This window comes from Halorubrum amylolyticum, from assembly GCF_004114995.1.
GTDB lineage: Archaea > Halobacteriota > Halobacteria > Halobacteriales > Haloferacaceae > Halorubrum > Halorubrum amylolyticum.
On sequence record NZ_SDJP01000019.1, the window covers coordinates 1 to 55,294 of the forward strand.

Below are 55,294 nucleotides of genomic sequence, written 5' to 3' on the forward strand. Positions count from 1 at the left end.
CGGGCGGGCCGTCGCGCGGCTGGCCGCCGCGGGCCACGCCGTCTCCGTCGGGGTCGTCCCCGAGGGCAACGCGGCCGCGGGCGTTGCCGCCGACGCGGACGCGCCGGTCGTGACGGCGCCCCCGTTCGCGGCGGTCCCTCCCGAGCGGCGGGCCGAGGCGGTCGCCCTCGCCCGGGAGGCCGACGTGACGATCGCGGTCGAGGAGGCCGGGCAGGTGGAATCGGGAGCGGAGACGGGCGGCGAACCCGAGGCGAACGCGGCGGTGCTTGCGGCCGGCGACCGGGTCGCGCGCGTCGGCGACGGGGTTGACGACCGCGACCTGCTCGGTGCGATACGCGAGACCGACGGGAACGACGCACCAGATCGGTAAGCTCGGCCGGAGCGAGACCCGTCGCTAGCGGCTGTGAAAACGGGTATGAATGGCGGACAGGCGGGATGGCCCGGCGTTCCGGCGCGGGGTATCCCGGTTGCCTTCTCCACCCCGCGACCCGACGAGCGACGGGCGTTCGGCGGTGGGCTGCTCGCTTCCGCGCCTGACCCGGTGTCGCCGACGAACCGCGACGGACCGCTCCTGCGAGCGGGCGCCACGGACCGCTGTCCCCGGCGGACGAGGCTTCCACGTTGGCTCTCGGGGCCCGCGCCGGTCAGACCGGACGCGCCCGCTGTTCGGTCCCCGCTAAAGACTACCTCACGGGTGACGAGCGGGGCCTAACCGCCCGACCTAGTCCACTTCGAGGTACACGGCACCACCTTAAGGGCCTTTCGTTCGGCGGACACGCGATCGGCTCCTCGGCCCACCGCTACGTTAGCAGCTCTCGGGCGTACACCGCGGCGGCCGCCGGTATCGAGACCGACAGGGCCACCACGGCCCGGGCGTGCCACTCCAGCCAGCGGTGCTCGGCGAACATGGTGGTCGGCTCGATCGCCGTCGCCCACAGCGCCGCGCTCAGCGTCGTCGCGACGCCGAGCATCACCGCGACGCCGGCGAGCGTCCCCGGGTCGAGGTTACCGCGCTCGACGGAGGCGACGACGACCACGCCGAGCAGCGCGAACAGCGCGATTCCGGCGGCGCCGAGGGGGCCGGAGGCGTAGTACCCGGCGAGCTGGTCGGCGTACCCGCCGCCCGACACGACCGCGTACGGCGCGGCGAGCGCGAGCGCGGTGACGACGCCGGCGGCGATCCCCACCCGACGCGAGATGTCGCGGAGCTCCATGTCCGGAGATCGGTGAGGGACGGCGGTAAAAGGACCGGATCGGGGTGGCGCTTTTCCCGCGGCGATCGTCTCCGCGCCGCCGCGCTCCCGTAGCGTTTTGGGTCGCCGGCGCGGAGGGGGACGCATGACCCTCGACGTCGACCCGCCGGAGCCGCCCGAACTCGCCGCAGTCGACCCGAACGAGTACGAGGACGCGGAGGTCGCCGGCGGCGAGTACCGCCGCGACGAACTGGAGGCGTTCCTCCGCGAGGGCGCGTGGGAGGAGGCGTTCGAGGAGTGGGCCGCCGGCAGCGACATGGACGAGGCGGACTGGCGGATCGCGCTCGATCTCGAACTCGTCTCCCGGTTCGACTTCTTCTGGGACGACTTCGCCGACCGGGTGGGCTACCACGCCCCCGGGCTTCCCGAGGACTGGAAGGAGCGCGATCTCCACTCCGACCTCGACTCGTGGGGCACCGTCTCCGCGATCAACGCGGGGCTCACGGAGCTGGGTCAGATCGTCTGTGAAACGCTGAAGGAGGAGTACATCGACTGGGAGGCGGAGTTCGAGGCGCCCGACGACCTGCCCGACTTCGAGGCGTAGCGGGCGAGGATCTTCGGAGATTCAGCCTCGTTCACCACGGTTCCCGGACGCTCAGTGCCCCCAGAGGGTCCCGTCCGGGTCGTACCGCGCGTCCATGATCCGGTCCCACTGGTCGTCGGAGAGCGCGAGGTCGGTCGCGGCGACGTTCTCGGCCAACTGGTCGGTCGTGCGCGCGCCGACGATGGGGACGCAGGTGAACTCGTCCCACTCGGTGAGCCACGCGAGCGCGACCTGCGCGGGCGTCGCGTCGAGCTCGGCAGCGACCTCGCGGACCGCGTCGAGCACCTTCCAGCCGCGCTCGGAGAGGTAGAAGCGCTCGAACCGGTCGTCGAAGCTCGCGCGCGAGCCGTCCGGCGCGATCACCTGCTCCGGGTCGTCGGGGTCGGCGCGCTCGTACTTCCCGGTAAGGAACCCGCCCGCGAGCGGGGAGTACGGGCAGACGGCCAGGTCCTGATCGGCGCACACGTCGAGGTACTCCTTCACGTCCTCGTAGTAGCCGGCGTGGTGGAGCGGCTGGACGATATCGAAGTCCGCGTAGTCGTTGACGTCGGCGGTCCACTGCGCCTTCGTCAGCTGCCACGCCGCCATCGTCGACGCGCCGAGATGGTGGACCGTCCCCTCCGAGACGAGTTCGTCGAGAACGCGCATCGTCTCCTCGATGGGCGTCTCCTCGTCCCACCGGTGGATGTAGTACACGTCGAGGTAGTCGGTGTCGAGCCGGTCGAGGGTGCCCTCGATCTGCGCCCGGATGTGCTTGCGCCCGAGCCCGGAGTCGTTGGGGCCGGGGTCGCCGCGCCCGTCGAACGGGAAGTACACCTTCGAGGCGATCACGTAGTCCTCGCGGTCGCGCTCCGCGAGCCACTCGCCGACGTACTCCTCGCTCGTCCCGTTCGGCGTCCCGTACACGTTGGCGGTGTCGATGAAGTTGAGCCCGTGGTCCGCCGCCGCGTCGAGGAGTTCGTGCGCCTCCTCGCGACCCGTCTCGACGACGCCGTTCGTCTCTCGCCCGAAGCGCCACGTCCCGAAGCAGAGCTCGGAGACGCTCAGTCCCGTGTTGCCGAGCCGTCGGTAGTCCATGTCCGGACCTCACGTCGGGAATTTATAAAGCGTGGCGGCACCGGCGGGCTGCGCCGCCCGCCGCCGGACGGAACGAAACGCAAAAGAACATGTTCGCGTTCCAGATCAACCCGTTTTCTTCAAGGCGAGAATCCCGCCGTTTACGGCGGGCGTGAAGCCGACAAAGCCTACACGAACCACCGCCGGTTGCAGGCCAAATACCCCACGACGGCAAACCGTTATTAGAATTGGGTATGTAGAAATCAGCACGGCCAAATGAATTACAACCTTGAAAAAGGGTCGCACACCGTCTACGCGCTCCAATATCACTTCGTGACCGTCACGAAGTACCGCGCAGACCTACTCACCGACGAGATAGCCGAACGCATCGGTGAGATTACCAGCGACATCTCTGAGGACTTCGGCGTGAACATCCAGAACGTCAACGGCGGTTCCGACCATGTTCACATCCTGTTCACGGCGAAACCCACCACGGACCTCACCAAGTTCATCAACTCGCTCAAAGGCGTCTCGTCCCGCAAGATTCGGGACGAGTACCCCGAGACTCGGCAGGCACTCGACAGCGCGTTCTGGCAACCGGGGTACTTCCTCGCCACCACCGGACAGGTGAGCATCGACGTGCTGATGGAGTACGTGGAGGACCAGTAGCGATGTCCACGACCGTCACGAAGACGTTGCAGGCGACGTTCGCGCCACCCACCGCGCACAAGCAGTCGAAACTCACCGACCTGCTCGAAACCTACCGTGACGGTCTGCAAGAGGCGTTCGACGCCGGGGCGAGTACCATGTCGGCGGTGAGTGACATCGTGACGCCCTACGACCTCCCGTATCAGGCCAAAGCCGCGCTCTGCAACTACGTCCCGAAACTCCGCAAGACGTACAACGCCAAGGAGTTGGACGACGGCCACCCGATACGGCTCACGAACCAAGCCGCGACGTTCGACCACTCGGAGGAACGCGAGTATGAGTTTACGTGGTGGGTTCCGCGTCCCGGTCGAAGAACCAACGACAGACGGTAACGCCACGCACATCGGCTTAGACATCGGAGAAACCGCCCTCATCACGGGCTGTGCCCTCAAGGACGGTTCTCCGACTGACCCGTTCGTGTGTAGCGGAAGCGGAGCGAAGCTTCTTCGCAAAGAGATGCACACGACCCTGAAACGACTTCAAGAGCGTGACGCATCCGAGTGGCGGATTGAAGACCGCTTCTCGCACTACCAGAACGCGCTCACCGACATCGTGGAGAAAGCGTCTCGGCAGGCCGTCGAGTACGCCCAACAGTTTGAGAACCCGGTGTTGGTGATGGAGAATCTGACGTACATCCGCGAACGACTCGACTACGGGAAGTACATGAACCGTCGCCTTCACTCGTGGGCGTTCGCCCGTCTCCAAGGACGCATCGAGGACAAGGCGACGGAAGCAGGCATCCCGGTCGAGTACGTGAATCCGGCATACACCTCGCAGACGTGTCACTCGTGCCACCGTATCGGTCAGCGGGAGTCGCAGATCGAGTTTCGGTGTCCACACGACGACTGCCACGTTTCGACGTTTCAGACCGACATCAACGCTTCCGCGAATATCGCACGACGGATTGACCCGTGGGGAGAGAGCGTCCCGCTTGACAAGGCGAAACACGATGACTCGCCTCGGGATGGGAGCGGTAGTGACACCGTCACGACTCCGTCCGAGACGGCGACGCCGTCTCGGGGTCACGAGAGACGCGCAGCGTCTCTCGAACGACACCGTGAGACGAGCGAGACACCCTCGCAGATGACGCTCACGGCGTTCCAAGAGTCGGAACCCTCTACCAGCGACGACTGACTGGTATTCCTCATGCAGGGGAAGCCTCGCCGTTTACGGCGAGGAGGATGTCACATACCGCTCAATATCGATACCGATGGGTACCCTCCGCTATCGACGGGTACCCGCCGGTACGAACGGGTACGCCCGGCTCCCGACGTGTACCCTCCGATACTGCCGGTGTCTGATCGGAACATATCAGTAAAGCCACCAATTATAAACTGCTTTAGTGGAATTCCGGGTGGAATCACCTGATGTCACGCGACGCAGGGCGTCAGGCGGACGCGGTATCACGTCGAAAGTATCTGCTGACGTCGGCAGCTATCGGGACGGCGGGCCTCGCCGGCTGTAGCGGGGGGAACGACGGGGGTGGAAGCGACGGGAGCGACGGCGAGAGCGACGGGAGCGACGGGAGCGACGACGGGGGCGACAGCACCAACTCCATCGACTCCGGCTCGTCGGGGCCGGCGACGGTGACGGCCGAGGGGTCGTCGACGGTGTACCCCATCTCGAACAAGGGGAGCTCCTACTGGAACTCGAACTCGCCGGCGAGCGACGGCGAGTACTGGGGGGCCAACGACGAGTCGTCGGTCGCCGGGTGGGACCAGATCGACACCGATCAGAACATCGCCGACTACTTCGCAAGCCTGTACGGCTTCGAGCCGACCGGCGAGCGGTCGAACCCGCCGTTCGCCACCCGCGTCGCGCTGAGCCACTCGGGGACCGGCTGCGAGGCGGTGCGAGACGGGCTCGTCGACATCGGGAACTCCTCCGGGCCGATCACGGCGGAGCTCGACATCAGCGAGGAACAGCGCGACGAGAACTACGTCGACCACGTCGTCGGCCGCGACGGCCAGCCGGTGTTCGTCAGTCAGGCCATCTACGACGCCGGGGTCGAGCAGCTCACCGGCGAGCAGATCCGCGGCATCTACCAGGGCGACATCACCAACTGGAGCGAGGTCGGCGGCCCGGACCAGGAGATCTACGTGGTCGGCCGCGCCGAGGGCTCCGGGACCGACACGTCGTTCCGGCTGAACATGCTCGGTGACGCCGACGCGCCGATGGACGTCGACACGCGCCTCGGGCAGAACCAGCAGGTCCAACAGGTCCTCCAAGACAACGACAACGCCATCGGCTACATGGCGCTGGCGTTCTCCGGGTCGGGGATTCAGGCGATCGCCATCGACTTCGAGGGCACCGTCTTCCGCCCGGACCCCGACGCCGAGAACACCATCTTCGACTCCGAGTACCCGCTGAACCGCGACCTGCACATGTACACCCGGATCACCGAGGACACCCCCGAGGGCACGGACATGCGCGAGGCCGCGTTCCTCAACATGTTCCTGACGGACTTCGGCCAGCAGACGTTCGTCGAGGACGTCAACTACATCACGCTGCCGACGTCCGACATCGAGGCCGAACGCGAGAAACTCCCCGATCAGGCGTAGGTCCGCGGCCGGACCGACGCCCGCTTCGTGGCCCGACTCCGTTATATGTCACTCACGACCCCCCAAACCGATTGGCGCGCGAGCATCGAGCGACGGTTGACCAGGACGCGGGCGTTCGTCGACGACACCGATCCGGCGGCGCTGGCGGTGGTCCTCGCCGCCATGGGATCGCTGCTGGCCGCCTTCGTCGGGTTCCTGCTGGCGTCGCCGTGGACGGCCGTTCCGCTCGGGGCGTTCCTGATCGCGGCCGGCTACGGCTGGGTGCGCCATCAGGCGCTCGTCGCCCGCGCGGTCACCTTCGCGATGACGACGGTGACGCTCGTCACGCTCGGGCTCATCGTCGTGTTCATCTTCGCCGAGTCGATCCCGGCGCTGCGGTACGAGACGGCGAGCGCCTTCGGGGTCTCCGTTCCGGGACTCGGGATGGTCGCGCAGACGCGGTGGGACGCGGTCTCGGAGCCCGTTCGCTACTCGCTGCTCCCGATGATCCACGGGACGGTGATGGTGACGGCCATCGCGACGCTCGTGGCGGCCCCGCTCGGCGTCGCCGCGGCGCTGTTCATCGCCGAGATCGCGCCGCCGCGGGTCCGCGAGCTCGTCAAGCCGGGGATCGAGGTGCTGGCCGGCATCCCATCGATCGTCTACGGGTTCATCGGGTTCACCGTGATCAACCCGTGGGCGAGCGGGGCGTTCGCGCTCAACGGCGGCTCGACGTACCTGTTCGTCGGGATGGTCGTCGGCCTGATGGCGCTGCCGACCGTCGTCTCCGTGGCCGAGGACGCGCTGACGAGCGTGCCGGACGTGATGAAGGATGGCTCCCTCGCGCTCGGGGCGACCGACTGGCAGTCGATGACCTCGATCACGCTTCCCGCGGCCTTCTCGGGCGTCTCGGCGGCCGTCCTCCTCGGCGTCGGGCGAGCCATCGGCGAGACGATGGCCGCGACGGTGATGCTGGCCGGCATTCCGCGGATCAGCGAGCCGCTCGTGAACGTCTTCTACGGCTACGAGACGCTCACGTCGCTCATCGCGCGCGGCTACGGCAGCGCGAACGGCGTCCACGAGAGCGCGCTGTTCGCCGCCGGCGTCGTCCTGTTCGTGACCGTGTTGTGTCTGAGCGTCGGCTCACAGTACATCGAGGCGCGGATGCGTCGCCGCCTCGGGGGTGTCGAATGAGCCGCGCCACCCAGACGGCGCTCGTCCGGGACGATCGCACGCTGTACGAGGCCGCCGCCGGGGGCGCGGTCGGGCTCTCCGGAGTCGCGTTCGCCGTCGGCCTCGCGGCGCTTTTGGGCGTCGTCGCGATCGACGACCCCGTCGCCGGGATCGAGCTGTCGGCCGCGTTCGGCGCGGTCCTGATCGCGCTCGGGGCGTCGGTCGTCGGCTTCGGGGTCGCCTCGCGGCTGGGGTACGTCGACGCGTCCCCCCAGCCCAGCGCGGGGATCGTCGCCGCGGGGGCGTTCACGGGGATCTGGTTCGCCGTGGGCGCGGTCGCGTTCGGGGCGGCGGGGATCGGGACGGGCGGCCGGCTCGGGATCGGAGTGGTCCTCGCCGCGATCGCGTTCGCGGCGACAGCCGTCCCCCGCGAAGATGTCGGATCGACGGTCCCCGCGGGAGCCCTCGCCCTCCTCGGTGGGCTGGTGCTGGTCACCGGCCTCGTCGGCCCCGGGTGGGAGCGGGCGCTCGTCGGGTACAACGCGACGCTGTTCGGCGACACCGTCGTTCCCGTGGTCGTGCTGTTCGCCTCGCTGGTGACCGGCTGGAGCGCCGCGAAGGCGTACGGCGGGTTCGGTGCGCGCGGGCGCAACGTCGGCGCGTACGTGCTCATCTATCTCGTCGTCGGGTCGATACTGGCGGTGCTGGTCGGCCTCGTCGCGTTCGTCGCGATGAAAGGGCTCCCCGGACTGCTCAACGGGTTCGGTGTCGGCGGAGCGGGATTCGTCAGCTGGCCGTTCCTGACCAACGGCGCCGGGCTGTTGGCCGACACCGCGGGCGTGTTCCCCGCGCTCGTCGGGACGGTCTGGCTGGTGATCGGCGCCGTCCTCTTCGCCGTGCCGACCGGCGTCGGCGCCGCCGTGTTCCTCAGCGAGTACGCCGAGCAGGGGCGGTTCACGGGTACCGTCGAGGTGGCGACCAACGGGCTCTGGAGCACGCCGAGCATCGTGTTCGGGCTGTTCGGCGCCGCGTTCCTGATCCCCCGGTTCGGCAACCGGAAGTCGCTGATCGCCGGGATGTTGACGCTCGGGTTCATGCTGTTGCCGCTGGTGTTGATCACGAGCCGGGAGGCGATACTCGCGGTGCCCGACGAGTACCGCGACGCCAGCGCGGCACTCGGCGTCTCCGAGTGGCAGACGATCCGCAGCGTCGTCCTCCCCGCGGCGATCCCGGGCGTGACCACCGGCGTCATCCTCGGCGTCGGGCGGATCGCCGGCGAGACCGCCCCGATCCTGTTGACGATGGGCGGCGGCGTCCTCCCGGCGAAGTCGGCCGCGCCCGACGTGTTGGGCGGCTTCCGGCTGAGCGCGTCGCCGCCGTTCGTCAGCAACCCCGCGCTGTTGGAGGCGACGAGCGCGCTGCCGTACCAGCTGTACGCGCTCATCACCGCGGGGCTGAGCGGGAACATTCAGAACCCAGAGGAGTTCGCGTGGGGGCTGGCGCTGACGCTGCTGCTCGTCGTGTTAGTCTTCTACGCGGTCGGTATCGCGACGCGCTACTACTTCAGACGGAAGCTTCACCGATGAGTCAGACAGACACCGCGGAGACTGCGGAGAACGCAGAGACCGCAGCGACGGCGACGAACCGCACCGACGGGCAAGCGGTCTCCACGACCGCCGGCGAGACCGTCGAGGAGACGCGTCCGGAGTGGACCAGCTACGAGGCCGCCGGCGAGACGAAACTCGCGGTCGACGACCTCGACGTCCACTACGGCGACGACCACGCGCTGAAGGGCGTCTCGATGGACATCCCCGAGCGGAGCGTGACGGCGCTCATCGGCCCGTCGGGATGCGGGAAATCGACGTTTCTCCGGTGTCTCAACCGGATGAACGACCGCATCCGCGCCGCCCGCGTCGACGGAACGGTCGAGCTCGACGGCGAGGACGTCTATCAGGACGGCGTCGACCTCGTCGAGCTGCGCAAGCGGGTCGGGATGGTGTTTCAGAGCCCCAACCCCTTCCCCAAGTCGATCCGCGCGAACGTCTCCTACGGACCGCGGAAACACGGCGACATCGAGACGGGGCTGCTCGCCCGGCTGACCGGTCGCGCGGAGCCCGACCGCGAGGAGACGCTCGTCGAGCGGTCGCTCGAACGCGCCGCGCTGTGGGAGGAGGTGAGCGACCGGCTGGACGACAACGCGCTCGGGCTGTCCGGCGGGCAGCAGCAACGGCTCTGTATCGCCCGGTGTCTGGCCGTCGATCCGGAGGTGATCCTCATGGACGAGCCGGCCTCGGCGCTCGACCCGATCGCCACCTCGAAGATCGAGGACCTCATCACGGACCTCGCGCAGGATTACACGGTCGTCGTCGTCACCCACAGCATGCAGCAGGCGGCCCGCGTCTCCGACCAGACCGCCGTCTTCCTGACCGGCGGCGAGCTCGTCGAGTACGACGACACCGACAAGATCTTCGAGAACCCCGAGAGCCAGCGCGTCGAGGATTACGTTAGCGGGAAGTTCGGGTGATCGCCGTGCCCCGCGAGGACTACCGCGAGTCGCTCGACGAACTGCGGGCCGGCGTCGAGTCGCTGGCGGCCGACGTGTCGGACCAGGTGCTGCGGGCGCTGGAAGCGCTCGAAGCCGACGACGGCGCGACGGCCCGCGCGGTGATCGAGGACGACGAGCCGATCAACCGCCGGTACCTCGAGCTCGAGAGCGACTGCATCGACCTGATCGCGCTCCAACAGCCCGTCGCCTCCGACCTCCGCTTCGTCGCCGCGTCGTTCAAGATCCTCACCGACCTGGAGCGGATCGGGGACCTCGCGACGAATCTCGCCCGGTACGCGCTGACCGGCAGCTTGGAGATCGTCGCGGACGGCCGGGTCCAGTCGATCGGCGAGCTGGCCCTCGGTCAGGTTCGCGCGGCCGCCGACGCGTACGCGGGAGCCGATCCCGTTGCGTGTCGGACGATCGCCGAACGCGACGACGAGCTCGACGCGTCGTGTCAACACGCCAGCGAGGCGGTCGTCCGCGAGCTGATCGCCAGCGAGCCCGACCGGTGGGAGATCGAGCGGCTGCTCGACGACGTGTCGCGGCTGCTGCTCACGATCCGTGATCTGGAGCGGATCGGCGATCACGCCGTCAATATCGCCGCGCGAACGCTGTACATGACCGACGGCAATCCCGAGTTGATACAATAAGCATGGAGACGAGAAAGCTACAGGAAGTCGGCGGCAGCACCTTCACCGTCTCGATCCCGAAGGAGTGGGCGACGGACCACGGCTTCGAGGTCGGCATGGAGCTGCAGCTGTACACGCACCGCGACGGATCGATCCTCGTCCGGTCGTCGGAGACGGACGTCGGGCGTTTAGAAGAGGCGACGGTCGACGTCACCGACAGCGGTCCCGCCGCCGTCCGGCACGCGGTCGAAACCGCTCACGGGGTCGGGTTCGAGACGATAACGCTCCGGAAGGCGACGGCGTTCACCGATGCTGAGCGCAGGGCCGTGCGGTCGACGACGCGGGAACTGGTCGGGACGAACGTCCTCTCCGAATCGCCCGCGGCGATCACCGTTCGACACCTCTTGGACACCTCGTCCGTGTCCGTCCGCCAATCGCTCGTCCAGCTCCGGTACGTCGTCGTCTCCCTCCTCCGCGACTCCGTCGAAGCGTTCGCCGACGGCGCCGACGCGCGCAAGCGGATCGATGACCGGGCCGGCGAGGCCCGGCGCTCCGCGGATATGATCACGCGACACTTCTCGCGATCGCTGGTCTCGTACGCGGAGCTCGACTCGCTCGACATCTCTCGCGCCGAGCTGTTCGCCTACTACGCGACCGCCAGTCGCCTCGACGGCATCGTCGATCAGGCCCTCCGGATCGCGGACATTACGGAGAGGGCGCCGGACACGCTCCCCGGAGGCACCCTCGAAACCGTGCGTGCCGTCGCCGACGACGTTGCCGGCGCCGTCGACGACGGGGTCACCGCCGTTCTCAACGGCGATGCGACCGAAGCGCAACGCGCCAAAAGGCGATGCGACGACGCCGCGGAGCGGATCGAAGCGGTCGAGGAGGAGCTGTTCGACGGGTCCGGCACCGAGTCGGTCCCCGCGGCGGTCGCGCTGTCGAGCGCGCTGGACGCCCTTCGGGTGACGGCCACCCGCGGTCGCCGGGTGGCCGACATCGCCCTCCGGACCGCGATCCGCGCCGAGAACGTCGACCGCTGACCGCGCTTCGGTCGGTCCGTCCTCTCACCCGGACCGTCTCCACACCCGGACCGTCTCCTCACCCGGACCGTCCCCCGCTACTCGACGGTCGGGCGGTGGTCCTCGATCACGGCTTCGACATCGGACCACGCGACCGGCGGCTCCATCTCGTCGAGCGCCCCGTCGAGCGCTTCCAGCCGATCGCCGAACCGGTCGGTCCACGCCGGGTCGGCGCGCTCGGTGAGGCGCTCGCCGACGGATTCGTGGCGGGCCGCGAGGTCGTCGAGCCGGGATTCGACGTCCGCCGGGGGGTCGGCGCCGTCGCGGTCGGCCCACCGTCGAAGCGCCGTGAGCTCCGCCCGGAGGTCGGCGAGCATCAGCCCCGTGACGCGGTGGCGAACCATCGCCGTCGCCCACCCGTCTGCCGGCCCGCTCTCGGCGTCACCGCTCCCGCCCGACAGCTCCTCGGCGACGTCGTCGAGCTCGCGTAGCGATTCGGCGACCGCCTCGACGTCGTCACCGATCGCCGCGGCCCGTCGGTCGGCATCGGCGAGCCACGTTTCAAACGAGTCGAGTTCGAACTGGAGATCGTCGGCGGCACGCTGAACCCCCCTCGCGGCGTTCGTGACGCGTCGAATCCGGCGCGCGATCTCGTAGAGGTCGCCATCGTCCTTCTCCGCGAGGATCGCTTGGAGGTCGTCGCCGAGTTCGCTGGCCCGGTCCTCGATGGCGTCGAGCCGCGCTGCGAACTCGCCACTGCGTACCGAAACCAGGTCCAAGTCCGAGACGGGTGCGGCCGTCTCGCGGGCGTCGGTCAGCTGCTCGGCAGCGAGTTCAACCCGCGTCTCCGCGGTCGTGACCACCTTCGACGCGTTTGCGAGCGCGTCGTCGACGGCTGCTCGACGGACGGTCCCGTCTTGAGCGACGATGGCGAGCGTTTCGCGCACCTCGTCGGCATCGCTCTCACCGTCGTCGACGGCGTCGACCGCCGCGTCCACGGACAGTCCGTCAAGATCCTCGGGGCCGTCACCTGCTCCGCCTCCGTTCATACCGACCCCCTCTCACCGACGGCCCGTCAGTCATTCGATGCGTCCAGCCTCGGCGGTGCGTCCAGCCTCGGCGGTGCGTCCAGCCTCGGCCGCGTCCGTTCGAAGGCCCCGGAGGTACGGACGGGGGCGATCGAGGACGCGCGAGGGGGTCGAACGGTGAATGTGAACGATGATCACACGACGGTCGTCACCCGGACGTGGACGATCCACCCGAACACCGCGAAACAGGCCGCGATGAGCGCGCGGAGCGGGAGCCTCCAGCGATCGCCGCTCTTCGCCGGCGCGTACAGCTGCATGACCGACAGCAGGCCGATGAAGGAGACGACAAAGAAGCTCTGCGGCGTGAACGCGCCGAGCGCGACCAACACGCCGAGCGACGCGAGCAGCCACGCGATCAGCGTCACGAGGAACCGGTCGCGGTGTTCGAAAGCCATTGGACCAGGTACCGCCTCGGCACGCGTTGTTATATCAGCGCTAACAGGCAGGGCGGCGGTGGTTCGCACGGCAATGACATGGAGCCGGGGCTTCATTGGCCGGGCCACAGCCCTCCGAGGGAGACAAACGAGAGTTCCCCCGGTGTGTCGCCGGTTCCCTCCGAGTGCGGGTTGGAACCGAAGGACTGCGACTGTCCGAATCCGATGGTCGGATTCCCGCGTCTTCAGGCGCCCGAGGAGGTCAAGCGGCCGCGATCGCCCTCCGGCGTCGAGGAACCGCGCGTTATCGCGGGTATTACTACACGGACCACGCCACTGTGTCGGGACAGGTCACCGTCCGCGGGCGCCGCCGCCCGTGATCCCGCGGACAGCCGGATTCGATACGACATGTACGACGCCACCGGGACGACGTGGACGAAGTGGCTGGCAGCCGTCGGGACCGCGTGTCTGTTGGGGGCGGTGTGGTTCCTCCACAGCGTCCCGCCCGCGGCCGGCTACGAGGTCTCGATATACCGCGCGTACCCGACGATCTTCTGGATGTTCCTGATAACGGCGATGTTCGTCGGGCAACTCGTCGTGCTGCTGGCCGGAGCCGCCGACGGGCGCGGCGCGGCGGACCTGCTCCCCGGGGCGGCGCTCGTCGTCGTGCCCGGGTTCGTCCTCGTGCTGCTCCCGTACGTCCGCGGATACCCGGTGTACGGCCGGGCCGACGTGCTGACGCACGTCGGGCTCTTGCGGGACCTCCCGGAGCTCGGGATCGCCCTGAACATCTACCCGCCGACCCACGTCCTCACGCAGGCGCTGGCCGCCGCGACCGGCCTGCCGGAGATCGGCACCATCAACCTCCTGTCGGCCGCGTTCCTGGCCGTCTACCTCGGATCGATGGCGCTTCTGGTCGAACACCTGTTCGACGACGCCCGACGGCGGGCGTTCTGTCTCCCCCTCGTGCTGGTTCCGATCGCCGGCTCGGCCCACGTGACCGTGGTCCCGTTCATCCTGAGCGTCCTCTTCGTCCCGTTCCTCCTCTACCTCCTCGTCAAGGAGCAGGAATCGCATGCGATCCCCGTCCGCGCGCTGGTGTTGATAGCGGTCGTCGGCGTCGTGGTGTACCACCCGCTGACGGCCGTCTTCGCGCTGGTCGCGCTCGCCACGTACAGCGCCTTCGACAGGCTCCCGGGGGTCCGGTCGCGGTGGAGCGCCCTCCCGAACCTCACCTCGCTGGCGACCGTGCTGTTCGTCGCCTGGTACCTGAAGTACACCGGGATCATCGTCCGGTTCCGGAACATCGTCGACGACCTCTTGGGTCCGGCCGGCGGCCCCTCTCCCCTGCAGTCCACCACCGAAACCGTCGGGCGCACGTCGCCGGACCTCGTCGACCTGCTCACGATCGCGGCCATCCAGCGCGGCGTCGACGTGCTGACCTTCGGACTGGCGTCGGTGTTCCTCGCCGTCGCGGTCGCGCTGTGGTACTACCGGGACGAGCGGCCGGCCGTCTTCACGCTCGTGTACGGGAGCACGACGATTCTGTTCGGGGTGATAGCGACGCTGTTCCTGACGAACGACCTCATCGCCGGGTTCGGTCGGCCGCTGCTGTTCGGGAAGCTGTTCGCCGCGGCGTTCGTCGGGGCGCTGTTCCACCTCGCCTGGCAGCGGTCGGACGCGGTCGAGGTACGCACCGTCGTCGTCGTCGCGTTCGCCGGGGTGTTGCTGGTGACGGTACTGCTGTCCGTGTTCGGCATGTTCTCGTCACCCATCGTGTTCGACAAGAACCACCAGGTCACGGAGATGGAGCTCGACGGGACGGAGTGGCTGTTCGAGAACCGGGACCCGGAGCATCTCATCGACGAACAGGGCATCTACCAGTATCGCTTTTACCACCGCTACTACGGGACGAACCAGCCGAACGAAACGATTCGCTGGGAGGGGACGGCGCCGCCGGACCACTACAACTACACCGTCAACAAGCGGCTGGGACAGAGCTACGACGACGACAGGTACCTGCTGTTGCCGAGGGCGGGGCGGATCACGTATCCGGAGCGGTTCCCGGACTACCGCGAACAGTGGCGGTTCGTTCCCGAAGACTTCGAGCGGCTCGAAGTCGATCGATCGGTCGATCGCGTGTACGACAACGGGGAGGTGAACGTGTATCTGGTCGCGTCCGAATCCCCTCCGGACGGGGAAGACGATGGCGACGGAACGCCCACCGACGAAGCCGACGGCGGGGGAGGCGGTGGCGACGGGACGCCCACCGACGAAGCCGACGGCGGGGGAGGCGGTGGCGACGGGACGCCCACCGACGGCGGGGGAGGCGGTGGCGGCGGGGCGACCGGCACCGGCGGGACCACAGCTCGACTCCGAGCGAGCCGCGGAGAGGTACCCGTTAACAGCATCTTAACGGGGACATAACGGCTTTTTCCGGAACCCCGGGTCAGCCGCGAAACCGCCTCTCCGAGCCGGAAACGTCGTCCGCCGGTCCGGTTAGCTATCTGAACAGTCATCAGATGATGAACATATAAGTAACGATATGCTTATTGGGATTAATCTTGGATTACCAATCGCAATGGCACACAAGCTGGCACACAACGGCGGTAGCGACCGCTCTACAGCGGGGTCTGACGGCGACCGGAAACGGCGGCTCACCCGGCGGCAGTACGTCAAGCTCGGCACCGCGACCGCGGCGAGCCTCCTGATCGGGGGCGCGTCGGTCGGCGGGTCGACGGGCGCGACGACGGACACCGGCGAACTCTTCTGGACCGACTTCGGCGGGGGATCGCTGTGACGGTTCTGAACGTCCGAGACTTCGGCGCGGTCGGGGACGGCTCAACCGACGACACCGCCGCGATCCAGGACGCGATCGACGCCGCGGGCGACGGCGACGAGGTGTACGTCCCCGCGACCGGGAGCTCGTATCTCGTGACGGGGTGGAACAGCGTCGTCGACGTCGATTCGTCGAACGACGGCGTCAGGCTCTACGGCGACGGGAAGGAGAGCCGGATCGAGTACGGCGGCGGCAACGACGGACGGAACGTGTTCATGATCAGCGTCGACCCCGGCGACGACGGCCTCGACGGCTTCGTGCTGGAGCAGTTGACGCTCGACGGCGGGCTCGGGAGCGTCGAGGGAGACCCGAACGTCGCCGCGGCGGTTCAGGTGCGGAGCCCCGGCTCGGGCGCCGAGGGCGATGTCGACATCTCGATCCGCGACGTGCGGGCGACGAACTGCTACGGAAACGGCATCGACGTTCGATCCGCGGGGACGACGGTGACGGACTGCACGGCCGAGAACAACCGACAGCACGGGTTCGGGATGGAGACCAGCGGGGACCCGTTTCAGGACCCGCCCGTCCGGTTCGAACGCTGTCTCGCCTCCGGGAACGGCTTCGGCGGGGGGTACTACGGCATGGACCTGTCGGGCGGGAAGGCCGTGGCCGAGGACTGCGTGCTCCGCGACAACGAGGGCGCCGGCGCGACCAAGTGCTCGGTCGGAAGCGAACACATGGTGTACCGCCGCTGCCGACTGACGAACAACGAGGGCCTCACCTTCCAGAACACGAGCGGAGTGGGCGCGACCGTCGTCTTCGACCGGATCGTCGCCGAGAACAACGCGGGCTGCATGCGGCTGACCGAAGACGGCAGCTACCGGGTCCCGGCGGGCTCAGAGCTGGTGTTCGCCGACAACGGGCCGGACGTCCGCGGGGGGCTATACCTCACCGACGAGTCGGTGCTGGAGGCCGGCGACGCGACGCTCTGGATCAACGGACAGACCGGCGGCGCGGGCCTGCGCGCCAGTTCGGACGGGGCCGGAAGCCGCGTCGGGACCTACCACCACGCGAACAACGAGGACGGGGCGATCTCGAACGATCAGCATATCTCGTTCGGGACGATGGCGTCCGACCTGAAGACCGACCTCGACGGCGTGCCGACCGCCGATCGGGTCGGCGCGTGGACCGACGGCGGAACCGGCGCCGGCGACGACGGGACGACCGACGACACGACCGACGGCTCGCCGTTCGAGGCGTGGACCCCGCGGTGGGACGCCGACGCCGGCGACTGGGGCGTCGTCGCGGGCGACGAGTACGAGGGCGGCCACGCCCTCCGGTACGACCACGACGGCACGGACACGGCCCGGAGAGCGATCTCCTGGGACGCCGTCGGCACCCCCTCGGACGTGGAGGTCCTAGACAGGGTTCGCGTCCCGTCGTTCGAGACGGACGGCGACCTCGGGTACCATGCGCGGGTGCACCTCCGGTCGTCGTACGGCGGCGGGGAGGAGCTCGGGTACTGGATCGAGCTGGAGGACGCCGAGGACGCGTTCAGGCTGGCCAAGTACTCCGCCGACGGGATGGAGACGCTGGCCCGGTTCGGGGCGCCCGCGGAGGGTGCGTTCTTCCACCGGCGGTTCCGCGCCGAGGGCGACCGGCTGCGGGTGAAAGTGTGGGAGGCGACCGAGCCCGAGCCCGACGCCTGGGACGCCGACGTCACCGACGCGGACCACGTCGACGGGTGGATCGGGCTCGGCTCCTTCGACCCGGGCGCGTTCCAGACCGACGTGCTCGGCGTCGCGACCGACGGCGGAACGGTCCAACTCGACACCGACGACGGGTCGGGCGGCGGCGAACCCGCTCCCGGCGGCGACCCCGATGTCGTCTCGCTGGAGGCCCGAGACCTGACCGCGGACGCGGCGACGCTCGCCGGCGATCTCCGGGACCTCGGTGGGGCCGACGAAGTGCGGGTGCGCTTCGAGCTGCGCGCCGCGGACGGGGATGCGAACGCTTGGACCGCCGTGGGCGGCGAGACCCTGACCTCGCCAACTGCGTTCACGCACGCCGTGTCGGGACTCGACGCGGACGGCGCGTACGAGTTCCGCGCCGTCGCCGACGGGGAGGACGCGACCGTTTCGGGGGGGACCGTCTCGTTCGCCACGCTCGCCGACTCGGACGGGAACGGCGCGCCGACGGTCGACCGGTTCGAAGTCACCGATCGGAGCGGGAGCGGGTGGACGCGGTTCGACGTCGACTGGGAGGTGACCGACGGCGACGGCGACCTCGACGCGGTCGTCTCGACGCTCGAACGCAACGGCCGCACGGTCGCCGCGGAGAGCACGACCGTCTCTGGCGGCTCGGCGAATTACACCCACGTGCTCCGCGTTCGCGGGGCGGTCGACGCCGTTCGCCTCTGCGTGAACGACACGTCGAACGCGACGGCGACGCGAGAGTACGAGGTCTGACGTCCGGCGGTGGGGCGCCCGGCGGTCGGGCGCCCGGCGGTCGGGCGTCCGACGCCGCGCGGCGTTGAACTCGCCGTCCCGACGTTTGCCTCCTGCTAACTATCCCTCGCTGGCCCCAAAGGGGGCCAATGGTATCCCGCCGCCGTGCACTCGCCCTTCTTTCACTCTCAGCCGCGGGGCTGGCGGGCTGTAACGCGAGAGACGACGGCTCTGACGGCGAGAGCCCGACCCCGCCCGCCTCCGACACGCCCGACGACGGCCTCCTGAACATCCGCGACTTCGGCGCCGCCGTCGACGGGACGACCGACGACACGCAGGCGGTCCGGGACGCGATCGGCGCGGTCGGTGAAGGCGGTACCGTGTACTTCCCGGCGGGGACGACGCTCGTGTCTGCGGACGACAAGAGCGAGGAGGGGGCGAAGGCGATCGAGGTCCGCGGCGACGACTTTCCGGACGGCGTGACCTTCCGCGGCGACGGCGAGGAGTCCGTGGTCCGGCTCGCCGGGGGCCACGAGGACAACCACGGGGTGTTCTCCTGGAAGCCGGAGGGCGGGATCTCCGGACACGTCGTCCGCGACCTCACGGTCGACGGCAACCGACACGAGCAGCCCGCCGATCCCGAAAACGCCGACAACGGACTGAACCTCGGCGTGAGCGAGGCCGACAGCGACGACTCGACCGTCGACATCGCGTTCCGCGACGTGTGGAGCGTCGACGCCAACACCGAGTGTTTCACCTTCCTCCAGGGCGGCTGCGTCGCGGACCGGTGCACCGCCAGCGGCGCCGGGAAACACGGGTTCGGGATCGACACGCAGAACAAGGTCGGCCCGGACCTGCCGCCGGTCGTCGTCCGGAACTCCCACGCGTACGGCTGCGACATCTACGGGATCGACTGCTCCGGTGGAACGGCGCTCGTCGAGGACTGCGTGCTCGAGGAGAACGGCTGGGGAACGAAGACGACCGGTCAGGTGTTCGAGGCCACGTTCCGCCGGGTGCGGCTGGCGAACAACGATCACCTCGGGTACCAGCGGAACGACACCCCGACGGAGACTGGCGAGGCCGCGCGGGTGCAGCTCGACCACGTGGTAGCCCAGTCGAACGGCGATCAGGGGTTCCGCTTGGGACGCGACACCGAGTACGCGATCGGGACGGTCACCGCGCTCGGGAACAACAGCGGCGCAGACGGGAGCGGGAACATCGCGATCATGGACAACGCGACCGTGACCGCCGACGAGGTCCGCTCGTTCAACGCCGAGGCCGGCGCCGGCATCCACTACTGGAGCACGGAACAGTCCACGATTTCGCGGTACGTGAACTTCGGGAACCAGAACGGTCCGTTCGACGGGGAGCTCGAGAAGCTCGTCGTACGGGCCATCGACGTCGACGTGCCGAACGACATCGTCGACTCGGTCGCGACCGGACTGGTGCCGGACGCTGACGAAATCGGCGCCGGAACGGGCGACTGAGGATGAGCGCGGCCCGGATTGCTCCGAACGCGGGCTCCGCCCACGGAGTAATCACGGCCATATGGAGAGGTACCACTCCCTATGATCTCTATATATATGTGGGTAGCAGCGGCACAGTCGGTATGATCGGGCTCTTGGGAGAAGCGGCACGAGTGCGGCGCTCGCAGGGCACGCTGACGATGGTCCAACGGGGCGTGGACTACCTTGCGTGGCGCGGGTCCCCGGTGCTGTGGCCGCTGTTGAACCGCGGCCGGGCCGTCGGCCACCGACTGCGGTACGACGCCCCCACGAGCCTGTACGAGCCGCGCTTCGTTTCACCGTCGGCGATCACCCGATACACCTGGGGCGTCTCCAAGGTCCTCGGGCTCGGGACGGTCCGTGGCGGCGACTGGGAGAGCGACTCGCTCCCGCTCTCCGAGAAGTGGGAGTGTCGGGGGCTTAAACAGCGATTCGTCGACGGCCTCGACTGGGAGGACACGGAGTACGTCGAGTACCCCCGACGAAAGTACTTCGCGAAGGGTGAAGACCTCTGGGGGTACGACTCGGAAGAGGAGTTCATCGAGCATCGCTGCAGCTACGTGGACGATCTGTACGAGAGCATCCGGGGGGACGGGTACATGCGGTCCGAGAACGGGACGAACGGGTTCCCGGGAATGGACATCCGCCGGATCGGCTACCACCACAACTTCGACCCGCTGGTCTGTATCGGGGCCGACGGCACGATCTACCACCGGGACGGCTACCACCGGTTGATGATCGCCAAGGCCCTCGACCTCGACGCGATCCCGGTGTTGGTGCTCGCTCGACACCCGGAGTGGCAACGGGTCCGCGAACGGGCGTACGCCGGCGAGCTCGACGAGAGCGATCCCGGTCGCACACACCCCGACATCGCGCCGCTGCTGGGTTAGCGGACGTATATACATAGCCGGAGGTCCCGACGGGGACAGACATGGAACCACCACGGCGCGGCGATCGACCTCGAACGACAGCTCGACCTCGAACGACAGCTCGGTCCCGGACAACGGTCCGCGACAGCCGGTTCACCCGGGCGGCGTGAGCGGGATGTTCGACATCCCCGCCGGGACCTCACGCGGTCGATCTATCGCCCACGCCGCGCGGCGACAGCTCCCGGCGCTCGCGGACACCGGGAGTGACGAAGAGCACCTGTCCGCGGCGATCGAGTGGCTGTTTCGCAGTCAGGACGCGACCGGCGGGGGCGGGTCGGCCGCCACGTACAACCTCCTGCTCGGGTGGGAGGCCCCGTACCCGGAGACGACCGGCTACGTCATTCCCACCCTCTACGCGTACGCCGACGACTACCCCGAGAGTGACGCGTCCGATCGCGCGACCGCGATGGCCGAGTGGCTCCTGACGGTCCAGCGCGACGACGGGAGCTTCCCCGAGGGGACCGGCGAGCGCGGCGACCCCAACGTGTTCAACACCGGGCAGGCCGTCTTCGGACTCGTCGAGGCCTACCGCCGGACGGGCGAGGAGGCGTACGCCGACGCGGTCCGCGCCGCCTGCGACTGGGCCGTCGTCGCGCAGGACGACGACGGCGCGTGGCGGCAACACGACTACGAGGGCGAGGTGCACGCGTACGCGACCCGAGTCGCGTGGGCGCTGCTCGAAGCGGCGTCGGTCCTCGACGACCGGGCGGAGACGTACCGCGACGCCGCGAGGCGGAACCTCGAGTGGGCGCTGGAGCGCCGCCGGTCGAACGGCTGGTTCGAGAACGCGGCGTTCGTCGCCGGCGACGACCCGGACCTCCACACGATCGCGTACACGATCCGCGGGCTCTTGGAGGGCGGCGTCCGGCTGGACGACGACGAGCTGGTCGACGCCGCGAGGGGGTCCGCGGACGTGCTCTTGGAGCTCCAGCGCCGAACCGGTCCCCTGAGCGGGACCTACGACGCCGACTGGGGCGGGACGTGGTACCGCTGTCTCACCGGCAACGCCCAGATGGGGCTGGTGTGGCTCCGGCTCTACGAGCTGACGGGCGAGGCGGAGTACGCGATGGCAGCCCGGACCGCCGCCGAGTTCCTGAAGCGACATCAGTCGCTGGACGGTCCCGTCCCCGTGCGCGGGGCGATCCCGGGGTCGTACCCGCACGTCGGCAGCTACCTCTACCTGCGGTACCCGAACTGGGCGACGAAGTTCTTCGCCGACCTCCTCGCGGGGCTCGCGGCCGTCTCGCCGTCCGAAGCGGGAGGTGAGGCGAGCGAGGGCGACGAGGGGACCGCGACCGCCGAGGCGACTGCGGCCACCGGCGAGGGGACCGCGACCGCCGAGACGACCGCGACGAAGTGGGAGACTGCGACCACCGAAGCGGCCGCGGTCGCCGCCGACGCCCCCCTCCGGGTCTGCCTGCTGTTCGACGGCGAACACACCGAGCGGTGGGTCGCGGACGCGATCGAGACGATGCTGGCGGAGACGAACGCCGAGATCTCCCTCGTCGTGATCAACGAGGACGCCGGGCTGCTCGGGAGCGGGAACGTGAAACGCGGGCTGAAGTACCCGGCCTACGCGGCCTACTGGCTCGCGTCGGCGCTCCGGCCTCGGCGGTCCGCGTCGGAGCGGTACGACGACTCGGTCCACGTCTCGGAGATCGCCCAGGTCGACGACGCCGAGGGGCTCCGGACGTACCCGACCAACGTCAGCGGGCTCTGGAACGAGCTCCCCGAGGAGGTCGTCTCGGAGATCGGAGCGCGGTCGGATGTCGTGTTCCGCCGCGGGTTCGGGCTGGTCCGGGGATCGCTGCTCTCGGCGACCGAGCACGGCGTCTTGAGCTACCACCACGGCGATCCCCGAGCCTACCGCGGCGGTCCCGCCGGGTTCTGGGAGTACATGCACGGCGAGGAGACCGCCGGCACGATCGTCCAGTCGCTGACCGACGACCTCGACGCGGGAGTGGTCCGGTCGTACCGCGACGTCGACATCGCCGACTGCGACACCCTCGACGAGGTCCGTCGCGCGCTGTACGAGGGGTCGACCGGCCAGCTGGCCGAGGCGATCGAGGCCGTGCAGGACGCGGGACGAGAACCGATGGTCGTCGACGACCTCGGTCCGGTGTATCACCCGCCGGACCTCGGTGAACTGGCCGCGTACGCGCGGAAACGCTTCCGATGAGTCCGATGAGCGACCGACCGGAGGCGCTGCGGCGGGTCCCGTTCATCCTCTCCGCCGCGCGGTCGGCGGGAAAGCTGGTCAATCACACGATCCCGGACCTGCTGCGTCCCGACGCCGACGCCGACGCGCTCGCCCGGTCCGCGGCCGACCCCGCGGCCGCCGCGCCGGCGACCTCGCTTGGCTCGGGGGCGCGCGGCGAGTCGAAGCTACCGCTGACGCTCACGGAGATCGCGGCCGCGCGAAATCCGGCGTTCACCGCGGAGGACGTGACGGACTTCGGGGCGGTGGACTTCGTCGCCGACCCGTTCATGCTCCCCGGACCGGACCGCTGGCACCTCTTCTTCGAGATGTGCAACTACGCCCGCGACCCGGACGCCGTGATCGGTCACGCGACCAGCCCCGACGGGCTCCGCTGGGAGTACGACTGCGCCGTGTTGGACACCGGCGAGCACCTCTCGTTCCCCTACGTGTTCGAGTGGGAGGGGACGCGCTACATGGTGCCCGAGGAGGGCGGATCGGACGGGCGAGCGGTCCGCCTCTACGAGGCGACGGACTTCCCCGGCGGGTGGGAGCCCCGCGCGACGCTGGTGTCGGCGGACCACCGCACCGACGACGCGGTCCTGTTCAGGTGGCGCGACCGCTGGTGGCTGCTCGTCGGCGACGCCGACGCCGCGGGGCTCCGGGCCTACCACAGCGACTCGCTCGTCGCAGACGGCTGGGAACCGCACGCGGACAACCCGGTCGTCGCCGGGCGTCCCGCCGCGTTCCGTCCCGGCGGGCGCCCGATCGTCGGGTCCGACGGCGTCGTCGTCTTCTTCCAGGACTGCGCGCGGCGGTACGGCGAGGCGGTTCGCGCGTTCGAGATCACGTCGCTCGGGCCGGAGCGCTACGCCGACGAGGAGCGACCGGAATCGCCGGTTCTGGAGGGGACGGGCGCCCCGGTCGGCTGGAACTCCGGCCGGATGCACCACCTCGACCCGTGGTACGTCGACGGGAGATGGCTCTGCGTCGCCGACGGCAACGTCGCCAACAGCGCGGTATTCACCGGTCGCCACTGGGCGCTCGGGATGTACTCGGCCGACTGAACGCGGCGATCGGGGACGACGACGATGCCCGTCACCGACGAACCGCGTCGGCGACCCGCGATCCGAGCGTCGCCGCCATGCCGAGGGCGCCGGCGACGAACGGAAGCGGATCGCCGGCCGAGAGCAGATCGAAGTTCGGGTTCCGGTACAGCGAGGTCGCCAGCGCGACGACCTCGCGGCCGAGCGGAGGCGGGTCCCCGTGGCCGTCGGCCCGAAGCACGTTGTAGAGGTACGCGAACTCCCCGCTGAGCAGGTGCGAGCCGACGCCGACCCGGTAGTCGGGCATGCCACCTCCGGGACGTTGCCCGGCGGCGAGGGCGGCGTAGCGGGCCGGGAAATCGACGCCGGCGTGCACCGGCAGCGCCAGCGACCCCCAAAACCGGGGGTTGATCTCCATGAGCCTGAAGGAGCCGTCGCGCGCGTCGCGTCGGAACTCCACCATCGCCGGACCGTGCCAGTCCAGCGCCGACAGGAGCGCGGTGCCGTGCTCGCGCAGCGCCGCGACGTCGACCGCCTCCCGGTAGACGCTCGCGCCGCCGGAGTACGTGAAACTCCGGACCCGCTTGTGCTGGAACGTCGCGACCGGCTCGCCGCGGTCCATCAGCGCGAAGAACCCGTACTCGCCGTCGCTCGGTACGAACTCCTGCGTGACGGGCACGTGGCCCATCTCGTCGACGACCGACTCGACCGGCGGTCGCTCGCCGGCGTCGAGGAGCCGAACGTCGGGCTCGCGGGACCCCTGCCCGTCCTCGTCCACGACGATGGTGTACCGCGGTTTGACGACCAGCGGCCCGTCGTCGTTCGGCCAGTCGGTGAGCAGCCGCGTTCGCGGGACCGGAATGTCGAGGTCCGCGGCGACGGAAAGGAGGGTCCGGCGGTCCTGAGCGCTCCGGAGCGCGTCGAAGCCGGGCCACACGGGGTCGAGGTGTTCCGAGAGTTCCTCGCGCCGCGACGCGAGGGCGTACGCGTCCGCCTCGCGCAGCGGGAGGACGGTTATCACGTCGTCGCGGGCGGCGAGGTCGACGAGGGCGTCCGCGTATCCCCGCATCGACCCGGTCGGGTCGGGGACGTCGACGACTTCCGCGCAGTGTTTCGAGGAGAGCGCCGGGGACCGCTGGCCGTCGGACGCGAGGACCGGCGCGAGGCCGGCGCGGGCGAGCGACCGCACCGCGACGACGCTGCTCTGGGTCCCGATGGCCGGGACGACTGCCGCCGGCCGGTCGGCGGTCATCGCTCGGGTTCCAGCGCCTCGGCGAGCCCGTCGACCGACCGGCCCACGTCGGCGTACAGCGTTCGGAATCCGTCGAGCCCCTCGCCGTACGGGTCGCTGATCTCGTAGCCGTCGCCGGAGAAGACCCCGAGGAACCGCGTCTTGTCGTCGAGGTCGCCGAACCCCCGTCGGAGGTCGCGGTAGTTGAGCAGGTCCATCACCACCACGAGGTCGCTCCGTTCGAGCTGGTCGGCCGTGACCGGCTTCGACCGGTGATCGGAGAGGTCGACGCCGAGCTCCTCGGCCACCCGGATCGCGTCGTCCGGGCTGGCGCGGCCGGCCGTCGTCCGGAGCCCGGCGGAGTCGACGGAGAGCCCGTCGATCCCCCGGTCCGCCGCGGTCGATTCGAGGTACCGCTCCGCGAGGGGGCTCCGGCAGATGTTCCCGTAACAGAGGAACAGCACGTTCGGGTTCGGCGACGCGGTCCCGATCGGAAGCGACGCGTCGAGGACCGACGGCGACCGCGCGAGCGCGAGGCGGAGGCGCTGGGTTTCGATACCGGCGTGGTTCCGTGCGACCGAGAGGTATGAACGGATCATTATGACGGGTTTTGTCGGCCGCGACCGACCGGTCGCGGCGGTGGATACCGAAGGAGAGCGCCCCGAGACGCTTCGTTACCGAGACGCTAATCCGCGGAGAAGAGGTACAGTCGAGAGGCGCCCCGTTCGCTACGCGTCCCGCTTCTCGGCGTAGATCCGGACCTCGTCGGCCGTCACGACCACCGTTCGCTCCCAGATCCGCGCGCAGAGAAACAGCGGCGACTCGGACCAGTCGAAGCCGTCGAGCGAGTCGGGCCGAATCCAGTCGTGAAGGGTCGTCTCCTCCTCCTCGACGTCGACGTCCGACGCACGGAAGGCCTCGACGACGGCCTCGCTCCGGCGCCACTTCGGGCCGGAACTGTGCGAGACCCGAAGGTCCAGCTGTTCCTCGTCGAGCATGCGGAGGGGCGTCATACTCGAAGTCAGTGGCCCGGTTGTTAAGTTCTTTCGTGCCACATTTAAATACACACCGATTACAGTGATTATTTCTCCCGAGAAAGACGCGGTTCCCTCCGACCGCCGCCGCGCGTACGGAACCGCCTGAGGGCCAACCCTGAACCGGCATCGACCGACGAAGGCACCGTCGATCCGGCGATAGCCGGCGGATACCTTTACCGACCCCGAACGGAGGGACGGTCGAGCCGCATCGAATGTACTCCATCCTCGCGAGCGCCGTCAACCATCCGGACACGATCGAGCGCTACAACGGCCTGTTCAATCACCGCATCCTCCGCTCGCTCGCGGAGGCCGGCGCCGACCTGGGCGTGGTGTCGCCCCGACCGTTCGCCCCGCCGGTCGGCCGGTACGCCGAGTACGGATCGATCCCGACCGTCGAGGACTGGGGCGCGTACGCGGTCCACCACCCTCGGTTCTGGTACCTGCTCCCCAAGCGGTTCTTCTACGGGCTGGCCGGCGACTCCTTCGCCCGTCGGGTCCCCCCGTACGCGGACCGGGCGTTCGACCCTCCCGACGTGGTCCACGCCTGCCACGTCTACCTCGACGGCTACGGCGTCCTCCCGTACGTCCGCGAGCACGACCTCCCGCTGTTCGTCGTCGCCCACGGGACGATCCTCAACTCGTACGACGACCTCGCCCGCGGGGTCCGCGAGCGCGTCCGCGAGACGCTCGACGAGGCGACCGGCGTCCTCTGCGTGAGCGACGCCTTGGCCGAGCGGGCGAGCGAGCTCACCGATCCGGCGAAGGTTTCGACGGTACCGCTCGGCGCCGACCCGGAACGCTTCCCGGTCGACCGGCGCGGGGAACTCCGGCGCGAACTGGGCGTCGACGCCGACGCGACGGTCGTCCTCTTCGTCGGGCAGTTCCTGAAGCGGAAGGGTGTCGAGGAGGCGATCGAGGTCGTCCGGCGCGTCGACGACCCGGACGCGACCTTCGTCTTCGTCGGCCACGGCGGCGACCTCGCCGACGAGGTGCGCGACGCGCTCGGGGACACCGGGCGGTCGCCGCGCCTCGTGTTCGACGGCCTCCCGCCGGTCGCGCTCCGCCGGTGGTTCGCGCTCGCCGACGCGCTGTGGCTGCCGAGCCACACGGAGGGGCGGCCCACCGTCGTCTACGAGGCGATGGCGAGCGAGACCGCCGTGTTGGCGTCGGCGGTCGGCGGGGTCCCGGAGCAGGTGGTCGACGGAGAAACCGGACTGCTGGTCGAGCCCACCGACGTCGACGGGCTGGAGGCCGGCCTCCGGTCGCTGCTCGCCGACCGGGACCGCGCCCGGGAGATGGGGCGCGCGGGCCGCGATCGGCTCCTCGAACGGGGGTGGACGTGGGAGGCCCACGCCGAGCGGGTCCGGCGACTCCACGAGGAGGCGATCGAATGACGGACTCGGAGGGCGGACAGGCGAGCGACCGCGAGGCGACCGACCTCTCCCTCCTCGTCTTCACCTCCCACCGACCCGAGGAGGTCGTCGAGCCGCTCCGCGAGACGGACCTCGACGTGGTCGTCGTCAGCGTCGACGACGGCGGATCGCTTCCCTCGCGGGCCGTGACCACCGTCCGGCGGACGCGGCGGGCGTTCGCGGCGCACGACCCCGACGCGGTCCTGCTCGACTGCTACGAGGCGATGGGCGCGCTGGTCACGGTGCTGGCGGGCCGCCGCGACGTCCCCGTCGTCGACCGGCTCGTGGGGGACACGTGGCTGCGGTTCGAGAACGCGATTCGGGAGGCGAAGGCCGAGAGGACGTGGGCGCGCGCCGCGGCCTACCGGGCGATCCTCGGGGTCGACGAGTTCGTCTTCTCCCGCGCGAGCGGGTTCGTCGCCGTGTCGGACCAGCTCGGGGAGGTCGTCCGCCGGCGGACGGGCTGTCCCCCGGAGCGCGTCGGGAAGGTTCCCGTGCCGGCACCGAGGATGGGAGCACGGGCAGAAGGAGGCGCGGGGGCGGACGGAGGGGCGGTCGCGTCGTCCGACGCGGACCGATTCGGGGTCGACGCGGACCGCGTCCTGCTGACGGTGACGAACCTGAAGTACCGGGCGAAGCTCCGCGGGATCGAGACGGCGCTTGCGGAGGTCCTCCCGCTGCTCGAAGCCGACCCGGACCTCGCGTACGTCATCGCCGGCGGCGGCGAGTACGCCTCGGAGCTTCGGTCGATCCTCGACGAGCGCGTCGACGACCCGGACGTTCGGCGGCGGGTCAACGCGCTGGGGCACGTCGACGGGGTCGCCGACCTCTACGCGGCGGCGGACGTGTTCGTCTACGTCTCGTACCTCGACGGCTACCCGCGCGTCGTGCTGGAGGCCCAGGCGGCCGGCCTCCCGGTCGTCGCGAACGACGCGTTCGGGATGCGCGAACAGGTCCGAGACGGGGAGAGCGGCTTTCTGATCGACCCGGGGGAGACCGGCGCGCTCCGCGAGGCCGTCTCCGCGCTCCTCGCGGACCCCGAGACCCGACGGCGGTACGGGGAGCGCGGTCGCGACCGCGTGGCGCGCGAGAACTCGCCCGAGGCGGTGGGTCGACGGTTAGCGGCGTTCCTCCGGGAGCTGGCGGCGGAGACCGGCTGACGGGGCTCTCGCTCGATCCGGGGCGCTTCGACGGGGTCGGACGGGCGTACGCGGCACGGCGCGCAGATCGTTCGCGGCCCGGTCACCACGAGACAACCGACGGGAGCCTGAGCGCGGGGGAGGGCCGGAGAGGACGGGCGCCCGGATCGCACCCCCGGCGTGACTTTTTACGACCTCCTGTCGTCGGTGCGACCATGAGCGATCCGTTCGTCGTCGTCGGTGCCGACGCCGCCGGGCTGAGCGCGGCCAGCAAGTTCCGCCGCGAGGCGCCCGACCGCGAGGTCGTCGTCTTCGAGAAAGGACGGTGGATCTCGTACGCCTACTGCGGGATGCCGTACTTCATCGAGGGGCGCGTCGAGCGCATGTCGGACCTCCTCTCGCTGTCGCCGAGCGAGGTCGACGACCGCGGGATCGACCTCCGGCGCGGCCACGAGGCCGTCACCGTCGATCCGGACGCGAAGACCGTCACCGTCGAGACCGCCGACAGCAACTCGTTCGAGCAGCCCTACGACGACCTGCTCGTCGCGACGGGCGGCCGCGCCTCGACCGGCCCGTTCGACGTGCGCGACCTAGACGGCGCCTTCACCCTCCACGACATGGACGCGGCGGCCGCGATCGACGCGTACGTCGCCGACCCCGGCGCGTACGACCCCGACCGCGCCGACGTGAGCGCGGTCGACCGCGAGCGCGTCGAGCGCAACGCCGCGATGCCGGCCCCCGAGACGGCGGCCATCGTCGGCGGGGGCTACGTCGGCGTCGAGATGGCCGAGGCGCTCGTCGGACGCGGGCTCGACGTGCACCTGTTCCACCGCTCCGGGCACCTGCTCCCGGACTTCGGCGAGGCGGTCGGCGAGCGCGTGGCGGACGAACTGACGGCGAAGGGCGTGACCGTCCACACGAACGCCCCGGTCGAGGAACTCGTCGGCGACGATCGGATCGAAGCGGTCGCGCTCGACGAAGGGGACCCGGTCGACGCCGACCTCGCGATCGTCGGCGTCGGGATTCGGCCGAACACCGAACTCCTCGACGGGACCGGGGTCGAGACCGGCGAGGGAGGCGCGATCCGCACCGACGAGTACGGGCGGACGAGCCTCCCCGACGTGTACGCCGCCGGCGACTGCGCGACCGCGATCCACGCCGTCACCGGCGAGGAGGCGTGGATGCCGCTCGGACTCACCGCGAACCGGACCGGGCGGGCGATCGGCGCCACGATCGCCGACGACCCCTCCCCCGTGGGCGAGATCGCGGGCACCGCGGCCGTGAAGGCGTTCGACATGGAGGCCGGCCGCGTCGGGCTGGTCGAGGACGAGGCGGCCCGCGAGGCGGGCTTCGACCCGGTCCGCGAGACGGTGACCGCCGGCTCCCGGTCGGGCTACTACCCGGGCGCGGCGCCGACCGACGTGACGCTCGTCGCCGACCGCGACACGGGGCGTCTCATCGGCGGGAGCATCGTCGGTCCAGACCGCGCCGCGGTGCGGATCGACACGCTCGCGACCGCGCTGGAGGCGGACATGACCGTCCCGGAGGTCGAGCGGCTGGACCTCGCGTACGCGCCGCCCTTCTCGCCGGTGTGGGACCCGATCCTCGTCGCCGCGAAGGTTCTCAACGGGACGCTCGACGGCGACTGACGGAGCGGATCAGTCGTCCGCGCTTGCGCTTTCCCCCTTCTCCTCCTCCGCAGGGGGCGAGTCGCTTTCCCTCTCGCTCCCCCCGATTCCAGCGACGACGCGCCCGACCGCGTAGCCGGCGACACCGACCGCGACCGCGGCCGCGACGGCGACGCCGAGCGGTTCGACCACGGCGGCGAGGAACGACGCGGGGTCGGAAAGCGGGATCGCGTACGGCTCCGGGCCGACCGTCCGCAGCAGGACCGCCGTGAAGGGGCCGTACACGAGGAGAATCGCGGGAAGCACGCCACCGCCGACCGCGGCGAAGGCGACGACCCCGACCGCGGCCAGGACCGCAATCGCCCCGGCGACGGGTGCGGCGAGGGACTGCGGAACCCCCGTCGCTCCGAGCGACGCCGCCGCGTCGGCCGCAATCGAGACCGCGTCGAAGGCGACGTACGAGACCGCGAAGCCGACCGCCCCCCAGACGGCGGCGCGCTCGAACCCGGTCTCGCCGAGCGCGACGCGGGCGAGGGCGGCGAGGCCCCCGGGTTCGTCGTCGTCCCCCGTCATTCCGGGCGAGTCGCGCCCCGTCCCTCCCGGTCGGGGGTGAGGTTGCCGTGTTCGTCGATCTCGCCGGCGACGATCCGGGTCGAGGAGATGCGCTCGCCGTCCTCGGCCGGGACGTGGTCGACCACGACGAGTTCGAGGGGATCGTGGCCGCGCTCGGTTCGGATCTCGTTGATCCGTTCCCCGCCGCCCCTCGTCTCCGGGGAGACGATCAGCGCGTCGAACCCGGGTTCGACCGCGATGCCGGTCGGATCGGTCAGCTCGCGGATCTCGAACTCGCGGCCGTGCTCGTCGGCGAGGTCGGTCAGCTCGGCTTCGAGGTCGCGCTTCCGGCGGTCGTACGGGCGGACGTACCGCTCGACGTGTCGGGTCTTCGGCGCGAGCTCGTCGGACGTGAGCCCGACGGTCACGTCCCCCAGCTCGAACGCCCGTTCGAACAGCTTCCGGTGGCCGTCGTGCACGGGATCGAACGTACCACCCAGCGCGACGTTCATGCACGTCGGTTGCGCGGACGGGACTTAAAAGGTCTCGAAGCGGGAGCGATCGGGCGCGATCTAGCGGTCGTCCTCGTCGTCGGCCCGGTCGTCGTCGGCCCGGTCGTCGTCGGCTTCGTCACTCACGTTGTTTCCATCTTCGTCTTCGTCGCCCTCGTCGCCGTCGACCGAGATCTGAACCGGCTCGGCGTCGCCGTCGGGCGACTCGCCGCCGAGCCGCCGGTCGAGGTTGAACACGGCGTTGAGCTCGCGCTGCACGTCGCCGACGACGCCCTGCACCAGCTCGCTCGGCGCGATCGCCTCGTACTCGTAGGGGTTGTTGCCGGCGCCGCTCGCCTCCCGCTTGTCGCGCTCGACGGTGCCCTCGTCGTGAAGCTCCGCGAGCGCCTCGCGGACCGTGCTCGGGTAGAGCCCGGTGCCGTCGGCGACCTCGTCGCTGGTGCTGTTCGGGCTGTCGCGGAGGTAGACGTAGATCCGCGCGCGAGTCTCGGTGTCGAGCAGCCACGACAGGAGGTCGACGACGTTGTCGTCGAACCCCTTGACGGCCTTGTCCGCGCTCTCGCCGAGCCGTTCCCTGGTCTTCCGGAGCTCCTCGCGCGTCCGGTCGGTCGGCGACTCGTCGTCGGGGTCGTCGACGTGATCGTCGGCGGTCATAGCGGAAACTGGGGTCCGCGCGCCCAAAAGCGTTTCTCGTCGTTTCGGTTCCGACGGAACACCCTCCCCACTCTTCGTTCTCCCGCTTACGGGGACAACACGAGGTCCTCACAGAGCGCGTCGAGGCCGCCCTCCTCGCGCAGCCGGCGCTGGCGCTGCGCCCCGCTCTCGGCGTCGTACACCGCTCTGATCCCGTCGATCCCGAGCCGGTCGCACTCCTCGGCGACGACCTCGCCCAGCGAGACCGTCTCCTCGCCGTCGCGAGTGATAAAGGAGGCATCGTGGCCGTAGCGGATCGCCCGCCACTTGTTCTCGTCCAACAGCTCTCGGCGGAGGGTCGGCGGAGCCTCGCCGTCCGCGTAGCGCTCGGCGTAGTCGACGACGAGGGCGTGGACGTACTCGACCAGCGCGAGGGTGACCGCCGGGTCGCGCTGGGCGTCCGGCGCACGCACCTCGACCGTGCCGTGGCCGGTGTGCGGTCGCACGTCGAACCAGAGCTCGCCGCGGTCGTCGATGGAGCCCCGCTCGACCATCCGGTGCTCGTAGCGCCGGAAGGCGTCGAAGTCGTCGAACGCCGAGGGGACACCCGTGTTCGGGAGGTTCTCGAAGATCTTCGCACGGGCCGACGCGAGCCCGGTGTCGAAGCCGTTCCAGAACGGGGAGTTCGCCGACAAGGCGAGCAGTATCGGGCAGTGCCACCGGAGCCGATTCGCAATCTGCACCGCCTTGTCCGCGTCGTCGACGCCGACGTGGACGTGGAGCCCCGCCGTGGTGTTGCGGTGTTGCGGGTACTGAATCCGGTCCAACTGCGCTCGGTACCGCGGCTTCTCGGCGTGATCGAGCTCGCGCCACTTCGCGGCCGGGTGCAGCCCCGCCGCCGCGATCCGGTAGCCGTCGGCGGCGGCGTGGTCGACGAGCGCCTCCCGCACCGTCGAGAGGGCGTCGGCAGCGTTCGACGGGTCCTCGATCAGCTCCGTCTGCGCCTCGATGGTACACTTGAACAGCTCGTGGTCGAATCCCTCCGGGACCTCCGCCGGGGGGTCGCGGCCGTAAACGAGATCGTCGGTCCCCGAGGTCGGGCGGCCGTCGGCATCGGCGATGTAGAACTCCTCCTCGATGCCGAGCGTTCCCATCCGGGCGAACGCGTCCCGCGAACCGAGTTCCATTACCGCCCCGTACCGGCCGCGCGGTCTTATATGGATTGGAACCCGAAACGGAGCACCGACGGCGAGCCTCGGAAGCGTCGATCGGTGCGATCGACGACCGCACCGACCGCCCGAGGCTCACTTCCGCGCGACGATCCGGAGCACGTCCTCGTCGGCCAGCTCGTGACCCTTCCCGACCTGCTGGTCGTCGTGTTTGGCGCTCTCGCCGGAGACGCGCGCGAACTTGAACCGCTCGTCGAACTCCCCGCCGATCTTCTCGCAGGCGTCGCCGACCGTGTCGCCTTCGAAGAGGACCAGCGGCTCCTCGTAGTCGACGCCGCGCCCCGGCTTGTCCATGTAGATGCGGATGAGCCCGATCTCCTCCCAGAGCCGCTCTTTGAGCCCGTCGAGGCCGAGCTCCTTCTCGGCGGAGATGAAGAGCACGTCATCGGGGTCGAGGTCGCGCTCGCGGAGCTCCTCCTTCACGGTCGGGAGGTAGCTCTTGTCGATGAGGTCCGCCTTGTTCACGGTGACCATCGAGGGGAGGTACTCCCGGTTGTCCATCACGGCGTCGACGAGCTCGTCGATCGTGAGGTCGTGGGGAATCGTCACCTTGGCGTTGACGTAGCCGTACTCGCGGAGCACCTGTTTGACGGTGCCCTCGTCGAGGCTCACGTCGTCGCTCATCGTCACCCCGATCCCGTCCTTGTGGGTCTTCCGGATGTTGATGTTCGGCGGCTCCGTGTCGAGCCGGATGTTGGTGTCGTACAGCTCCTCGCGGAGCCGGTCGTACTGCTCGATCTCGAAGACCGAGAGCATGAACACGACCAGATCTGCCGTCCGGACGACCGAGAGCACCTCCTTACCGCCCCCGCGGCCGCCCGCGGCGCCCTCGATCAGGCCCGGCACGTCGAGGATCTGGATGTTCGCGCCGCGATACTGCAGCATGCCGGGATTGACGTCGAGGGTCGTGAACTCGTAGGAGCCCACCTCGCTGTCGGCGTTGGTGAGGGCGTTGATGAGGGTGGACTTCCCCACGCTCGGGAACCCGACGAGCGCGACCGTGGCGTCGCCGTGCTTCTCGACCGCGTAGCCGTGGCCGCCGCCGGCGGAGGACTGGTTCTCCAGTTTCTCCTTTTTCTCCGCGAGCTTCGCCTTCAGCCGCCCGATGTGTGCCTCGGTGGACTTGTTGTAGGGCGTCTCGGCGATCTCCTCGCGGAGGTCCTCGATCTCTTCCTCCAATCCCATTGGCGTACAGTCGGCCGCTCGTCTCGTTAAAGGTGTTCCTTCCGTCTCGCTCCCGCGTCGTCCGCCCTCCGTGCTCCGATCTCCGGCGCCCCGGTCACGACACGGGGCGCGGCGGACCCCGACAGGCCACGTCGCCGCGGACCGGACTCGATTCGGCAAACTTTCGACACGATTATACCGGTTTACCGCGACGCACCACACGTCGAATGCCCGATCCGTCGAGCCTCCGTGACAGCACGCAGATCGTCCTCCCCCGCCCCGCGCTCGACGGACTGCGAGATGGCGTCTGCGAGCGGTTCACCGTGACGGTGGTCGAGGGCGACGACCACTACCGGATCATCGGGAGTCCCGTCGAGATCAAGGCTGTGAGCGACTTCCTCGCCCGAAACGGCGTCGCCGTGGCCTGATCGGTTCGGGAGCGGATTTGGAAAAGCGGTCCGTTCTCACGGATCGGCGCCACACGCTCGTTTCCCGTGATCGCCGGGGGATCGAGGTGTCGCCCTTCGGGGTGGACCGAGCTACCCGATGACGCCGACGAGCAGCTGGGCCGCGATGAGCACGAGGAACACGAGCCCGGCCGCGAACGAGCCGGCGGCGACGCCGTGGGCGTTACCGAGCCCGCGGCCGCGGGCGCCGAAGTAGGCGCCGAGGAAGACGAAGCCGGTCAACAGGAGCCCGACCGCGGCGTACACGACGGTGAGCAGGCTCCCGGAGAGCCCATCGGGCAGCCCGAAGTTGCCGACGGCGAGGAGCGCGACCGCGCCGATGCCGACCGCGATGGCGACGAACCCGACCGCCCACGTCACCGGCTCTCGGGCGATGCCGCCGAGGGTCCCGACGATTGCGTCGTACCTGCTGTCCGATCCGGCGCCGGGAGCGGTGCGCTGCCCGCCGATCTGCGCGACGGCGACGAAGGTGGCCACGACGAGCAGCCCCATCAGTACCGTGCTCAAGAGCGTGAGTGAGACCATGGTGAGTTCGTTGTTAGCCGGTCCGTTCCCGCGTACAAATAGCCTTCGTATGTTCCGCCGATCAACGCGTATGTTCCGCCGATCGGCGCCTCGTTACCTCGCCAACCCGGACCGCCTTCGGCGCGCCGTGCGTGCGGACCTCGCCCTCGAGAAACGCCGTCGCTCCCTCCGAGAAACGTCGTCACTTAGACCGCCACGGGGTACCGTCTCGGTCGGCTACACAAGAGTTAACTGCGCCTTCGCTAAGGAGAGTACAAGAGCAGAGAGACGAACATGATAGACTCACTTATCCTGCAACAGGGGAGCGGCTGGCGCGCGCAGGCGGAGGTCTTCGAGGAGATCTTCTTCGTCTTCCTCGCGTTAGGGACCCTCATCGGAACCATCGTCGTCGCGTACATGCTGTGGAACGTGTACAAGTACCGCGACGACGGCGGCGAGCCGAAGGAGGACTTCGACGCGCCGGAGGTCGGCGAGCTCCCGACGGGACAGGGCGGTCCGAAAGCCAAGAAGCTCTTCCTGTCGTTCGGGCTGAGCGCGATCGTCGTCATCAGCCTCGTCGTGTATGCGTACGGGATTCTCCTCTACGTCGAGGAGGGACCGGACGCCAACGGGGACAACATCGAGATCCTCGTGGAGGGGTACCAGTACGGCTGGGACTACGAGTATCCGAACGGCCACACCGAGACCGGTGAGATGGTCGTGCCCGCCGACACGCGGATCGACATCTCGGTGACCTCACGGGACGTGTGGCACAACTTCGGCTCGTCGGAGCTACGGATAAAATCCGACGCCATCCCCGGAGACACCAACACCAACTGGTTCTCCGTGAGCTCCGAGGAGGTCCAAGCGCAGGGCGGCGAGGCGACGTACACGGTCCAGTGCTTCGAGCTCTGCGGCCCCGGCCACTCCGCGATGAAGGGACAGATCACCGTCATCCCGCAAGACGAGTGGGAATCGTGGTATGAGGGAACCGGTAACTCCTCCAACGTCGAGGGCGGTGTGAACGTCGACGGCGCCGCGAGCGTCGACGCCGCCGCCGTCGGGGGTGTGAGCGCATGAGCGAGCTTCCGCCGACGACCTCCGTCAAGCGCTGGTTCGTCACGACGAACCACAAGGACATCGGCATTCTGTACACGATCACCGCGCTGTTCTTCCTGCTGTTCGGCGGCGTGCTCGCGCTGCTGATCCGCATGCAGCTGTGGGACCCGACGAGCCAGATCCTCTCCGGGCTAGCCTACAACGAGGCCGTCACCGCGCACGGGCTCATCATGGTGTTCTGGTTCCTCTCGCCGTTCGGCTTCGGCTTCGCGAACTACTTCGTGCCGCTGCAGATCGGCGCCGACGACCTCGCGTTCCCCCGCTTGAACGCGCTGTCCTACTGGATGTACCTGTTCTCCGGCATCCTGCTGGGGATCAGCTTCTTCCAGGGCGGGACGCTCGATGCCGGATGGACGATGTACGCCCCACTCAACATTCCGATGTACACGCCGAGCATCGGGTCGACCGGGGCGGTGCTCGCGCTGTTCATGTTCGTCGTTGGCATCACGGCGTCGACGGTGAACTTCCTCACGTCCATCCATCACTCCCGTGCTGAGGGGATGGGGATCATGGACATGCCGATGTTCACCTGGTCCATGCTCGCGACGGTGTGGATGATGCTGTTCGCGTTCGCGTCGCTGCTGGCGGTCGGGCTCATCCTCGCGTCCGACCGCGTGCTCGGGAGCGTGTACTTCTCCGCGACCGAGGGCGGCTCCCTGCTGTGGGGCCACCTCTTCTGGTTCTTCGGCCATCCGGAGGTGTACATCGTCTTCTTCCCGGCGCTCGGCGTGATGTTGGAGCTGTTCCAGACCTTCTCCGGGCGGCGGCTCGTCGGCCGGAAGTGGGTGATCATCGCCATCTGTCTGATCTCGGTGCAGTCGTTCCTCGTGTGGATGCACCACATGTTCCTGACGACGATCAACCTGGAGATCAAGACGCTGATGATGGCGACGACAATCGGCATCTCGCTGCCCTTCGACCTCGTGGTGTTTTCGCTGATCTACACGCTCATCAAGGGCCGCATCCAGTTCACGACCCCGTTCCTCTTCGCGTTCGGGGCGCTGCTTTTGTTCATCCTCGGCGGCATCACCGGGGTGTTCCTCGGCGCGATCGTGCTCGACTACGAGTTCCGCGGCACCTACTGGGTGGTCGCGCACTTCCACTACGTGATGTTCGGCGGCGCGACGGCGCTGTTCGGCGGGGCCTACTACTGGTTCCCGAAGGTGACCGGGAAGATGTACGACGAGCTGCTCGGCAAGATCCACTTCGTCGTCTTCTTCATCGGGTTCAACGCCGTCTACTTCTCGATGTTCCTCGGCTGGGAGACGCCCCGCCGCGTGTTCGAGTACAACCCCGAGTTCCAGATCTACCACCAGTTCGGGACGATCGGGGCGTTGGTGCTCGGACTGTCCTTCTTCATCATGTTCTACAACTTCGCGAAGTCCTACGTCTCCGGCGAGCCCGCCGGGGACAACCCGTGGGACTACTCGCGGACCGCGGAGTGGGCGATCTCCTCGCCCCCGCCGCTTGAGAACTGGCCGAACCGCCCCTCGTACGCCTCCGGCAAGCTGGAGTTCGTGAAGGACTACGTGCCCGACGGCGGCCCGGCCGTGAAGACCGACGCCGACGGCAACGCCGCGACCGACGGCGGTGACAGCCACGACGAGCACATCACGGAGTATCCGTACTGGGACAAGCACCCGAGCCACGCGAGCATCTGGCCGTTCACGCTCTCGCTGGCGCTCGGCGTCCTGCTGCTCGGTCTCTCCGGGTTCAGCGAGTCGGTCACCTTTATTCTGGGCGAGACGGTGACCCAGACGAGCGTCGAGATCTCGAACCCGATCTATCCGATAGCCGCGATCGTCGGGCTCGTCGGGCTCGTCTGGTCCGGCGTGAAGTGGGGGCTACAGGACTTCTACGCCCCGCCCAGCGAGTTCGCCGAGCGGTGGCCCTTCGAGGGCGTCGAGAAGGTGAAGCTGGGGATGTGGTTCTTCCTCGCGTCCGACGTGATCGTCTTCGGCGCGTTCCTCTCCGCGGCCATCTTCGTCCGGTACAACGCCGGGTGGATGTCGTGGGAGCCGCTGACGGACTCGCTGCCCGGCCTCATCAACACCTTCGTGCTGATCACCTCGTCGTTCACGGTGATCCTCGCGCTGGTGGCCGCCCACCGCAAGAGCCGGCAGGGGCTACTCGCGTCGCTCGGCTCGACGATCGCGCTCGGCTTCGTGTTCCTCGCGATCAAGATGTGGGAGTGGAACCACGAGATCTTCGACCGTGGCGTGACGATCAACGCCAACGCCCACGGCGACCCGGTCCAAGCGTCGATCTACTACGTGACGACCGGGCTTCACGGGATTCACGTGGTCATCGGCCTCCTGATCGCCATCTTCCTGTTCGTCCGGGCGTATCAGGGCCACTACATGGACGACGAGCGGCCGATCGAGTACTTCGGCCTCTACTGGCACTTCGTCGACATCGTCTGGGTGTTCATCTTCCCGCTGTTCTACCTCTTCTGAGGGAGCGGCGGACACCCCGGTTCGATTCTTTCGGCGATTCCTCGTTACTCACCGAGCGGTTCGGCACACCACTGACAGAAGTCCAGCGTCGCGTCCGCGTCGCGCCCGCAGTGCGGACACGAGACGGCATCGGTGGTCGAATCCACTGCTGGTTCGGATGCTCCGGACTCGGCGTCGGTCCGCGTCTCCCCACCGCGATCGGGCGACGACGCATCCCCTGCGGATTCGGCGGACAACGAACCCCGATCGTACGCCCGGTTGTTCCGGACGGCGAGGACGTACGCGTCGACGACGCTGGCGGCGACGACGACGAGGGCCGGGGCGATGTCGCCGATCGGCGGGCGCTCTCCGGCGACCACCCGATCGACGGCGGCGTCGGGGACGACGAGCACGAGCGTCGCCGTAATCAACACGTACCACCCGAAGGCGCGCGCCCACCGCCCGAGATAGGCGTGGCCGAGTCCGGACACCAGAAGCGCCAGCGCCGCCGCGAGCCACGGCCGTCGCCGACTGATCTCGGGATCGCTCATGTCGGCGAGGGCGGGCGCCAGCTCCGAGAAACTACCCCTCCCTCGGAGCGTTTATGTGGCCGAGACGCCGAGCGGGAGTATGTTCGGTGTGCCGACTGGTGACTTCCTGATCGGAGTCGGATTCGCGATCGCCGGGGTCGGCAGCTGGGTCGTCGGGCTCGGCGTCGCGTACCTCCTGTACCGGCGGTGGCGCGGCGACGGGCCGCGCGACGAGGAAGCGACCGGGACAGATGGCGTGAGCGACGACGACCCGCGAGCGGAGAACTGACCGCTCGTTCCGGTTCGGCCACGCTTTTGCGTCCGCTCCCCGGATGATCGGTATGACCGATACGGCGCTCGTCATCGGTGGGACTCGGTTCATCGGCCGACACACCGTCTCCGACCTGCTCGCGAACGGCTACGAGGTCGGCATGCTGAACCGGGGCACCCACGAGAATCCGTTTTCCGACGACGATCGAGTGACCCACGTCGAGGGCGACCGGACGAACGAACGGGACCTCCGGACCGCGAAGCTCTCGGTCGAGCCCGACGTCGTGATCGATTGCGTCGCCTACCAGCCGGCCGACGTGGAGACGGCCACGGAGGTGTTCGCCGACGTGGAGGGGTACGTGTACGTCTCGTCCGGGGACAGCTACGCCGCGGAGGAGGTCCCCAAACGCGAGGGAGAGACGCCGCTTCGACCGTGCACGCCCGAACAGGCGACCGACGACGCCTCGGAGACCTACGGGAACCGGAAGGCCGAGGGCGACCGCGCCGTCTTCGCGGCCGCCGAGGAGGGAGTCCGAGCGATGGCGGTGCGTCCCTGTATCGTCTACGGCCCGTACGACTACACGGAGCGGCTCGACTACTGGATCGACCGCGTGCTCTCTCACGACCGCGTCGTCGTCCCCGGCGACGGGCAGAACCTCTGGCACCGCGCGTACGTCGAAGACGTGGCGAGCGCGCTCCGGATCGTCGCCGAGCGCGGCGAGGCGGGGGCGGCGTACAACGTGGGCGACCGCCGGGCGCTCACCCTCGAAGAGACGCTGGAGACGATCGCCGACGCGGCCGGCGCCGACTGCGAGGTCGTCACGGCGAGTGCCGACGCGCTGGCGGCCGGCGGCCTCGAACCGGACGATTTCGTGTTGTACCGGGAGTACCCGCACCTGCTCGACACGTGCGCGCTCGCCGATCTCGGGTGGGAGTCGACGCCGGTCGACGAGGCGATGGCGCGGACCGTCGCCGAACACCGGGACGCCGACCGCGACGGCGACGAGTGGGAACCGGGCCGAGAGGCCGAGGAGCGCGTGCTGGGCGTGAAGGAGACGCTGTAGGCCGGGAGACGCGGGACGCGCGGCTCAGTACGCCGCGTCCCACCGGGCCGGCTTGCGGCGGTTGCCGCAGTCGCGGCACTCCATCCGGTCCATCGTGTCGATGGCGACGTTCGTCCCCTCGCAGTTCCCGCAGAGGTAGCCGTACCGCCGAGACAGGTCGGCGTCGGCGTACGCGACGTAAAACGGGGCGTGGGAGCCGCGATCGCTCTCGTCGAAGGCGACGTGGACGGTCTCGCCGTCGTCCGTCTCGTAGGTTCCCTCGGAGATGCCGGTCAACCGCCCGATCTGCTTCCGGTACTCTCGCTCGTCGAACGTCTCGTCGCCGATCTCCACCGCGCGCTCGCCGTCGAGGTCGTACCCCTCGCGCTCGTAGAACGCCGTCCCGGCCTCGTTGGCGACGAGGACGCGCGCCTCGATGCGGTCGACGTCGGCTGCGCGGAGCTCCGACTCCACCCGTTCCAAGAGCGCGGAGCCGATTCCCGACTCGCGGTGGTCCGGGTGGACGTGGAGCCAGTCGATCTCGCCGACGCGCTCGCGCCGACCGACGACGTAGCTCTCGGCGAACCCGACGACATCGTCGTCGACGACGGCCACCGGGAACACCGTGTCCTCGTCGCCGATGTCCGCGCCAAGCTCGTCGGGGTCGTACCACTCGTCGACCGCCTCCGCAAGCAGCGTCTCGTCGACGGCGTGGCCGTAGGAAGCGATCAGCGATTCGCGCGCGACCGTCCGGATCGCGTCGATGTCGTCGAGCGTTGCAGATCGGAGATCCATACCGGCTCATTCACGCGCGGCTACAAAAAACACACAGGCGGCAGAGTTGGCGACGGGAGAGAAACGAAGTCGAACGCGATGACGCGTGAAGATCGAACTGCCGCGAGGCGGTCTACGAGATGGAGTACGTCGCGGCGGCCATCAGCAGCATGGTGAGCGCGAGCGCGAGCGACATCACGTAGGTGAGCGAGCGATTCTCCCACCGGAGGTGCTGGAAGTACCCGACGATGAGCAGGGTTTTGACCGTCGCGATCACGAGCGTGCCGCCGAGCGCCTGCGCGTAGGTGAAGTCGAGGAATTCGGCCTCGAAGAAAACGAAGTTGAGGGCCGCCGCAATCAGGAGCGCGACGTAGATCGCGGTGTACAGTTTGAGCGAGTCGTCCGACATTGCTTGCCTCTGCCTTCGTCCGTACGCTTAAAGAATTAACCATCCGGGGGACGCGGTCGCGCCGGGCGCCGGCCGTCCCCGATCGGCATCGACGGGAGGCCCCGAACACCGATCGGCATCCCGAAACGCCTATCCGCGCGACGCACCCACCTCACGCCGGTCGCAGTCGCCGACCGATGTCACCGTGGACCCGCTCGAACCGACGGACGATCTGCTCGAATCGCTGTACGTCGTCAACAAGGTCGCGAAGCAGTTCTCCGACGCGGCGACCGCCGCCTACGAGCGCGGCGACCTCACCGAGAGCAACGTCCGGTCGGCCCGCAAGGACGCGCTCTATCGGACGAAGACGGCCGTCCTCTCCCGCGTCGTCGCCCACGATCCGTCCCGCGTCTCCGGGGAGTACCACGCGATCAACGGCGACGTGTGGCTCTTCCTGTCCGTCGACGGGTGGCAGTTCCACCAGCCGGCGTACGCGATCGGCGGCGAACTCACGGACGCGATCGAGATCTCGAACTCCCGGTCGGACCCCCTCGACGCGCCGTACGTCCGCGACTCGTCGGTCGAGCGCTCCGATCGCACGTTGGAGGAGTCGCTTTCGCGGCTGGCCGACGCCGGCGTCAACGCGAACGACCACCTCGCGCGCCCGACGGTCACGAGCGAGCACGACCGGATCGTCGACGTGCGGTGGTCGTTCCTCTCGTAGCCGGCGGGCTCTGCCGTTGACTCCGCGATCGACGCGATCGATTGCGTCGCTAACGAGTCGGCGCCTGCGAAAAACGAACCGCGGTCGGTGGCCCGAGTTACGCTTCGACGACTTCGATAGCGCCGAGCATCCCGTTCCCTTGGTGGGGAGTGCAGTAGTAGAGCTGGATACCGGTGTCGTCGAACGACTGCTCGAACGTGTGGCCCTCCTCGCCGACGGTGTTGCCGCTCTCGAAGTCGGATTCGGAGTTCTCGGCGGAGACCACGTTGTGGGAGCCGCCCTGACCGGTCCACTCCCAGACGACGGTCGTGCTGGAGTCGATCCGGATCGCGGGCGGATCGAAGGCGAATCCCACGTCGCCGGCGCCGACCGCGACCGTGACTTCGTCCTTGCCGGTGTAGTCCATGATCGTCCCGTCGTACAGCCGGGCGTCGGCGAGGTACTCGTCGACCTCGCTCGGGACGTCGTCGGCCGGCGATCCGCCGTCGGAGCCGTCTGAACCGTCGGAACCGTCGGAGCCGTCCGAACTGTCCCCGCCGTCCCCGCCGCCGGAACAGCCGGCGAGCGTTCCCAGGGTCAGCGCGGCTCCGGTTCCGGCGACGTACCGCCGTCTGGACAGTTTATCAGACATCGCTTCGCGGTAGGGGTTCGAGCCTTACAAACCCCTTGATGAACTCCGTAATTCGAGAACCGATCGTCGGCCGTCTCGCGGGTGGAGCGGCCCGCCGTCGGCGGCTTTATTCGGTGGCGCCACCGTGATCGGTGCATGCGGGAGGACGAGCTGGCGACTCGCGTGGTCGATCACTACGCGGCGGTCCACGACGACCCCGAGGTCCGGCTGGAGGAGCCGTACGACGCGGAGGGGCGCAGGGGAGTCGTCGACGTGTACGTCCGCCTCCGCACGCCCGAACGCGTCGACCACGTCATCGAACTCAAGGGCGACGCCGCCGTTCGACGCGCGACCGGCGCCAACGAGGTCCTCCGGCAGTACCGTCGGATGGAGCGGTACTTCCACGCCGACGCGAGCCACGCGCTCCGCCCGAAGCTCGGCCGCACCGAGCCGGGCGCGCGGTACCTGCTCTGTTTCGCGCCGACCCCGACCTGCGTCCATCACGTCGCCACCCACCGGTCGCTGTACGGCTCCGTCGACGCGGCGGCGCGGGTCGACGACGTACCCGCTGTCCGGACCGTTGCGTTCCTCACCGGGCTCGACGGCGACCCCGCCGACCTCGGGATGGTGTCGGTCAACGGGGACGCGCCGTTCGGTTCCGCGGCGTTCCTGAGCGCCGTTCCCGAGGACTCACGCCTGGCCGAGAGTATCCGGCGGGTCGACGACGACGTGATCGACCCGGAACGCTCGGGGTGACCCGGAACGCTCGGGGTGACCCGGAACGCTCGGGGTGACCCGGAACGCTCGGGGTGACCCGGAACGCTCGGGGTGGCCCGGAACGCTCGGGGCGACCCGGCTCTCCGGCGCCGCGGATCGCCGACCGCTCGGCGGGCGCCTGAGCCACGAACCAGCTGTCGGTGAAGTCCGCGCCGTCGCCGGCGTGAATCACCGCGTCGAGGTCCGACGAGAGGCCGTCCGGGACCCCGTAGAGGCGCGTGTCGACGCCCGTCGCCGACACGCGCTCGTACACGTCGCGCGTTCCGACCTCGTCGTCGAGCCGCGAGAGCCGTTGGAACGACGACCGGATCGTCCCGTCGCTCGCCGTCCAGGCGGCCCGCTCGATGAACCGCGAGACGGTGATCAAGAGGAGCTTCTGGCGGTTCGACTCCGGGCACCCGCGCAGCGAGAACGTCGTGTCGGCGAGCATGTTCAACACGGGGTCCGGGTCGGTGCGGTTGACGAGGACGATGGACCGGTCGACGCCGTCGACCGGTCGAGGAACTGTGCGAGCGTCACGTGCTCGGACTCCGCCAGTTGCGCCGATAAACGTTCCTTCGCGGTTATCCGGCCTGAAAAACGGGTTGACCGTGGCAAGCCGTCTGTCCAAATTCGGGCGATCCTACGCGCCGACCGCGTCTTCGAGCAGCTGGAGCGGGTGCTCGACCTCGTAGCCGGTGCCGTGTTCCATCTGCATCGCGCAGGTCGGGCACTCGGTCATCCCCACGTCGCCCTCGGCGTCCTCCATGTGCTCGAACATCTCGGCGCCGATCTCCATCGATGTCTCGTACTTCTCCGCCTTCCAGCCGTAGGTGCCGGAGATGCCCGAACAGGAGTCGCCGACGTCCTCCATCTCCACGCCGTCGACGTCGCGGAACGTCTCGACGGCCTGCCGCGAGAGTCCCTGATTGCGGGCGTGACACGGCGCGTGGTAGGCGAACGCCTGCTCGTCGGCGAGCTCGGTCCCCGCCAGTTCGCCCTCCAGATCCTCGTTGATCCGGAGGTACTCCAGCGCCTCGTAGGTGTGCTCGGAGACGTCCTCGATCCCGTGGATGTCGAACAGCTCGGGGTACTCCTGCCGCAGCGACAGCGAGCAGGAGGTACAGGAGGCGATCACGTCGGCGCCCTCGCCGATCGCCTCGACGAGGTTCTCGACGTTCGTCTCCGCGTGCCGGCGCGCGTCCTTCAGCATGCCGTTCGCGAACATCGGCGTGCCGGAGCACTTCTGCGGGGGCACCAGCACCTCGTAGCCGAAGTGCTCGTAGACTGAGACCAATGCCTTGCCGACCTCCGGCGTGTTGTAGTTGGAGTAGCAGCCGTGGAAGTACGCGACGCGCTTGTCGGGGTTCTCCACCTTCGCGCCGCCGCGGGCCTTCCACCACTCGCGGAAGGTCTCGGTGGCGAAGTCGGGGAACTCGCGGTCGCCCGCGATCCCGAGCACCTTCTCGCCGAGCGTCATCGCGCCCGGGATCTTCGTCGCGGCGTTCGCCAGCCGCGGCACCTTGCTCGCGATGGACGCGAAGAAGCGGTAGTTCGAGAGGATGCGGTTCCGGATGTACTCCCGCGAGAGCTTCTCCATCTGTTCCTCGACGAACTGGCCGCGGGCCTCGTTGTGCATCTGCGAGAGCGGCACGGAGGAGGGGCACGCGTCGTCACAGCGCATGCAGTTCGAACAGGAGGTGATCGACTCGTCGATGTCGTGGTCGTCCTTGCGCTTGAGCCGCCACTGCTCCGGCCCTTGGAACTTCGGCCCCGGGAACTCCTCGTCGACCTCGGCGACCGGACAGGAGGTGTCACAGCTCGTGCACTTGTAACAGGAGTCGGCGCCCTCCCGGAGATCCAGATCGCCGCCCGGGAACACGTCCACCGGATCGTACGCGTCCGGGTCGAGTTCGACCGAGTCGCTCCCGCCGGTCGCGCTCTCGACGCCGCCGTCGGTGGCGGCGCGGTCCGCGGTCGGGTCGCCGCCCGCGGCGGAGTCCGCGGCGAGGCCGTCACCGGCTCCCGCCTCGGGAACCTCCCCGTCGTCGGGGACGAAGATCGACGGCTGCTCGTCGCGTCCCGCCTCCGGGACGCCGGGGGTGGCCGCGGGCTCGCTCTCGTCGCGGTCGCCACCGGCAGACCCGTCCGCGCCTCCCGTTCCGTTCCCCTCCTCCGCGTCCCCGTCGTCGTCCGTGTGTCGTGTCATTGAGTTGCCTCCGTCGCCGCCTGCCGTCCCGCCACGATCCCCGTCGCGAGCGACACCCCGCTCGCGGACTTCTCTCTCGCCACGTCCGCGCCGCCGACGACCCCGCCGGCCGCGAAGACGTTGTCGTACGCCGCGTCGCCGGCCGCGTCCAGCGCGCGCCCGTCCTCGCCGATCCGCACGCCGAAGCGCGCGTACGGCTGGTCGCCGAACGCGTCGTCGACGAACCACTCGTAGCGGTCCGCCGGCTGCTTGACGTGCAGGTCGAAGACGGGCTCGCGGACGCCCTCGCGGTCCGAGTCGAGTCCCTTCCCGACGAGCCCGCCGGTCGCGAGCACGAAGGCGTCGGCGCCGTACGGCGTCTCCCGGCCCTTCCGGTCGACCGCGACCGTCTCGATCGCCCCGTCCGCCTCGGTCTCGATCCCGACGACGGGGTTGCCGGTCTCGAACCGGACGCCTTCGGCGTCGAGCGCGTCGTACAGCCGGTCCTCCAGCCGCAGGCCGGGGAGGCTCGGCGGCCCCATCGGGATCTCGAAGACGTCGGCGCCGAGCCGGTCGGCAAGCTCGGCGCGCACCGCGTCGCCCGCCTGATCGCCGAGGAACGCCGGGAAGCCGACGCGCTCGACGCCGCCAGCCTCGTCGACCACGTCGTGAAGGTGGGGCGCGACCGCCTTCGCCAGCGCCTCGCGGGCGGGCGTCCCGTCGATCGCCTCGTCGTGGTCGAGCGCCTTCGCGAGCCGGGTGACCTTCGTGTCCGCCCGGAACGCCTCGGCGAACTCCACCTCCGCGCCGGCGACGTCGAAGGGGACGCCCGCGGCCTCCAGCCGCCCCGCGAAGGCGCGCGCGTCGTACTCGGTGAGCGACCGGAACCCGACGATGAGGGCGGGCCGGTCGTCGCTCGCGAGGCCGGCCTCGGCGGCGGCAGGGTAGCGCGCGATCGGCTTCACGCTCCCGCCGAACGTCGGGAGGAGCGCGTTGGTGTCGGTGTGACTCCCGCGGTACGCGTCGCCCGCGAGTTCGTCGAACAGGTCCAACCCCTCCCGGAGCGCGTCGGCGCCGAGGACCCGGTAGGGGTGGGTCTCCGGGAGCCGGTCGATCGCCTCGAAGGGATCGGCGAGGGGGCCATCCGGGTCGGGCCAGTCGTCGCGGTCGAGCTCGCGGCCCGCGGTCGGCGGTCCGTCGCGCAGGGGTCGTGCTGGCTCCGTCGCCGGCACGTAGCCGAGCGCGTCGATCAGCCCCGAGGCCTGCCGGAGCGTGCTCGCCTTGTGGGAGACGAGCCGCACGTCGGCGCCCTCGCGGGCCGCCGCGATCGCTGCGGTGATCGCCGCCACCCCCCCGCCGACGACGAGCACGTCGCTATCGATCGCCATCGGTCCCTCCGTTGGCGCTCGCGTCGTCAGCTGCGCGACCGCCGTTCGCGCTCGCGTCGTCAGCTGCGCGACCGCCGTCGGTCGCCGCGGTTCCCGCGTCGAACGCCCCGAAGTCGACCTCGCCGTCGAGGTTCGCCGGGTCGCCGTCGCGGTTCATCGTGGTGGCGTGCAGCAGGTGATTCAGCATCGCCTGCGAGAGCTGGCGCCCCCACAGCGCGTGCCGCTGGCCCTTCCAGCGCTCCTGGTACAGCTCGTCTTCCGCGTCGCGGACCACCGGCTCCGGGTACTCCCGTGCCAGCTCCGCGGCGATCCGGTGCGAGCAGAACCCGCCCTGACAGTTCCCCATCGAGGCGCGGGTGCGCAGCCGGACCGCGTTGAGGTCGCTGCCCGCCCCGCCGATCGCGTCCCGTATCTCCGCGCGGGTGACGCCCTCGCACTCGCAGACGACGGGGTTCGGGTCGGACGAGGAGAGCACGTCGTCGGCGCGCGAGCCGAGCCGCTGACCGGACCGGCGGGCCACCGGGGACCGGAGCCCGAACTCGTCCATCAGCTCGTCCATGCGCGCCGGGTCCTCCGAGCCCGGCAGCGGCGCGTCGGCGGTGTCGCAGGCGGCGTCGTGGCCGAGCGCGTCGCAGACGTGGTCGCTGATGGACTCGGCCATCATGCGGTAGGTGGTGAGCTTTCCGCCGACGATGGTGGTCATCCCCGGCAGGTCGTCGCGGTCGCCGTGGTCCAAGAGGAAGTAGTCGCGCGTGATGTCGGTCGGGTCCTCGGTGCCGGTTCCGGGGGGCTCGTAGAGGGGACGAACGCCCCAGAACGACCGCAGCGTCCGGGCGTCCTTCAGCGCCGGGACCAGCTCCGAGAGCGTCTCGATCATCAGGTCGACCTCCCACTCCTCCTCGGGGTAGTCCTCGGGGTCGTCGACCTCCTCGTCGGTCGTGCCGAGGATGCAGGCGGTCTCGTGTGGAACGACGATGTCGGCGTCGCCCTTCGGCCGACACCGGTTGATCACGGTGTCGACCTGCCGGGTGTTCATCACCGTCATCACGCCCTTCGAGGGGCGCACCTCCACGTCGACGCCGGCCATCTCGCCGACGTTGCCCGCCCACGCCCCGGTGGCGTTGACGACGTGGCGCGCGCGGATCTCCTCGGTCGATCCCGGCTCGCGGTGGACGCGCTCGCCGGGACCGGTCTCGTGTTCGACCTCGACGCCGACGACCGCGCCGTCCTCGACGAGCACGTCGGTCACCGGGGCGTGCGTCTCGATCCGGGCGCCGTGCTCGCGGGCGTCGGCCGCGTTGGCGACGCAGAGGCGGAAGGGGTCGACCGCACCGTCCGGCAGCGCGATCGCCTTCTCCACGTCGCGGGCGAGGTACGGCTCGCGACTCCGCGCCTCCTCGCCGTCGATCACCTCGACCGGGATGTCGCAGGCGCGGCACCCCTCCAGCTTCTCCTGAAAGTACTCCTCGGAGTCCTCCGGACGCTTGACGAACAGCCCGCCGGTCTCCTCGACGCAGTGGCCCGCGATCTCGCGGACCACCATGTTCTCCTCGATGCACTCGCGCGCGCTCTTCCGGTCGGAGACCGCGTACCGCCCCCCGCTGTGTAAGAGCCCGTGCATCCGCCCCGTCGTGCCGTGCGTCAGGTTCCCCTTCTCGACGAGCACCGCGTCGAGCCCCCGCCGAGCCAAGTCCCTGACGACGCCGCACCCCGTCGATCCCCCGCCGACGACGACGACGTCCACCTGTCGATCCATGTCGAACCGGTCGGACCCCGTCCACTTTACTTTACCTCATGGAGGGAGCCGTCCATAACAATCAGGGACGTTCAAGTAGTACAATGGTTGTCGACATCGGTTAGTTTATGTGTCTACTTTTTCGCTCGCCACGAATTCCGGATTTTAACAGGAAGATTATTATGGTAGTACATTATGTTCACGGGTGGCGTGGTAGCTTCCGTGAAGATATATCGCGGCGGCGACACCGCCTCACCGGGAGAGGTGCGGACGACGGCTCGGCCGGTGGCGGGGCGAACGCGGCGTCGCGCTCGACGCTCCGGGGGACGAACGGTGCCCTCGGTCGGCGCTCGCCGTGCGATCGTCGCCGACGCCGCGAGCGGACCAGCGCCACAGGAGGGATCCAACACATGACACAGTACGTCGGTGCGATAGACCAAGGGACGACTGGCACCCGATTCATGGTGTTCGACCACGAGGGGCAGGTCGTCGCGAACGCCTACGAACAGCACGAACAGATCTATCCCAACCCGGGCTGGGTCGAGCACGACCCGATCGAGATCTGGGAGAACACCAAGCAGGTCGTCCTCGACGGCCTCGCCGACGCGGGGCTGGAGGCGGACCAGCTCGAGGCCATCGGGATCACGAACCAGCGCGAGACGACGATCGTCTGGGACCGCGAGACGGGGAAGCCGGTCCACAACGCCCTCGTGTGGCAGGACCGTCGGACCACGGACCGCGTCGAGGAGCTGCAGGAGGCGGGCAAGGTCGAGGAGATCCGCGAGAAGACCGGCCTCGAGGCCGACGCGTACTTCTCCGCGACCAAGACCGAGTGGATTCTCGACAACGCCGAGCCGCTCAAGATGCAGAGCTCCCGCGGCGGCGACCTCCGCGACCGCGCCCGCGAGGGCGAGCTCGTCATGGGGACGATCGACTCGTGGCTCATCGACAACCTGACGGGCAACCACATCACGGACGTCACCAACGCCTCCCGGACGATGCTGTACAACATCCGGGAGCTGGAGTGGGACGACGAGCTCTTGGCGGAGTTCGACGTGCCGAAGGAGATGGTGCCCGAGGTACGCCCCTCCTCCGACGAGGAGTACTACGGTCACACCGACGCGGACGGCTTCCTCGGCGAGGCGGTCCCGGTCGCCGGCGCCCTGGGCGACCAGCAGGCGGCGCTGTTCGGTCAGACCTGCTTCGACGAGGGCGACGCGAAGAACACCTACGGCACGGGTTCCTTCTACCTGATGAACACGGGCACCGACGCCGTCGAGTCCGACCACGGACTCCTGACGACGATCGGGTTCCAGATGTCCGGCGAGCCCGTCCAGTACGCGCTCGAAGGGTCCATCTTCATCACCGGCGCCGCGATCGAGTGGCTCGAAGACGTGGACCTGATCAACAACGCGGCCCAGACCGCGGAGCTGGCGCGGTCGGTCGACTCCACCGACGGCGTCTACATGGTCCCGGCGTTCACCGGACTCGGCGCGCCCCACTGGGACGGGCGCGCTCGCGGGACCATCGTCGGGATGACCCGCGGCACCGGCAAAGAGCACATCGTGCGGGCGACGCTCGAAAGCATCGCCTACCAGACCCGCGACGTCGCCGAGGCCATGGAGGCTGACTCCGGCGTCGAGACCACGAGTCTCCGCGTCGACGGCGGCGCGGTCAAGAACAACTTCCTCTGTCAGCTCCAGTCGGACATCATCCAGACGGAGATCGCACGGCCCGAGGTCGACGAGACCACGGCGCTCGGCTCGGCGTACGCCGCCGGCCTCGCCGTGGGCTACTGGGACACCGTCGACGAGCTCCGCGACAACTGGCAGGTGGACCGCGAATTCACGCCCGAGAAGGAGCAAGCGGAGGTCGACAAGCTGTACGACCGCTGGGGCGACGCCGTCGAGAAGTCCCTCGACTGGGCACAGGAGGAGTAATCCATGAACGAACTCCTCCTTCAAGTTCCGGTCATCGAGATGAGCACGGAGCAGTTCCTCCTGCTCTTCATCACCGCCCTCGCCGGCGGGGCGTTCGGCGCCGCCCTCGGCGCGCTTCCGTCGTTCATCTTCACCGGGTTCGTCGTCTTCCTCGGTGAGGGGCTCAACGTCCTCCAGAGTCAGGTCGGCCAGCTCGACGCGGTGCCGGCCGGCGAGCTCGCGGTCGGCATCACCGGCGTCATCGGATTCGGGGCGGTCACCGGTCCGCACATCGCGTTCGCGGGCGGCGTGGCCGCCACGGCGTACGCCGGCAAGAAGTACCCAGACATGGAGCCCGCCGGCTGGGACTACCACTTCGGGAAGAACATCCTGTACGCGTTCGGGACGAAGCCCGACATCTTGGCCGTCGGGGCGATATTCGGCGTGATCGGGATGTTGATCACCCAGCTCGCAAACGGCCTCTTCCTCAACGTGCTGTCGATGACGCCGCCGACGGACTTCATCGCGGTGTCGGTGTTCGCGACGGCGTTCCTCGCGCGGCCCGTCTTCGGCTACCCGATCGTCGGGAAGCCGGCCGGCGACGGACTCCTCGACATGTCGCCGTTCGAGCGGGAGGAGTCGCATCCGATGGCCGACGACGGGGGTCAGGAACACGCCGGGCGGCTGGCGACCGAGCCGTGGCTCCCGCACCAGTACAAGTGGTCGGGCGTCACCGCCATCGGGCTCGTCGGCGGGGTTCTCGGCGGGTACATCTGGCTCCAGACGGGGAGCATCTTCCTCGGCTACGGCATCTCCGCGATGAGCCTGCTGTTCCTGAACCTCGGCGTCGCGAAGATCCCGGTGACCCACCACATCACGCTGCTCGGTGCGGTCGGCGCGGTCGTCATCGACCCCGTCGCGGGCAGCGTCGTCGCGCTGATCGCGGGCGGCGTCCTCGGGGCCCTCAGCGGTCTCGTGGGTGAGGTCACCCAGCGGCTGTTCTACTCGCACTCCGGGACCCACGTCGACCCGCCGGCGATGGCCATCGCGATCATGATGCTTGCCGTCGGCATCCTCGCCATCCTCGGCGTCCTGCCGAACGCCGGGTACCTCTAGCGCCGATCCCCCGATCGGCCCCGAACCGACTCGACCGCGCGGCGGTCGCCGTGCGGTCGCAACGCGCGCAGCACGCGCCCACGACCAACCGCCGGACCCACCAATGGAACGTCACACGAGACGCGGCCGACGACCAGTTCCGGCCGGTAGCGACCGCGCTCCCCTCCGGTTTTATCGGATCACCGCGGAGGGTTGCCCGTGAACATCGACGATCGGATCGAGCGGCGCTTGGGCTACGACGTCGGAGCGGGCGTCCTCGTGGACGTCGACGCCGTCTCGCCCGTGTCGCACGCCGAGTCGCCGGTGGGTCGGGGGCCGGCGATCGAACGGCTTCTGGACGTGTTCGAGTCGGCCTTTTCCGGGTCGCTCCCCCCGAGCGCCTACGTTCACGGGCCGAAGGGGAGCGGGAAGTCGGCGATCGTCTCCGCGCTGTTCCGGCGGCTCGCGTCCCACAGCGGGCCGCGCCGGGCGATCCAGACGTCGACGCGCGCGGTCGAGCCGACGCTTCCCGGGTTCGTCTACGTCGACGCGCGGCGGGCGCCGACGCGGTTCCGGCTGTACCACGCCGCGCTCGACGCGGTCAGCGACGACGCCGTCCCCGAACACGGGGTCGGCACGGACGAGTTGGCTGAGTCGCTGCGGGACGCCGTCGACACCGCCCCCGACCTGATCGTCGCGGTCGATCACGCCAACGAGCCGGAGACGCCGAGCGCGACCACCCTCGTCGAGTGGCTCACGGCCGTCAGCGACCGGGTGGTCCCGGTGTGTCTCGGCCGGGAGGCGCCCGGAGCGATCGGGTGGGACCCGGACGAGGCGGTGGCGTTCGAGCCGTACCGCCGACACGTGCTCGTCGAGCTGCTGACGGCCCGGTGTTCGACCGGACTCGGACGCGACGCGCTCACCCACGATCAGATCCGGGAGGTCAGCGAGTGGGCCGACGGCGACGCCCACGACGCGCTCGCCGCCGTGACCGGCGCGGCGATCACCGCCGAGCGCGCGGGCACTTCGACGGTGCGGCCGGAGGACCTCGACGCCGGGATCGAGGCGGTCCCGCGCCCGGGCGTCGCGCTCGGGCGGGTCCTCGCGCTCTCGGAGAGCCGACGGCGGCTCCTCTACGAGCTCGTGAGCCTGTCGGCGGGCGACCGGGCGTCGGTGAGCGCCGCGACGGAGACGATCGCCTCGCGCGAGGCGGTCGACCTGTCCCCCTCGACGGTGCGGCGCGTCCTCTACGAACTCGCCGACGCGGGGCTGCTCGACAGGGTCACGGCCCGCCGGAGCGACGGGAAGGGGCGACCGCCGAGCCGGCTCGTCCCGCGGTTCCCGACGCTCGTGTTCAGCGAGCTGTTCGACCGACCCTCGTGGTCGGTCTGAGCGGTCTCGCCGTCGCCCTCTCGTCCTCCCTCTCACCGCACCCCGGTCGCTCGCGAGCGCAAGACAGTTGCGCGTCGTCGCCTCACGTCCGGGTATGGTTCCGCCCCTCGCGCTGGACATCGACGGGACGCTGACGACGGCGAGCGGTCGGATCGACCCCCGCGTCCTCGAGCTGTTGCCGGAGTGGGACGCCCCGGTGGTCCTCGCCACCGGGAAGGCGTTCCCCTACCCGGTCGCGCTGGCGCACTTCCTCGGGCGCGCGGAGACCGTCGTCGCCGAGAACGGCGGCGTCGTGCACGTCGGCGGCGAGACGGCGGTCCTCGGCGACCCCGAGGCCCCCCGGGCCGTCGTCGAGGCGTTCCGCGAGCGCGGCGGCGACCCCGGATGGGGCGCCGGCGACACGGTCAACCGCTGGCGCGAGACCGAGGTGGCGCTGTCGCTCGACGCCGACGAGGCGCTGTTGCGCGAGGTCGCCGCGGCCGCCGGCGGCGACGTGGAGGTCGTCGACACCGGCTACGCGTACCACGTCAAGTCGACCGGCGTGAGCAAGGGCCGCGGGCTCGAACGCGTCGCGGGCGCGCTCGGCCGCGCCCCCGACGAGTTCGTCGCGATCGGCGACAGCGAGAACGACGTGTCCACCTTCGCGGTCGCCGGCGAGTCGTACGCGGTCGCCAACGCCGACGACGCCGCCCGCGCCGCCGCCGATGTCGTGGTGGCGGACTCGTACATGGACGCCACCGCCGGCGTGCTCGCCGACCTCCGAGAGCGAGGCGAGTGAGGCGACAGGAGACGACGGGGGGGACGCGACGACATGAGACGACGGAGAGGACGCGACGACCCGAGACTCGTCACAGGTCGCCTCACGTCGTGAACAGCTCGGTGTCGTCGGGAACGGCGAACAGCCCCATCCGGACGCCGGCGTCGAGCCAGCCGTAGCCGTACGAGTACGACGCCAGCGCGTTGACGGGGTCGCCGTCGTCGCGGAAGTGCCGCCCGTCCTCTAGGTAGGACTCGGCCATCTCCGACACGTCGGCGGCGGCATCGCCGAGCGGGGTGTCGGCCGGCGGGCGCGGCTCCGCGGCCTCCAGCGCGTCGGCGAGCATCCGCTCGTAGCGGTCCGTCTTCTCTGCTAAGTCCGCGGCCATGCGCCACGTTCCGAGGAGGGGCGCAAAAAGCCGTCGGCGAAGCGCAACCTCGATACCCTCGGAGTCGAAACGGGCGAGCATGTACGAGGCCGTCCACGCCCATCCCGACGGCGACGCGACCCCGGCCCGCCACGCCGCCACCGCGGCGCGGCACGGCTACGAGGGGGTCGTCGTCCGGACGCGGGAGGCGATCGATCCGGCCGGAGACGCCGGCGGTTCCGGAAGCGCGGGGAAGCCCGGAGACCCCTCGTCCGCGGCGACCGCGCTCCGCGAGGAGTACGGGATCGACGTCGTCGACGCGGTCGAGATCGACGCCGACGGCGCCACGAGCGCCTCGGGCGCGGTGGGCAACTACCGGCCCGACCGTACCGTGGTCTGCGTCGTCGGCGGCGACGACGGCCTCAATCGGTTCGCGGTCGAGGAGCCTCGCGTCGACG

51 protein-coding genes, 1 other RNA gene and 3 pseudogenes (1 of these 55 cut by a window edge) are annotated in these 55,294 nt (G+C 69.5%); 32 read left to right on the plus strand and 23 right to left on the minus strand.

Translation table 11 applies throughout. The features are described from left to right. Nucleotides 1–370: pseudogene (locus tag ESO89_RS12595) on the plus strand (ATP-binding cassette domain-containing protein); the annotation flags it as partial. 50 nt (nucleotides 371–420) lie between these two features. Here the strand turns inward: ESO89_RS12595 and ffs are convergent. Together ffs and ESO89_RS12605 are read right to left on the minus strand one after the other, a co-directional pair. Continuing rightward, nucleotides 421–732, minus strand: an RNA gene (gene ffs, locus ESO89_RS12600) — signal recognition particle sRNA. Between the two features lie 68 nt (nucleotides 733–800). After that, nucleotides 801–1,214, minus strand: coding sequence for a DUF7548 family protein (locus ESO89_RS12605; RefSeq protein WP_128905832.1), 414 nt, complete (start codon nucleotides 1,212–1,214; stop codon nucleotides 801–803). Nucleotides 1,215–1,338: 124 nt separating this feature from the next. Here ESO89_RS12605 and ESO89_RS12610 point away from each other — a divergent pair, with 124 nt between their 5' ends. After that, nucleotides 1,339–1,797: a hypothetical protein gene (locus ESO89_RS12610; RefSeq protein ID WP_128905833.1), complete on the plus strand. Its 459-nt coding sequence runs from the start codon at nucleotides 1,339–1,341 to the stop codon at nucleotides 1,795–1,797. A 51-nt stretch (nucleotides 1,798–1,848) separates the two neighbouring features. On the opposite strand, the gene ESO89_RS12615 is transcribed toward ESO89_RS12610, so the two are convergent. Continuing rightward, complete coding sequence (locus tag ESO89_RS12615) at nucleotides 1,849–2,874, minus strand: aldo/keto reductase (protein ID WP_128905834.1); 1,026 nt, start codon at nucleotides 2,872–2,874, stop codon at nucleotides 1,849–1,851. 255 nt (nucleotides 2,875–3,129) lie between these two features. Between ESO89_RS12615 and tnpA the strand changes: the two genes are divergently transcribed. The 8 genes and pseudogenes from tnpA (at nucleotide 3,130) to ESO89_RS12655 (ending at nucleotide 11,494) form a co-directional block, all read left to right on the plus strand. Further along, nucleotides 3,130–3,522 carry an IS200/IS605 family transposase gene (gene tnpA, locus ESO89_RS12620; protein WP_128905835.1) on the plus strand — a complete coding sequence of 131 codons (393 nt, stop codon included), beginning with the start codon at nucleotides 3,130–3,132 and terminating at the stop codon, nucleotides 3,520–3,522. Nucleotides 3,523–3,524: 2 nt separating this feature from the next. Further along, nucleotides 3,525–4,695: pseudogene (locus tag ESO89_RS12625) on the plus strand (RNA-guided endonuclease TnpB family protein). A 233-nt stretch (nucleotides 4,696–4,928) separates the two neighbouring features. After that, nucleotides 4,929–6,122 carry a substrate-binding domain-containing protein gene (locus ESO89_RS12630; protein ID WP_206731762.1) on the plus strand — a complete coding sequence of 398 codons (1,194 nt, stop codon included), beginning with the start codon at nucleotides 4,929–4,931 and terminating at the stop codon, nucleotides 6,120–6,122. Nucleotides 6,123–6,167: 45 nt separating this feature from the next. Next, nucleotides 6,168–7,295, plus strand: a complete 1,128-nt coding sequence (gene pstC / locus ESO89_RS12635) for a phosphate ABC transporter permease subunit PstC (protein WP_128905836.1) — start codon at nucleotides 6,168–6,170, stop codon at nucleotides 7,293–7,295. Next, on the plus strand, nucleotides 7,292–8,860 hold the full coding sequence (gene pstA, locus ESO89_RS12640) for a phosphate ABC transporter permease PstA (RefSeq protein ID WP_128905837.1): 1,569 nt from the start codon (nucleotides 7,292–7,294) through the stop codon (nucleotides 8,858–8,860). Before pstC ends, pstA begins: the two co-directional genes overlap by 4 nt. Then, the gene (gene pstB, locus ESO89_RS12645) at nucleotides 8,857–9,798 is read left to right on the plus strand and encodes a phosphate ABC transporter ATP-binding protein PstB (RefSeq protein ID WP_128905838.1); all 942 of its coding nucleotides are present in this window, start codon (nucleotides 8,857–8,859) and stop codon (nucleotides 9,796–9,798) included. Before pstA ends, pstB begins: the two co-directional genes overlap by 4 nt. Next, nucleotides 9,795–10,472, plus strand: coding sequence for a phosphate signaling complex protein PhoU (gene phoU, locus ESO89_RS12650; protein ID WP_128905839.1), 678 nt, complete (start codon nucleotides 9,795–9,797; stop codon nucleotides 10,470–10,472). The genes pstB and phoU overlap by 4 nt, the downstream gene beginning before the upstream one ends. 2 nt (nucleotides 10,473–10,474) lie before the next feature. After that, nucleotides 10,475–11,494, plus strand: a complete 1,020-nt coding sequence (locus tag ESO89_RS12655; protein WP_128905840.1) for an AbrB/MazE/SpoVT family DNA-binding domain-containing protein — start codon at nucleotides 10,475–10,477, stop codon at nucleotides 11,492–11,494. A 77-nt stretch (nucleotides 11,495–11,571) separates the two neighbouring features. Here the strand turns inward: ESO89_RS12655 and ESO89_RS12660 are convergent, their stop codons facing one another. Both ESO89_RS12660 and ESO89_RS12665 read right to left on the minus strand, forming a co-directional pair. Continuing rightward, the gene (locus ESO89_RS12660) at nucleotides 11,572–12,522 is read right to left on the minus strand and encodes a halo transducer protein (protein WP_128905841.1); all 951 of its coding nucleotides are present in this window, start codon (nucleotides 12,520–12,522) and stop codon (nucleotides 11,572–11,574) included. Nucleotides 12,523–12,695: 173 nt separating this feature from the next. Then, entirely contained in the window at nucleotides 12,696–12,956 is a 261-nt protein-coding gene (locus ESO89_RS12665; RefSeq protein ID WP_128905842.1) for a hypothetical protein, read from the minus strand. Between the two features lie 387 nt (nucleotides 12,957–13,343). On the opposite strand from ESO89_RS12665, the gene ESO89_RS12670 reads away from it, so the two are divergent. From ESO89_RS12670 to ESO89_RS12700, 7 genes are all read left to right on the plus strand, one after another. Then, nucleotides 13,344–15,362: a hypothetical protein gene (locus tag ESO89_RS12670; protein ID WP_206731763.1), complete on the plus strand. Its 2,019-nt coding sequence runs from the start codon at nucleotides 13,344–13,346 to the stop codon at nucleotides 15,360–15,362. Nucleotides 15,363–15,516: 154 nt separating this feature from the next. After that, nucleotides 15,517–15,735, plus strand: a complete 219-nt coding sequence (locus ESO89_RS12675) for a hypothetical protein (protein WP_128905843.1) — start codon at nucleotides 15,517–15,519, stop codon at nucleotides 15,733–15,735. Then, the gene (locus ESO89_RS12680; protein ID WP_128905844.1) at nucleotides 15,732–18,182 is read left to right on the plus strand and encodes a right-handed parallel beta-helix repeat-containing protein; all 2,451 of its coding nucleotides are present in this window, start codon (nucleotides 15,732–15,734) and stop codon (nucleotides 18,180–18,182) included. The genes ESO89_RS12675 and ESO89_RS12680 overlap by 4 nt, the downstream gene beginning before the upstream one ends. Nucleotides 18,183–18,310: 128 nt before the next feature. Then, nucleotides 18,311–19,648 carry a glycosyl hydrolase family 28-related protein gene (locus tag ESO89_RS12685; RefSeq protein ID WP_128905845.1) on the plus strand — a complete coding sequence of 446 codons (1,338 nt, stop codon included), beginning with the start codon at nucleotides 18,311–18,313 and terminating at the stop codon, nucleotides 19,646–19,648. 122 nt (nucleotides 19,649–19,770) lie between these two features. Further along, nucleotides 19,771–20,556, plus strand: a complete 786-nt coding sequence (locus tag ESO89_RS12690) for a ParB N-terminal domain-containing protein (protein WP_128905846.1) — start codon at nucleotides 19,771–19,773, stop codon at nucleotides 20,554–20,556. Between the two features lie 154 nt (nucleotides 20,557–20,710). Beyond that, nucleotides 20,711–22,774, plus strand: a complete 2,064-nt coding sequence (locus ESO89_RS12695) for a formyltransferase family protein (protein WP_128905847.1) — start codon at nucleotides 20,711–20,713, stop codon at nucleotides 22,772–22,774. A 5-nt stretch (nucleotides 22,775–22,779) separates the two neighbouring features. Further along, nucleotides 22,780–23,859 (plus strand): glucosamine inositolphosphorylceramide transferase family protein, encoded by a 1,080-nt coding sequence (locus ESO89_RS12700; RefSeq protein WP_128905848.1) that lies wholly within the window; start codon nucleotides 22,780–22,782, stop codon nucleotides 23,857–23,859. A 31-nt stretch (nucleotides 23,860–23,890) separates the two neighbouring features. Here ESO89_RS12700 and ESO89_RS12705 read toward each other — a convergent pair whose 3' ends face one another. The 3 genes from ESO89_RS12705 to ESO89_RS12715 all read right to left on the minus strand — a co-directional run bounded on the left by ESO89_RS12705 (nucleotide 23,891) and on the right by ESO89_RS12715 (nucleotide 26,082). Next, the gene (locus tag ESO89_RS12705) at nucleotides 23,891–25,090 is read right to left on the minus strand and encodes a carboxylate--amine ligase (protein ID WP_128905849.1); all 1,200 of its coding nucleotides are present in this window, start codon (nucleotides 25,088–25,090) and stop codon (nucleotides 23,891–23,893) included. Then, the gene (locus tag ESO89_RS12710; RefSeq protein ID WP_128905850.1) at nucleotides 25,087–25,668 is read right to left on the minus strand and encodes a low molecular weight protein-tyrosine-phosphatase; all 582 of its coding nucleotides are present in this window, start codon (nucleotides 25,666–25,668) and stop codon (nucleotides 25,087–25,089) included. The genes ESO89_RS12705 and ESO89_RS12710 overlap by 4 nt, the downstream gene beginning before the upstream one ends. Before the next feature lie 129 nt (nucleotides 25,669–25,797). Then, entirely contained in the window at nucleotides 25,798–26,082 is a 285-nt protein-coding gene (locus ESO89_RS12715) for a hypothetical protein (RefSeq protein ID WP_128905851.1), read from the minus strand. A gap of 236 nt (nucleotides 26,083–26,318) precedes the next feature. Between ESO89_RS12715 and ESO89_RS12720 the strand changes: the two genes are divergently transcribed. From ESO89_RS12720 to ESO89_RS12730, 3 genes are all read left to right on the plus strand, one after another. Beyond that, complete coding sequence (locus tag ESO89_RS12720; RefSeq protein ID WP_128905852.1) at nucleotides 26,319–27,500, plus strand: glycosyltransferase family 4 protein; 1,182 nt, start codon at nucleotides 26,319–26,321, stop codon at nucleotides 27,498–27,500. Next, nucleotides 27,497–28,678, plus strand: a complete 1,182-nt coding sequence (locus ESO89_RS12725) for a glycosyltransferase family 4 protein (protein ID WP_128905853.1) — start codon at nucleotides 27,497–27,499, stop codon at nucleotides 28,676–28,678. Before ESO89_RS12720 ends, ESO89_RS12725 begins: the two co-directional genes overlap by 4 nt. Nucleotides 28,679–28,872: 194 nt before the next feature. Then, nucleotides 28,873–30,306, plus strand: a complete 1,434-nt coding sequence (locus ESO89_RS12730) for an FAD-dependent oxidoreductase (protein WP_128905854.1) — start codon at nucleotides 28,873–28,875, stop codon at nucleotides 30,304–30,306. Nucleotides 30,307–30,315: 9 nt separating this feature from the next. On the opposite strand, the gene ESO89_RS12735 is transcribed toward ESO89_RS12730, so the two are convergent. The 5 genes from ESO89_RS12735 to ESO89_RS12755 all read right to left on the minus strand — a co-directional run bounded on the left by ESO89_RS12735 (nucleotide 30,316) and on the right by ESO89_RS12755 (nucleotide 34,396). Then, nucleotides 30,316–30,858 carry a hypothetical protein gene (locus ESO89_RS12735; RefSeq protein WP_128905855.1) on the minus strand — a complete coding sequence of 181 codons (543 nt, stop codon included), beginning with the start codon at nucleotides 30,856–30,858 and terminating at the stop codon, nucleotides 30,316–30,318. After that, nucleotides 30,855–31,349 (minus strand): phosphopantetheine adenylyltransferase, encoded by a 495-nt coding sequence (locus ESO89_RS12740; RefSeq protein WP_128905856.1) that lies wholly within the window; start codon nucleotides 31,347–31,349, stop codon nucleotides 30,855–30,857. The genes ESO89_RS12735 and ESO89_RS12740 overlap by 4 nt, the downstream gene beginning before the upstream one ends. A gap of 60 nt (nucleotides 31,350–31,409) precedes the next feature. Beyond that, nucleotides 31,410–32,003 (minus strand): winged helix-turn-helix domain-containing protein, encoded by a 594-nt coding sequence (locus ESO89_RS12745; protein ID WP_128905857.1) that lies wholly within the window; start codon nucleotides 32,001–32,003, stop codon nucleotides 31,410–31,412. Nucleotides 32,004–32,089: 86 nt separating this feature from the next. Further along, nucleotides 32,090–33,169 (minus strand): glutamate--cysteine ligase, encoded by a 1,080-nt coding sequence (locus ESO89_RS12750; protein WP_128905858.1) that lies wholly within the window; start codon nucleotides 33,167–33,169, stop codon nucleotides 32,090–32,092. Between the two features lie 117 nt (nucleotides 33,170–33,286). After that, on the minus strand, nucleotides 33,287–34,396 hold the full coding sequence (locus tag ESO89_RS12755) for an OBG GTPase family GTP-binding protein (RefSeq protein WP_128905859.1): 1,110 nt from the start codon (nucleotides 34,394–34,396) through the stop codon (nucleotides 33,287–33,289). Between the two features lie 206 nt (nucleotides 34,397–34,602). Here ESO89_RS12755 and ESO89_RS12760 point away from each other — a divergent pair, with 206 nt between their 5' ends. Next, nucleotides 34,603–34,803 (plus strand): VNG_1110C family protein, encoded by a 201-nt coding sequence (locus ESO89_RS12760; protein WP_128905860.1) that lies wholly within the window; start codon nucleotides 34,603–34,605, stop codon nucleotides 34,801–34,803. Nucleotides 34,804–34,914: 111 nt separating this feature from the next. Here ESO89_RS12760 and ESO89_RS12765 read toward each other — a convergent pair whose 3' ends face one another. Further along, complete coding sequence (locus ESO89_RS12765; RefSeq protein ID WP_128905861.1) at nucleotides 34,915–35,367, minus strand: hypothetical protein; 453 nt, start codon at nucleotides 35,365–35,367, stop codon at nucleotides 34,915–34,917. A 273-nt stretch (nucleotides 35,368–35,640) separates the two neighbouring features. On the opposite strand from ESO89_RS12765, the gene coxB reads away from it, so the two are divergent. Both coxB and ESO89_RS12775 read left to right on the plus strand, forming a co-directional pair. Further along, nucleotides 35,641–36,426 carry a cytochrome c oxidase subunit II gene (gene coxB, locus ESO89_RS12770; protein WP_128905862.1) on the plus strand — a complete coding sequence of 262 codons (786 nt, stop codon included), beginning with the start codon at nucleotides 35,641–35,643 and terminating at the stop codon, nucleotides 36,424–36,426. Further along, nucleotides 36,423–38,921: a cbb3-type cytochrome c oxidase subunit I gene (locus ESO89_RS12775; protein WP_128905863.1), complete on the plus strand. Its 2,499-nt coding sequence runs from the start codon at nucleotides 36,423–36,425 to the stop codon at nucleotides 38,919–38,921. Before coxB ends, ESO89_RS12775 begins: the two co-directional genes overlap by 4 nt. 44 nt (nucleotides 38,922–38,965) lie before the next feature. Here the strand turns inward: ESO89_RS12775 and ESO89_RS12780 are convergent, their stop codons facing one another. After that, a complete protein-coding gene (locus tag ESO89_RS12780) occupies nucleotides 38,966–39,451 on the minus strand; it encodes a DUF7575 domain-containing protein (protein ID WP_128905864.1) in 486 nt (161 codons plus the stop codon). Nucleotides 39,452–39,530: 79 nt separating this feature from the next. Between ESO89_RS12780 and ESO89_RS12785 the strand changes: the two genes are divergently transcribed. Both ESO89_RS12785 and ESO89_RS12790 read left to right on the plus strand, forming a co-directional pair. Next, a complete protein-coding gene (locus ESO89_RS12785) occupies nucleotides 39,531–39,719 on the plus strand; it encodes a hypothetical protein (protein ID WP_128905865.1) in 189 nt (62 codons plus the stop codon). Between the two features lie 52 nt (nucleotides 39,720–39,771). Further along, nucleotides 39,772–40,764, plus strand: coding sequence for an NAD-dependent epimerase/dehydratase family protein (locus ESO89_RS12790; RefSeq protein ID WP_128905866.1), 993 nt, complete (start codon nucleotides 39,772–39,774; stop codon nucleotides 40,762–40,764). A 24-nt stretch (nucleotides 40,765–40,788) separates the two neighbouring features. Here the strand turns inward: ESO89_RS12790 and ESO89_RS12795 are convergent, their stop codons facing one another. Then, nucleotides 40,789–41,538: a GNAT family N-acetyltransferase gene (locus tag ESO89_RS12795; protein WP_128905867.1), complete on the minus strand. Its 750-nt coding sequence runs from the start codon at nucleotides 41,536–41,538 to the stop codon at nucleotides 40,789–40,791. 112 nt (nucleotides 41,539–41,650) lie between these two features. Beyond that, nucleotides 41,651–41,926 carry a cytochrome C oxidase subunit IV family protein gene (locus ESO89_RS12800; protein WP_128905868.1) on the minus strand — a complete coding sequence of 92 codons (276 nt, stop codon included), beginning with the start codon at nucleotides 41,924–41,926 and terminating at the stop codon, nucleotides 41,651–41,653. A 184-nt stretch (nucleotides 41,927–42,110) separates the two neighbouring features. Here ESO89_RS12800 and ESO89_RS12805 point away from each other — a divergent pair, with 184 nt between their 5' ends. After that, nucleotides 42,111–42,629 carry a hypothetical protein gene (locus tag ESO89_RS12805; protein ID WP_128905869.1) on the plus strand — a complete coding sequence of 173 codons (519 nt, stop codon included), beginning with the start codon at nucleotides 42,111–42,113 and terminating at the stop codon, nucleotides 42,627–42,629. Between the two features lie 97 nt (nucleotides 42,630–42,726). On the opposite strand, the gene ESO89_RS12810 is transcribed toward ESO89_RS12805, so the two are convergent. Further along, nucleotides 42,727–43,260 (minus strand): halocyanin domain-containing protein, encoded by a 534-nt coding sequence (locus ESO89_RS12810; protein WP_128905870.1) that lies wholly within the window; start codon nucleotides 43,258–43,260, stop codon nucleotides 42,727–42,729. 135 nt (nucleotides 43,261–43,395) lie between these two features. Between ESO89_RS12810 and ESO89_RS12815 the strand changes: the two genes are divergently transcribed. Continuing rightward, on the plus strand, nucleotides 43,396–43,995 hold the full coding sequence (locus tag ESO89_RS12815) for a hypothetical protein (RefSeq protein ID WP_128905871.1): 600 nt from the start codon (nucleotides 43,396–43,398) through the stop codon (nucleotides 43,993–43,995). Between the two features lie 127 nt (nucleotides 43,996–44,122). Here ESO89_RS12815 and ESO89_RS19025 read toward each other — a convergent pair. The 4 genes and pseudogenes from ESO89_RS19025 to glpA all read right to left on the minus strand — a co-directional run. Next, nucleotides 44,123–44,443, minus strand: a pseudogene (locus tag ESO89_RS19025) (hypothetical protein); the annotation flags it as partial. A 195-nt stretch (nucleotides 44,444–44,638) separates the two neighbouring features. Next, complete coding sequence (locus ESO89_RS12825) at nucleotides 44,639–46,204, minus strand: anaerobic glycerol-3-phosphate dehydrogenase subunit C (protein WP_128905872.1); 1,566 nt, start codon at nucleotides 46,202–46,204, stop codon at nucleotides 44,639–44,641. After that, nucleotides 46,201–47,571, minus strand: a complete 1,371-nt coding sequence (glpB, locus tag ESO89_RS12830) for a glycerol-3-phosphate dehydrogenase subunit GlpB (protein WP_128905873.1) — start codon at nucleotides 47,569–47,571, stop codon at nucleotides 46,201–46,203. The genes ESO89_RS12825 and glpB overlap by 4 nt, the downstream gene beginning before the upstream one ends. After that, nucleotides 47,558–49,327 carry an anaerobic glycerol-3-phosphate dehydrogenase subunit GlpA gene (gene glpA / locus ESO89_RS12835; protein WP_128905874.1) on the minus strand — a complete coding sequence of 590 codons (1,770 nt, stop codon included), beginning with the start codon at nucleotides 49,325–49,327 and terminating at the stop codon, nucleotides 47,558–47,560. Before glpA ends, glpB begins: the two co-directional genes overlap by 14 nt. A gap of 389 nt (nucleotides 49,328–49,716) precedes the next feature. Here glpA and glpK point away from each other — a divergent pair, with 389 nt between their 5' ends. The 4 genes from glpK to ESO89_RS12855 all read left to right on the plus strand — a co-directional run bounded on the left by glpK (nucleotide 49,717) and on the right by ESO89_RS12855 (nucleotide 54,490). Further along, nucleotides 49,717–51,246 carry a glycerol kinase GlpK gene (gene glpK, locus ESO89_RS12840; protein WP_128905875.1) on the plus strand — a complete coding sequence of 510 codons (1,530 nt, stop codon included), beginning with the start codon at nucleotides 49,717–49,719 and terminating at the stop codon, nucleotides 51,244–51,246. A 3-nt stretch (nucleotides 51,247–51,249) separates the two neighbouring features. After that, the gene (locus ESO89_RS12845; RefSeq protein WP_128905876.1) at nucleotides 51,250–52,341 is read left to right on the plus strand and encodes a hypothetical protein; all 1,092 of its coding nucleotides are present in this window, start codon (nucleotides 51,250–51,252) and stop codon (nucleotides 52,339–52,341) included. 198 nt (nucleotides 52,342–52,539) lie between these two features. Continuing rightward, nucleotides 52,540–53,712, plus strand: coding sequence for a Cdc6/Cdc18 family protein (locus ESO89_RS12850; protein WP_128905877.1), 1,173 nt, complete (start codon nucleotides 52,540–52,542; stop codon nucleotides 53,710–53,712). A 94-nt stretch (nucleotides 53,713–53,806) separates the two neighbouring features. Further along, a complete protein-coding gene (locus tag ESO89_RS12855; RefSeq protein ID WP_128905878.1) occupies nucleotides 53,807–54,490 on the plus strand; it encodes an HAD-IIB family hydrolase in 684 nt (227 codons plus the stop codon). An 82-nt stretch (nucleotides 54,491–54,572) separates the two neighbouring features. Here ESO89_RS12855 and ESO89_RS12860 read toward each other — a convergent pair whose 3' ends face one another. Continuing rightward, on the minus strand, nucleotides 54,573–54,857 hold the full coding sequence (locus ESO89_RS12860) for a DUF357 domain-containing protein (protein WP_128905879.1): 285 nt from the start codon (nucleotides 54,855–54,857) through the stop codon (nucleotides 54,573–54,575). Nucleotides 54,858–54,936: 79 nt separating this feature from the next. Between ESO89_RS12860 and ESO89_RS12865 the strand changes: the two genes are divergently transcribed. Further along, nucleotides 54,937–55,294: the start of an RNase P subunit p30 family protein gene (locus ESO89_RS12865; protein ID WP_128905880.1), read on the plus strand. Its footprint extends 395 nt past the window's final position; the window shows 358 of its 753 coding nt (coding positions 1–358); the start codon lies at nucleotides 54,937–54,939; its stop codon lies off the right edge, out of view.

What these genes read in the sequence shown, in the direction of transcription:
- ESO89_RS12670 (WP_206731763.1), top strand. Translation starts at nt 13,344, where the DNA reads ATGTACGACGCCACCGGGACGACGTGGACGAAGTGGCTGGCAGCCGTC.
- ESO89_RS12675 (WP_128905843.1), top strand. Translation starts at nt 15,517, where the DNA reads ATGGCACACAAGCTGGCACACAACGGCGGTAGCGACCGCTCTACAGCG.
- ESO89_RS12750 (WP_128905858.1), bottom strand. Translation starts at nt 33,169, where the DNA reads ATGGAACTCGGTTCGCGGGACGCGTTCGCCCGGATGGGAACGCTCGGC.
- ESO89_RS12700 (WP_128905848.1), top strand. Translation starts at nt 22,780, where the DNA reads ATGAGCGACCGACCGGAGGCGCTGCGGCGGGTCCCGTTCATCCTCTCC.
- ESO89_RS12790 (WP_128905866.1), top strand. Translation starts at nt 39,772, where the DNA reads ATGACCGATACGGCGCTCGTCATCGGTGGGACTCGGTTCATCGGCCGA.
- ESO89_RS12695 (WP_128905847.1), top strand. Translation starts at nt 20,711, where the DNA reads ATGTTCGACATCCCCGCCGGGACCTCACGCGGTCGATCTATCGCCCAC.
- ESO89_RS12760 (WP_128905860.1), top strand. Translation starts at nt 34,603, where the DNA reads ATGCCCGATCCGTCGAGCCTCCGTGACAGCACGCAGATCGTCCTCCCC.
- ESO89_RS12685 (WP_128905845.1), top strand. Translation starts at nt 18,311, where the DNA reads ATGGTATCCCGCCGCCGTGCACTCGCCCTTCTTTCACTCTCAGCCGCG.
- ESO89_RS12785 (WP_128905865.1), top strand. Translation starts at nt 39,531, where the DNA reads ATGTTCGGTGTGCCGACTGGTGACTTCCTGATCGGAGTCGGATTCGCG.
- ESO89_RS12845 (WP_128905876.1), top strand. Translation starts at nt 51,250, where the DNA reads ATGAACGAACTCCTCCTTCAAGTTCCGGTCATCGAGATGAGCACGGAG.
- ESO89_RS12710 (WP_128905850.1), bottom strand. Translation starts at nt 25,668, where the DNA reads ATGATCCGTTCATACCTCTCGGTCGCACGGAACCACGCCGGTATCGAA.
- ESO89_RS12810 (WP_128905870.1), bottom strand. Translation starts at nt 43,260, where the DNA reads ATGTCTGATAAACTGTCCAGACGGCGGTACGTCGCCGGAACCGGAGCC.
- ESO89_RS12825 (WP_128905872.1), bottom strand. Translation starts at nt 46,204, where the DNA reads ATGACACGACACACGGACGACGACGGGGACGCGGAGGAGGGGAACGGA.
- ESO89_RS12705 (WP_128905849.1), bottom strand. Translation starts at nt 25,090, where the DNA reads ATGACCGCCGACCGGCCGGCGGCAGTCGTCCCGGCCATCGGGACCCAG.
- ESO89_RS12665 (WP_128905842.1), bottom strand. Translation starts at nt 12,956, where the DNA reads ATGGCTTTCGAACACCGCGACCGGTTCCTCGTGACGCTGATCGCGTGG.
- ESO89_RS12855 (WP_128905878.1), top strand. Translation starts at nt 53,807, where the DNA reads ATGGTTCCGCCCCTCGCGCTGGACATCGACGGGACGCTGACGACGGCG.
- ESO89_RS12655 (WP_128905840.1), top strand. Translation starts at nt 10,475, where the DNA reads ATGGAGACGAGAAAGCTACAGGAAGTCGGCGGCAGCACCTTCACCGTC.
- glpB (WP_128905873.1), bottom strand. Translation starts at nt 47,571, where the DNA reads ATGGCGATCGATAGCGACGTGCTCGTCGTCGGCGGGGGGGTGGCGGCG.
- ESO89_RS12715 (WP_128905851.1), bottom strand. Translation starts at nt 26,082, where the DNA reads ATGACGCCCCTCCGCATGCTCGACGAGGAACAGCTGGACCTTCGGGTC.
- ESO89_RS12610 (WP_128905833.1), top strand. Translation starts at nt 1,339, where the DNA reads ATGACCCTCGACGTCGACCCGCCGGAGCCGCCCGAACTCGCCGCAGTC.
- pstA (WP_128905837.1), top strand. Translation starts at nt 7,292, where the DNA reads ATGAGCCGCGCCACCCAGACGGCGCTCGTCCGGGACGATCGCACGCTG.
- glpK (WP_128905875.1), top strand. Translation starts at nt 49,717, where the DNA reads ATGACACAGTACGTCGGTGCGATAGACCAAGGGACGACTGGCACCCGA.
- ESO89_RS12800 (WP_128905868.1), bottom strand. Translation starts at nt 41,926, where the DNA reads ATGTCGGACGACTCGCTCAAACTGTACACCGCGATCTACGTCGCGCTC.
- tnpA (WP_128905835.1), top strand. Translation starts at nt 3,130, where the DNA reads ATGAATTACAACCTTGAAAAAGGGTCGCACACCGTCTACGCGCTCCAA.
- ESO89_RS12775 (WP_128905863.1), top strand. Translation starts at nt 36,423, where the DNA reads ATGAGCGAGCTTCCGCCGACGACCTCCGTCAAGCGCTGGTTCGTCACG.
- ESO89_RS12795 (WP_128905867.1), bottom strand. Translation starts at nt 41,538, where the DNA reads ATGGATCTCCGATCTGCAACGCTCGACGACATCGACGCGATCCGGACG.
- ESO89_RS12720 (WP_128905852.1), top strand. Translation starts at nt 26,319, where the DNA reads ATGTACTCCATCCTCGCGAGCGCCGTCAACCATCCGGACACGATCGAG.
- ESO89_RS12815 (WP_128905871.1), top strand. Translation starts at nt 43,396, where the DNA reads ATGCGGGAGGACGAGCTGGCGACTCGCGTGGTCGATCACTACGCGGCG.
- coxB (WP_128905862.1), top strand. Translation starts at nt 35,641, where the DNA reads ATGATAGACTCACTTATCCTGCAACAGGGGAGCGGCTGGCGCGCGCAG.
- ESO89_RS12860 (WP_128905879.1), bottom strand. Translation starts at nt 54,857, where the DNA reads ATGGCCGCGGACTTAGCAGAGAAGACGGACCGCTACGAGCGGATGCTC.
- pstC (WP_128905836.1), top strand. Translation starts at nt 6,168, where the DNA reads ATGTCACTCACGACCCCCCAAACCGATTGGCGCGCGAGCATCGAGCGA.
- ESO89_RS12755 (WP_128905859.1), bottom strand. Translation starts at nt 34,396, where the DNA reads ATGGGATTGGAGGAAGAGATCGAGGACCTCCGCGAGGAGATCGCCGAG.
- ESO89_RS12725 (WP_128905853.1), top strand. Translation starts at nt 27,497, where the DNA reads ATGACGGACTCGGAGGGCGGACAGGCGAGCGACCGCGAGGCGACCGAC.
- ESO89_RS12605 (WP_128905832.1), bottom strand. Translation starts at nt 1,214, where the DNA reads ATGGAGCTCCGCGACATCTCGCGTCGGGTGGGGATCGCCGCCGGCGTC.
- glpA (WP_128905874.1), bottom strand. Translation starts at nt 49,327, where the DNA reads ATGGATCGACAGGTGGACGTCGTCGTCGTCGGCGGGGGATCGACGGGG.
- ESO89_RS12660 (WP_128905841.1), bottom strand. Translation starts at nt 12,522, where the DNA reads ATGAACGGAGGCGGAGCAGGTGACGGCCCCGAGGATCTTGACGGACTG.
- ESO89_RS12690 (WP_128905846.1), top strand. Translation starts at nt 19,771, where the DNA reads ATGATCGGGCTCTTGGGAGAAGCGGCACGAGTGCGGCGCTCGCAGGGC.
- pstB (WP_128905838.1), top strand. Translation starts at nt 8,857, where the DNA reads ATGAGTCAGACAGACACCGCGGAGACTGCGGAGAACGCAGAGACCGCA.
- ESO89_RS12765 (WP_128905861.1), bottom strand. Translation starts at nt 35,367, where the DNA reads ATGGTCTCACTCACGCTCTTGAGCACGGTACTGATGGGGCTGCTCGTC.
- ESO89_RS12745 (WP_128905857.1), bottom strand. Translation starts at nt 32,003, where the DNA reads ATGACCGCCGACGATCACGTCGACGACCCCGACGACGAGTCGCCGACC.
- ESO89_RS12735 (WP_128905855.1), bottom strand. Translation starts at nt 30,858, where the DNA reads ATGACGGGGGACGACGACGAACCCGGGGGCCTCGCCGCCCTCGCCCGC.
- ESO89_RS12730 (WP_128905854.1), top strand. Translation starts at nt 28,873, where the DNA reads ATGAGCGATCCGTTCGTCGTCGTCGGTGCCGACGCCGCCGGGCTGAGC.
- ESO89_RS12615 (WP_128905834.1), bottom strand. Translation starts at nt 2,874, where the DNA reads ATGGACTACCGACGGCTCGGCAACACGGGACTGAGCGTCTCCGAGCTC.
- ESO89_RS12740 (WP_128905856.1), bottom strand. Translation starts at nt 31,349, where the DNA reads ATGAACGTCGCGCTGGGTGGTACGTTCGATCCCGTGCACGACGGCCAC.
- ESO89_RS12780 (WP_128905864.1), bottom strand. Translation starts at nt 39,451, where the DNA reads ATGAGCGATCCCGAGATCAGTCGGCGACGGCCGTGGCTCGCGGCGGCG.
- ESO89_RS12630 (WP_206731762.1), top strand. Translation starts at nt 4,929, where the DNA reads ATGTCACGCGACGCAGGGCGTCAGGCGGACGCGGTATCACGTCGAAAG.